The sequence below is a fragment of the Croceicoccus bisphenolivorans genome, assembly GCF_001634625.1.
In the GTDB taxonomy this organism is placed as follows: Bacteria; Pseudomonadota; Alphaproteobacteria; order Sphingomonadales; family Sphingomonadaceae; genus Croceicoccus; species Croceicoccus bisphenolivorans.
Window position 1 is genome coordinate 112,384 of record NZ_LRSE01000002.1, and the last position, 56,933, is coordinate 169,316.

The following is a 56,933-nucleotide window of genomic DNA, read 5'->3' on the forward strand; positions in this document are numbered from 1 at the left end:
CGATGCTGCCGGAGCCTGCACAGCATGTGTGGAGCGAAAGCGGACTTCGCGTGACCTTCGCGGTGGAGGCTGCCTGACCCGCCTGTAATCCGCCTGTGCCGGCTAAGTCAGAAATTGTCCTTGGCCAGACGGAGCGCAGCGAAAGTATCTTCGGGCGTATCGCCACCCCACCTTGCGCGGATATCGGGCCTGTCCGCGCGCAAGAAGGGATTGGTCGCGCATTCGCGGCTGAGCCGTGTCGGCACCGTCGGCTCGCCGTGCGTGCGCCTTGCGCGAATCTCTTCGGCATAATCGCGCAATTCCGCATTGTCCGGATCGGCGTGTAGCGCAAAGCGGGCATTGGCCTCGGTATATTCGTGGGCGCAGTAGAGCAGCGTTTCATCCGGCAGTTCGCGGATACGCTTCAGGCTGGCCCAGAACTGGTCCGGCGTCCCTTCGAACATCCGGCCGCAGCCAAGGGCGAAGACGGAATCGCCGACGAATGCGATCCCGACATCGGGCAGGTAATAGGCAATATGGCCGTTCGTGTGCCCGCCGACATCGATGACCTGGGCGACGCAATCGCCGATGGCCACCGTGTCGCCGCCATTCACCGTGCGGTCGACCGCGGCGATTTTGGGGGCATCGACGGCGGGAGCGGTTACGCGGCATCCGGTGGCATTCTTGACAGCCACGTTGCCGCCGGCGTGATCGGGGTGCCAGTGCGTGTTCCAGATCTGGGTGATCTGCCATCCGCGCGCAGCCGCCTCGCGCATGTAGGCTTCTGCATCAGGCGTATCGATGCAGACGGTTTCGTTGCTGTCGGTGTCGTGCAGCAGGAAGCCGTAGTTATCAGACAGGCAGGGAAACTGGTGGACTTCGATCATGGCGATGCTCCTCAAGCTTCCAGATAGGGGCGGGGGCGGCAGAAAGCAAAAGACCCGCCGGGCACGAAGGCCACGGCGGGTCTGTTGTTTTTGGGTTTTGTCCTGAAGGACCGTGACGGGAGTTAATCCCGTCACGTCGAACGAGCGGCGCTGCCGCCCGCCGGACGGCCTAGCGGCCGTGCAGTGCGAGTGGATCTCGCACTGCCGCCGCGTCGGCTCAGCGGTTCTTCAGCGCTTCGCCGAGGATGTCGCCCAGCGATGCGCCCGAATCGGACGAACCGTACTGCTCGACAGCCTGCTTCTCTTCGGCGATCTGGCGCGCCTTGATCGAGAAGTTCGGCTTCTTGGTGCGGTCGAAACCGATGACCATCGCGTCGACCTTCTGGCCGGGCTGGAAGCGATCGGGACGCTGTTCGTCGCGGTCGCGGCCAAGGTCCGAACGCTTCACGAAGCCGGTGGCGCCATCGTCGCCGACCTGAACCTCGAGGCCGCCATCGCGGACTTCGAGAACGGTGACGGTGACAACGTCGTTGCGCTTGAGGCCCGAGGCCGAGGCAGCGCCGTCAGCCGACGGTGCACCCTTTTCAAGCTGCTTCATGCCGAGGCTGATGCGTTCCTTGTCGATATCGACATCCAGAACGACGGCCTGGACCATTTCGCCCTTGCGGTGCAGCGCCAGCGCGTCTTCGCCCGAGATGCCCCATGCGATGTCCGACATGTGGACCATGCCGTCGACGTCGCCCGGAAGGCCGATGAACAGGCCGAACTCGGTCGCGTTCTTGACTTCGCCTTCGACGGTCGAACCGACGGGGTGCTTCTCTGCGAAGTCGTCCCACGGGTTCGACTGGGCCTGCTTGAGGCCGAGCGAGATGCGGCGCTTGTCGGCGTCGACTTCCAGAACGATGACGTCGACTTCCTGCGAGGTCGACACGATCTTGCCGGGGTGGACGTTCTTCTTGGTCCAGCTCATTTCCGAAACGTGGACAAGGCCTTCGATGCCAGCTTCCAGTTCGACGAATGCGCCGTATTCGGTGATGTTGGTGACAACGCCCGACAGCTTCGCGCCGACCGGGTACTTCACGCCAACGCCATCCCACGGATCGCTTTCCAGCTGCTTCATGCCAAGGCTGATGCGCTGCGTGTCCGAATTGATGCGGACGATCTGGACGGTGACGGTGTCGCCGATGTTCACCACCTCGTTCGGGTGGTTGACGCGCTTGTAGCTCATGTCGGTGACATGGAGCAGGCCGTCGATGCCGCCGAGGTCGACGAACGCACCGTAGTCGGTGATGTTCTTGACGACGCCGTCGATGACCTGGCCTTCTTCCAGGTTGCCGATGAGTTCGCTGCGCTGTTCGGCGCGGGTTTCTTCAAGGACGGCGCGACGCGACACGACGATGTTGCCGCGGCGACGATCCATCTTGAGGATCTGGAACGGCTGCGGAATGCCCATCAGCGGAGCAATGTCGCGAACCGGACGGATGTCGACCTGCGAGCCGGGCAGGAAGGCCACGGCGCCGTCGAGGTCGACGGTGAAGCCGCCCTTGACGCGGCCGAAGATCGAACCTTCGACGCGCTTGCCTTCGCCGAATTCGCTTTCGAGGCGATCCCAGGCGGCTTCGCGGCGGGCGCGGTCGCGGCTGAGCATTGCTTCGCCGTCGGCGTTTTCAACGCGGTCGACGAAAACTTCGACTTCATCGCCGACGTTCAGTTCGCCATCTTCGCCGTTGCGGCCGAATTCGGCGAGGCGCACGCGGCCTTCGCTCTTCAGGCCTACGTCGATGACGGCCAGGCCGTTTTCGATTGCGGTGACGGTGCCCTTGACGACGCGGCCTTCAAAGCCGCCATCGGCTTCGGAGCCGAGGGTTTCGTCGAGCATTTTCGCGAAATCGTCGCGAGTGGGATTTGCCGAAGTGGCCATAATCCAGGTCTTCCTGTTCTGTCTGCTACCGGCCACCGGTTTTACCGGGGTCTTTCTCCACCTCCCGCACCATTGCGGGTTTAGCGGGGCAAGAGGGCCGTGTTCCCCGCGAGGCCGGATACCGCCGCGAAGGTCCGTTTGAGCCAAGGCTGTCCGGGACGGTCGCGCGCTTAGGCCAATGCAGGCATGAAAGCAAGGAAAACCGCGCCTGAGCGGTGTGTCAGGCCGGGCGATCCGGCCTGTCTGCGACTGCGGCTTCCACGATCCGGATCGCTTCGGCCAGCGATTGCTGCGCGTCGAGGTCCGAATTGTCCAGTACGATGGCGTCCGCCGCCTCTACCAGCGGAGCTTCTGCCCGGTTGCGGTCGCGCGCGTCGCGGGCGATGAGGTCGGTCCGTATCGCCTCCAGCGGGGCATCCGACCCGCGCGACAACATCTCGGCATGGCGGCGGCGTGCGCGTGCACCGACGCTGGCGGTGACGAACAGCTTCACGTCGGCATCCGGCACGATGACGGTGCCGATGTCGCGCCCGTCCAGCACCGCACCGCCCGGCTGTGCGGCAAAGGCGCGCTGGCGTTCCAGCAGGGCCGCGCGCACGCCCTTGTGCACCGAAACCCGGCTTGCCAGCGCGCCAGTGCCTTCGTGCCGCAGCACGGGATCGACCAGCAAGCTATCGGGAAAATCGGTCGCGCGCACCGCGTCCAGCGGATCATCAGGATTGCCGCCCGCCAGCAGCACCTGTCGCCCCACGGCACGATAGAGCAGGCCGGTATCGAGGTGCGGCAGGCCGAAATGGCGGGCAAGGCCGCGCGCGATCGTACCCTTGCCCGACGCGGTGGGGCCGTCGACAGCGATAATCATGCCCGCGCCCTTTGGCGAAGTGCCTTGAACAGGCCCCAGATCGCGATGGCCGCCCAGAACCCTTCCAGTACCAGCGATGGCAGGTTGGGGTGGTAGATCAGCGAGACGGTCAGGAATGCGGCCCCCGCCAGGTTCACGCCGTGCTGCACGAACGGGTTGGGCCGTTCACGCACCGTCGCATAGCCATAGGCGAAGATGATGCATGCCATGCCGACAAAACCGATCAGGGTGGCCCAATCCAGTGCCACGATAACGTCCCGGTTCACGCCATGGCCTCTGTCAGAAGCGCCTCGAACGTGGGGAAGCTGGTGGCGATCGGTGACGTGTCGTCGATTTCGACCCCGTCGCGGCTGACAAGGCCGGCTACCGCCATGCTCATGGCGATGCGGTGGTCCAGATGCGTCGTGACCGGCGCACCTGCGGTGCCGGAGATCGGTTCGCCGCCGGTGCCTTCGATCACCAGCCCGTCCTCGCGCTCCTCTATCCGCGCGCCGGCGGCTGTCAGTGCCGCGGCCATGGCGGAGAGGCGGTCCGATTCCTTGACGCGCAGTTCGTCCAGCCCGCTGGTGACGGTACGCCCGCTCGCCATCGAGGCGGCAACGAACAGGATCGGGAACTCGTCGATCATCGAAGGGGCGATGGCGGGATCGACCTCGATGCCGGTGAGAGCCGAATGGCGAACGCGCAAGTCGGCCACCGGTTCGCCCCCTACGTCGCGGCGGTCCAGTTCCTCGATATAGCCGCCCATGGCGCGCAGCACATCGAACAACGCGGCGCGGGTCGGGTTCAATCCGACATTGGCCACAATCAGGTCGGACCCCGGCACCAGCAGCGCGGCGGTTACGAAGAAGGCGGCAGACGACGGATCGCCGGGTACGACGATGTCCTGCGGCTTCAGTTCCACTTCGCCCCGGATGCGGATCACGCGCTCGCCATCCACTTCCTCGACAGTGAGGTCGGCGCCGAATCCGGTCAGCATCCGTTCGGTGTGGTCGCGGGTGGCGACAGGCTCGATCACGGTGGTGATGCCCGGCGTGTTGAGCCCTGCGAGCAGCACTGCGCTCTTTACCTGAGCGCTGGCGACCGGCAGGCGGTACTCGATCGGCACGGTGGGATGTGCACCGCGCATGGTAAGAGGGAGGCGCCCGCCGGGGCTGGCGGTGAAATCCGCGCCCATGAGCGAAAGCGGTTCGATCACGCGGCCCATCGGGCGTTTCGACAGGCTGACATCGCCGGTGAATGTCGCGGTGATGCCGTGGCTGGCGACAAGGCCCATCAACAGGCGGGTGGACGTGCCTGAATTGCCCATGTCCAGCGCAGTCTGCGGCTGCAGCAGGCCGCCCACGCCGACACCGTCGATCGTCCACGTGCCATCGTCCGCCCGTTCGACTCCGGCCCCCATTGCGCGCACCGCTGCGGCGGTGGCCATGACATCCTCACCCTCCAGCAGGCCACGCGCGGTGGTGCGGCCCACGGCCAGTGCGCCGAACATCAGCGAACGGTGGCTGATCGACTTGTCGCCCGGAACGGCGATGCGACCGGTGAGCGGAGCGCCTGTGGTAAAGCGTCGCGGAGAGGGGTTTGCGGAGTGGCTCAAGATAACGCTCGTGATGCTGGCGGTGCGCCCGTTTTGCCGCGGCTTTTGACAGGGGCATGGGCTTATGGCAAGGCGCGCGCTCTTCGCGTGGGCGGACTGCTTGCAGACGGCCCGTTGCGAACCCAGATTTAGGCATGCAACGCGCCCCGGCATCGCAAGCGGGGTGCTATTTCGAACGAGGAATTTCATGGTCAAGCCCGAATGGGGTGCGAAGCACACCTGCCCGAAGTGCGGCACCCGCTTCTACGATCTCGGCAAGGACGATCCGGTCGCCTGCATCGAATGCGGCAACGAATGGGTGCCCGAACCGGTTTTGAAGTCCAAGCAGCCGATCCCGATGGAAGAGCAGAAGCCCGATTCGAAGGCGGACGACAGCGATCTGGGCGATGACGATCTGGATATCGATGTCGATGACGACGATGATTCGCCGGACAACGACGTCGACCTCGGCGGTGACGACGATCTTGGCGTTGCCCAGTCCAAGGACGATGACGACGATAACTGATCGTCGCTGAAGCCCACGGGCTGAAAATGGGCGGGGCTACCGGCCGGTCCCGCCTGTTTTCCGAAGGTTTTCGATACCTTTGGCAAAGAGACGAAATTCCCCCTTGCCAGCAAGAGGGCGTCTCCCTAAAGAGCCGGCTCCCGACGCGGCGGACACGCTGCTTCGGATGGGCAAACCCTCCCAGGGGATTGCCGATATCGATGGAAAATGGGGCCGTAGCTCAGCTGGGAGAGCGCTACAATGGCATTGTAGAGGTCAGGGGTTCGATCCCCCTCGGCTCCACCATCCGGTTCTTAACCTCCAGATATTCCTAAAAGCCTAGGGATTACGGAGGTTTCCTTTTCCTCCTGCTACACAAAACTGCTACAGTGCAGGAGTGGAACAGGTGGCAAAACCCAGAGGCCTGCAACTGCGTGGCCGGACCTACTATTCGCGCATCGTCGTGCCCACGGCACTCGTCCCGAAGTTCGGGCGACGCGAAATCCTGAAGAGCCTGAAGACGAAGGATCGCCGGGAAGCAGAGGCGCTTCACCTCAAGGAGGCAGCGGACTGGACAGCCGCGTTCGTGGAAGCCGAACGCGAACTTCAACCGGATGAGATCGCGCAGCCGTCAGAGAACCACCTGAGCGAAGCGGAAGTCGCCGCACTGGCCCGGAAGTTCTTCCAGCGTCGCAAGACGGAACTGGACTACCGGCAGCGGAGTTCGGCTGACCCAGCCGACGAACGCGACGCCGCTACCGAAGATTTGCAGTGGGAGATGTCCGCGCTGCAATCGTGGAACGACCCCGATGCCCACCGTCTGGTTGGTGAAGCGGAGGCGGAGGCGCTGAAGCAAGCTGACTGCGCGAGGTATTGCAACCGCACGGGGTGGTCAGTGGCATGCCGCCTCTGTCCGCAACGTCGAACAGCGTTTCATGGCGTTGGCTGAAGAGCGTTCGTGCAACGCGTTGCACCAGTCCGTCGGTCCACCCGCATAAACTTACCCGCACACCTTGTCCTCGAACGAACTATTGAAGGCATCATGAGAAAGTCATCAGGTTGGACGCTAGAACGGCGCGCGAAGCAGGCAGAAGCCATTCACCGGTGGAAGCCTTGGGAGAAATCGACGGGGCCGCGCACGGCGGAAGGCAAAGCACGTTCGTCAATGAACGCCCTCCAGTGTGAGCGTTTGCAGGAACTGCGGGGCATGATGGAGATGTCACGACGCTTCCTCGGCCACATGAGAGAAGCGCGGCGGGACTTCATACGCGACGGTGGACGCATTCCTACGCCGAGGAAGGAAACTGAGATCGAAAGAACTGCGAGGCTGTTCGACGAAATGTTCCCCGAGATCGGGTGGGATTAGGTTTGTCCGCAGCGGGCAGCGCATTCGCTTTGAAACGGTTGCCATTGACCGGCGGGGTTATCTGTCGGTCAGGCCGAGCATAAGACGCTTTGAGATGCGTTTTGCGGGCGAAGGGCTGATGGCACCGTTCATCAGGTTTGAATTCTTGGTCCGCCTCTCCGATCTGACGTTAAGCGGGTGGTCCGCAGGCAAATTCCAACGTTGGCGATATTGTTCGGGCGTTAGGCCGTATCGCCGCCAATCGAGATGGCGATAGTCGCCTCCCACGCATACTTCGCCAGCAATCCGCCACCAAAGCACCCACGCGATCTGAAGGACCACAGGTGCCTCAACCTGCGTATGCCCACAAGCGGGACGTTCTATGAGTGGAGATTAGCCAAGGAGAAGAAGGCAGTGCATGTCCGCCTAGAAGGTCAGGCCGCGTTTAACTCTCTCGGACCAATTCGTGATGCAGCGCTGGAAGGACTTGGCATTGCCAACCTGCCCTTGGACCAGGTGGACGACTTGCTGGAGACGAAACGGCTAGAGAAGGTGCTGGAAGATTGGAGCGAGGACCTCCCCCCTTACTACCTTTACTATCCCAACAGGCGGCACGCTTCATTGGCGTTCCGACTGTTTGTCGAGGCGGTTCGGTATAGAGGCTGAGCCGCGCCACCGGGAATGTCCGCAATTAGGGTCGCTAGCAGAAATTCCGCTTTCGGTCAGCGATGTGGTGAAGCCGCCGGTCGGCTCTTGGGACGAGAGATGCCTGGTCCGGATGACGGCTATGGGGTGGGTAGCTGCCAGTCTGTCACAATCGCAAAGCTGGCCGATGTCGAGGTGCGATGCGCCAGCAATCTGATAGGCTAGCCGAGTGATCAAAATGCCTTCTTGACCCTGACATCATGTCAGGTCCTATATGAGTCGTCGGCAAGGAGATTAAGCCGATGGACGAGCATCAGCACTGTCACCACGATCACGCAGCGGCAGGTAGCGCGACAGTCACCGATCCGGTATGCGGAATGCAGGTTGATCCGCAGACGACGCCGCATCACGCTACGCGTGCAGGGCAAGATCATCATTTCTGCAGCGCCCGCTGTCAGGCGCGATTTGCCGAAGATCCGGATCGCTGGTTGAACGGCGCGGCTGAGGAACCGCCTGTGCCCGAAGGTGCGATCTGGACCTGTCCGATGCACCCCGAGGTGCGTCAGGATCACCCGGGATCATGCCCTATCTGCGGCATGGCGCTCGAACCCGAGATGGTCGATCCCGATGCCGGTCCGAACGAGGAACTGGTCGACATGACGCGGCGGTTCTGGATCGGCTTGGCGCTGACCATACCTGTATTTCTGCTGGAAATGGGCGGACATCTGTTTCCGGCGATCCATCATCTTGTCCCGATGGACGTCTCGGTCTGGGTGCAACTGGTTTTGGCGACTCCGGTGGTTCTGTGGGCAGGCTGGCCGTTCTTTGCGCGGGCGGCTGCTTCGATCACCTCGCGCAACCTCAACATGTTTACCTTGATCGCTCTCGGGACCGGGGTGGCGTGGTCCTATTCCATGGTGGCGACCCTTGCCCCCGGGCTGTTTCCCGATGCATTCCGCGCCTCCGACGGCACCGTCGCGGTCTATTTCGAAGCGGCGGCGGTCATCACCGTGCTGGTCCTGCTGGGTCAGGTCCTCGAACTTCGCGCCCGCGAACGAACGTCCGGGGCTTTGAAGGCCCTGCTAGGCCTGACGCCCCGCACTGCCCGCCGGGTTGGCGCGGACGGTGATGAGGAAGTTCCGCTGGAGGATCTGCAGGTCGGCGATCGTCTGCGTATCCGGCCGGGTGAGAAAATCCCGGTCGACGGCACGGTGGCTGAAGGCGCCTCCGCCATCGACGAGTCGATGGTGACCGGTGAATCCATGCCCGTTTCCAAACAATCGGGTGACTCGGTGATCGGCGGCACCATCAATACGACCGGCTCTCTGGTGATGGTCGCGGAAAAGCTGGGCCGCGACACGCTTCTTGCACGCATCGTGCAGATGGTGGCCCAGGCCCAGCGCTCGCGCGCGCCGATCCAGCGGCTGGCCGACCAGGTAGCGGGCTGGTTCGTGCCGCTGATCCTCGTCGTCGCATTGAGTGCTTTCGCCGCGTGGAGTCTCTGGGGGCCGGAACCTCGCCTTGCCCATGCGCTGGTCGCTGCAGTGGCCGTGCTGATCATCGCCTGCCCCTGCGCGCTTGGTCTGGCTACGCCGATGTCGATCATGGTCGGCGTGGGCCGTGGTGCGGAGGAGGGCATACTCGTCAAAAATGCCGAAGCGCTGGAGCGGATGGAGAAAGTCGATACGCTGGTCGTCGACAAGACTGGCACTCTGACCGAGGGCAAGCCGTCGGTAACCCGTGTCGTCCCGCTGGGCGAGCTGTCGGAAGAACACCTGATGCGGCTTGCCGCTGGCGTCGAGCAGGCCTCGGAACATCCCCTGGCGCTGGCGATCATGGCCGAAGCGGAGCGGCGCGGTATCGCCCCACCTGCCCTTGAGGGTTTTGAATCGCCCACGGGCAAAGGGGCCATCGGCACGGTCGAGGGTAGTCGGGTCCTGCTCGGCAATGCCACTTTCCTGAAAGAGAATGGCGTCGACCCCGATCCCGCTGCCAGCGATGCCGACTTGCTGCGTCAGGACGGCGCAACGGCGATCCTGATCGCCATCGGCGACAAGGTCGCGGGCGTCATTGCCATTGCCGACGCAGTCAAGACGACAACGCCTGAAGCGCTGAAGGCCTTGCGCGCCGAGGGCGTCCGCGTCCTGATGTTGACGGGCGACAACCGCACCACGGCAGAGGCCGTGGCGAGGTCTCTCGGTATCGACGAAGTGGAGGCCGATGTTCTGCCCGACCGGAAGAGCGCGGTGGTCGAGCGGCTGCGTGCTCAAGGTCATGTCGTCGCCATGGCCGGTGACGGGGTGAACGACGCGCCGGCACTCGCCGCCGCAGACGTGGGCATCGCCATGGGCTCGGGCACCGATGTCGCGATCGAAAGCGCCGGGATAACCCTGCTCAATGGCGAATTGACCGGCATTGCCAGGGCCCGCGCGCTCAGCAGCAAGGTCATGTCGAACATCCGCCAGAACCTCGTCTTCGCATTCGGCTACAACGCGCTGGGCGTGCCGGTGGCGGCGGGTATGCTGTACCCGCACTTCGGGATCCTGCTTTCTCCCGTGATCGCGGCCGCCGCGATGTCGCTTTCCTCGGTCAGCGTGATCGGCAATGCCTTGCGGCTGAAGGCGGCTCAGCTATGAATATTGGCGATGCATCGCGGCGGACAGGCGTTTCGCAGCGGATGATCCGGCATTACGAGAAGATCGATCTGATCCCGGCACCGCCACGCCGTGAAAGTGGCTATCGCGATTATTCCGATGCGGACGTGAACCGGTTGCGCTTCATCGCCAATGCCCGCGATCTGGGTTTTTCCATCGACGAGATCGGCGAGCTGCTGCAATTGTGGAGCGACGAGCATCGTGCCAGTTCCGAAGTCAAGGCGCTGGCCCTTGCAAAGGCCGACGAACTTGGCCGCAAGGTGGACGCACTGGCCGCGATGCGCTCCAGCCTGCTCCATCTCGCCCGCACGTGCCATGGCGACGATCGGCCGGATTGCCCGATCATCGACACGATTTCGGGAGAGCAACCAGCCATTCGTATCAGTTCAGCCAGGGATAATTGACTCCTGTCCTATGGTAGCCATGGAACGTCGGCACATTTATAGACCTGCTGCAGAGGAAAAGACGATGATCGCTTTCAAGTCCGCAACTGTCCGGCTCCCGGCTACGGCGCTGGCCCTTTTGCTGGCAGCGTGCACCGGCGCTGCGCAGGCAGCACCCTACGTGATGTTCCGCGACACCGGTTGCGGTTGCTGCCACAAATGGGCTGAACATGTCCGGACCGGACTGAAGGCCGAAGTCGTAATGCGCGAAGACATCCCCATGGCGCAGGTCAAGGCCGACCGCGATGTTCCCGCCGATCTCATGTCGTGTCACACAATGGAAGTTGAAGGGTATGTCATCGAAGGGCACGTTCCCGCCGCCGACATCCAACGTCTGCTCGATGAGCGTCCGAAAGGCGTCAAGGGCCTGGCCGTCGCGGGAATGCCGCTTGGATCGCCGGGCATGGAGATGGGTGGTCACACCCAGCCCTACCAGGTGATTGCGTTTGGCGATTTCGGGCAAGAAGTGTTCGCAAGCTACGACTGAGGCCGCGCGTCAGACATTGGCGAACGTTACGGCAAAGCGAACTGCCGGCATCGATGTTGTGCGCCCTTCCTGATGAAAGAGAGATCGGTCGAGCATTTTACGGCGAATGCCGTTTCGTGTATGGTACGGATGGATATCCCTATGAGGATCGACCGGCGTCAGGACGGATCGCCGCGTAATTAAATTAAGAATCCGCCCACCACACTTTGTTGGAGGGGCAAAATGACTCTATTCCATTTACACTTCCACGACGATGGTCAAGACGTCGACGAAGACATTCAATTCGAGGCGGATACTGCTGCCGGTGCTCTTTCACAGCTGATGACTGAACCGCCGGGAAAGTGGTTTGAGCTTTGGCGGGGCGACAATATGCTGTGCCATCTGTCGCGGGATCAAGATAACCTTTGGCAGATACACCGCTGAAAACCGTCAGTTAATTTGAGGCCGCCAAATTAACTGATTGACGGAAATAGAAGCTCCGGATGGACTTCGATCGGCCAATTACGTCAGTGCAGCTAGGGTTTCGGATCATCGCCGCCATGTTCGAGCGGATCATCCGTGACCTCCATCAATAGCAGCGGCTCATCAGCCCATTCCTCCAGAGAATCTAAGAAAGCCGCACGGGTAGCGGGGTCATCATATTTCATTTTGGCGTCGAATGCCTGCTGCCAGGTGTCTCTGTCTGGCCATTCGGCAACTCCGATAAAGCGTCCCGTATCGTCTCGGTGCAGACGTGAACCCAGCGAACCGTAGTGCTTCCTTATAAGTTCGGTTCCGCGACGCCACGCCGATCGGAACTGCTCTTCCTTTCCCGGTTTGACCCGCCACCAGCAGGCCGCGACGAATGTCATTCGTCTTCCGCAACCCGACTGATCATTCGCACCGGACAGCGTTGCACACCGATGCTGGTGGGTACCAGCAGATCAACGTCGATCCCCCTGCATATCTGGCCGGGACCGTTCTGGTCGAAAGCGATTGTTTCCGAGTAATTTAAGTCGGGACAGCTGCCGAATGTTTCGAACAGGTAGGTTTCGCGTGGGCCGGTATGGACGTAAATTCGGTCGAAGCCGGGCTCGATATCGGGCGCATCGTTGAACCCGCTGACTTCCGACAAGAAGAAGCAATCTCTAGAGGTCGCCGATGCCGACTGGGTCGAGGCATCTTCAGTCTGGGAATAGGTACATGCGGCCAAAGCCAACGTGCCGGCGAGGGCGATCGGACGAATAGGCATGGTGTTTCCTCTCCAATGTCGAATTGCGAAGAGGCGGCCGATCGACGACCGCCTCCGGCTCCACTTGCTGGTCAGACATTAATCGTGGAGCCTCGCGTCGGCCCAGCGCCAAGTGCGGGCCGAGCCAACAACAATCAATCAGTACGGGACGCCCCAGTAACCGAAGACATGCATGCCATAGGCACGATCCCATGCTGGCTCTTTCTCCTCGCGAATGTACGGGCTGTTGAGGAGCGTTTCCTCTTCTGCAGATACGATGTAGCCGCCCTTGTTCACGTCATAATCCAGCGCTTCCCACGGCACTGGGCGCAGTTCCTGACCCATGCCCAAAAAGCCGCCGAAACTCATGACTGCATATTCGACCTGGCCGGATCTTTTCCCAACCATGAATCGACGAATGCGTCCGATCTTTTCTCCGTTTGGACGATAGACGTTGGTTCCTTCCACCCGATCGGATGCGATCAGGTTATGGCCTTCGTCCCTCTCTATCTGACGTCGGACATCACCGAGTTCCTTTGTTGTAGGACTCGTGACGTCGTTCGCTTGTGTAGTATCGACCATCTTGTCCTCCTGTGACAACGATGGCGGATGCTCCGATTTGGTCTGAGCCGTAGCCGACTTGGCAGCGACGGCAGCATCTTTCGCGCCATCGGATACCTGACTGATGCACGAAAAGGACATTGGTTCCGAAAGTCGTCAATTGACGTGGTACATGGGCGCGATTGGTGCGCCCAACACCGTGCGGCGGAATTGATTGGCCTCTTTTGCCTTGATTGAGACACACATGCCGAGGTGACCCAATGAGGCCTAGAGTTGAAGGTGCGGGCTAAGAAAGTTGAACCGGAAGTGAGGCATAGTGATGAGCGACACCCGCACTGAAAGCGATTCCATCGGACCTATGGAGGTCCCTGCTTCCGCTTACTGGGGCGCGCAAACGCGACGCAGCCTGCAGAATTTTCCATTCCCATCACACCAGCGCATGCCAGTCCAGATTGTTCATGCATTGGCCGCCGTGAAACTGGCCGCTTCAAGGGTGAATCGGAAGCATGGCCTCGCTTCGAATCTAGCCGACGCGATCGAGGCGGCGGCGGCGCAGATCCGTGCGGGTGAATACGATGAGCAGTTCCCGCTCACTATCTTTCAGACCGGCAGTGGCACACAGACCAACATGAATGTGAACGAGGTGATCGCCGGGATCGCCAACGAGGAGCTCACCGGCAGCCGAGGTGGCAAAGAGCCAGTCCACCCAAACGACCACGTGAACAAATCACAAAGTTCGAACGACAGTTTCCCGACCGCACTTCACATCGCTGCTGTACTGACATCGCGCCAATCACTCCTGCCTGCGATTGCGACTCTCCATTTGGCGCTCGACGGCAAGGCAAATGAATTTGCAGGCATCGTAAAAATCGGGCGTACACATACACAGGATGCTACGCCGCTAACACTGGGACAGGAGTTTTCCGGCTATGCCGCGCAAATCGCGAGTTGCCGCGAACGCCTTCAAGACTCGCTTGAGCGCGACCTGAGTGTCCTCGCCATCGGCGGAACAGCGGTAGGTACCGGGTTGAACACGCCCGCAGGCTGGCGGGGTGACATGGTGGCGGCCCTTTCCGACATTACCGGCCATCGGTTCCGCCCGGCCGACAACGCATTCGAGCAACTTGCTGCGAGAGATGGACTGGTCTCCTACTCGGGCGCGCTCAACACGCTCGCAGTGGCGCTAAACAAGATTGCCAACGACATTCGGTTGCTGGCCTCTGGCCCTCGATCAGGTCTTGGCGAATTATCGCTACCGGCAAACGAGCCTGGCAGTTCGATTATGCCGGGCAAGGTCAATCCGACACAGGTCGAGATGCTGACAATGGTTGCCGCGCAGGTCATCGGCAATCACCAAGCCATTACGGTCGGCGGCATGCAGGGCCAATTCGAACTTAACACCTTTATGCCACTCATCGGAGCAAACGTGCTGCAGTCGATCGAGCTGCTGGCTGTCGGAGTGGACAGCTTTGCTAAACGCTGCATCGAGGGAGTCGAAGCGAATGAAGAGCGTATCACGGAACTGGTCGAGCGTTCGCTCATGCTGGTCACCGCGCTGGCGCCCGAAATCGGCTACGATAACGCCGCTAAAATCGCCAAACATGCGTTGGAGAGTAGCCAGACGCTAAAGCAGGCGGGGATCGAACTTGGCTTGGTGGATGCACAGACATTCGCCCGCCTCGTGCGGCCTCAAGACATGGTCTAGTCGTTGGGGGAAATGACTTCTCAGCTCAGCGGGAAATTACCAGATCGGTGACCCGATGTGCTAAAGCCGGAAGGCCTTGATACCGTCCATGCGGGTTTCAGGGATTGGCTTTTCGCAGGGTCCAAAAACTGAAGCACGCAAATGCACCGAGGATGATCAGGCCAAGTCCACCAGATGTGAGAAAAATCTGCCATGTGAGCCCACCAACTTTGCCCGCGTGAATGGGATAAAACTTCTCACTCAAACTTTGCTTGTCGAGCGTGGCGTCGGGCGCGTCGATCCGGACTTCGCCAGTTTGGTCAAATCGAAGATATGTCCTTCCGTTGGGCGTCCACTCGAACGGTTGACGGACCCGTAGTGTGGATGCCTCCTCTGCGATCTGGATTCTTCGGATCGCGGCGCCGGGGAATGTCAGCTCAGCAATGCGGAAAACAGCCTGCCAGTCTCCTCGCTCTACGCGACTATCCAACGAGAGGGGCTTCGGCGACCTTTCGGGCAGGGGGGAAACGATCGCAGCCGAGACCGGCTCGAAGATCATGGCGCTACCCGTCAGCATTGTCAGCAACAGGACAGGAGCCATGACGATGCCGAGATCGCGATGCTGGCGGACGATCGCACTTCGCGACATGCGTTTGGGCCAGAGCCGGAACGAGAATGTCTTGCGCGTGCGCCACCACAGGATCGCTCCCGAAACGATAAAAAGGACGCCTGCGATACCCGCCACGCCAACGACGATCTCGCCCGCCTCACCGGCAAAGAGATAATGATGGAGGTCGAAAATCCACAACTCGGGCCGTCCCCAGACGCTGTTCCACTGATCGACGATCGCTCCGGTCTGATCGAGGTAAGCGCCGCTTCCGTCACTATAGGCCGCCTGATGCAGGCCCAGTTCGTCGCTGGCGAAGGTGATCCGGGTGAGTCCATGGTGGTGCGTCGATGCGGCCTCCACTGTCTGCGTCAAACTGAATGGCGAAGCTACTACAGGATCATCTGCGCCGGGCAGACCGATCCATTCCCCTTCCCAAACCAGCGCGATGCCCGACAGGCCCATGACGATCAGGATCAACCCGATTGTCGCTCCGGCCCATCGGTGCAGCGTCGCCAGAAGGGCCATCAGAACTCGCTTTGCAACGAAAGCGTGAATGTGCGCCCGCGTCCTGAGAAGTAGCGGGAGTTGTCGAACGTCCGCACGGTATCGCTGTCATAGGTCAGGTAATATTCGTCGAGAGCGTTCTGGATCCCCAGCGAGACGAGGCCGAACCCGGCCTGATAGCCGAGATAGGCATCGAGCAGCGTGTACCCGTCGAATGCGCTCTCGGGCACTTGCCCTTCGAATGTGCGCGAAAGGTAGAAGCGTGCCTGTGCCCGCGCGCTGAAACGGCCTTGGGCGTAATCAGCGGCCAGATTGAGACGGTCAGGCGAGATATTGGCTCCGTCCAACTCAGCTTCGAGTACGCCGTCGCCGTCATCGTCGGTCCTGCCGATAAGGTGACTGTATGCGACCGACACGTCCAGACCGGTCACGGGTGTTTTAGTCTTGAGGCTGAGTTCCAGCCCTTCGATCTCAACCGGAGCGCGCACGACCTCGAAAATGCCGTCACCGGTCAGGACCAGCCGCGATCCAAGCTTGCTAGATGACCAGAAGTAGCTGGCGTTGGCCTTGACCGGGCCGCGTTCCACCTCGACGCCCAGTTCCCGGTTGTTGGAAATGACCGGTTCAAGCGAGAGGTAGTTGTCGATATCGACGCCCTCCTCGGTAATCCCGCGAAGGATGCGCCCCACATCGGCGATCGTGTAGCCCTGCGCGTAACTGCCGTAGGCGCGAACGCCGTCAACCGGCTCGACGATGACACCTCCGTTGAACAGCGTCTTGCTGAAAGACGGATTGCCGCCACCGACGAAGACGGGTTCGTAGGTCGAAATGTCGCCCGCATCCGTCGCGCCGTAGGAGGCCAGGGTTTCGTAGTCACCCACTTTCAACTCCACGTCTTCATGGCGCAGTCCGCCCGCAAGGCGTACCAGACCATCCGCAAGTTTGAGGTTCGCCTGCGCGAACGGCGCATAACTGCGGAATTCGGTTTCGGGCACCCATGCGCGGCCCGTCTGGACAAGAGTCTGCTCAGTTTTGTCGATCAGCGCGTCAAAGCCAAGTGTGACAACCAGATCGTCAAATCCGGGGACGGACCTTTCGTAGCTGACCTTGCCGCCGATCTTGCGCGACTTGTTAGCCGACTGGTCGAACAGTTGACCGGTTGGATCGATGTCCGGGTCTTGGAACGTTGCGAAAGTACCGCCGCCGAACGTGTCCTGCGTACGATTGTAGAACCCTTGGAAGGTGAAAGCACCGCCAGCGAGATCGCCGTCCGTAAGCGAAAGCGAGAGCATGTCCGCTTGGTTCGACGGAGGATCGCCCGGCGTTTCGCCTTTCGTGCTGGACGCGGGGCGGCCCGCGCTCCTGTCGCCGGGAACGATGACGTAGTTTCAGGACTCACTGATCACAGCCAGAAGAGCACGGTGGCGGCCAGAGCGAGAGCGGAGAAGAAGACGGTGGGGCAGCGATCGTATCGCGTTGCCACGCGGCGCCAATCCTTGAGGCGTCCGAACATGATCTCGATGCGGTTGCGCCGCTTGTATCTGCGCTTGTCGTATTTGACGGGCATGGAGCGCGATTTGCGGCCGGGAATGCAAGGCTTGATGCCTTTCTGCTCGAGGGCGTCCCGGAACCAGTCGGCGTCATAACCCCGATCGGCCAGCATCCACTTCGCCTTTGGCAGGTCGTCGAGGAGGGCCGCGGCGCCCGTGTAGTCGCTGATCTGACCAGCCGTGATGAAAAAGCTCAAAGGGCGGCCATTGGCATCGGTGACGGCATGAAGCTTGGTGTTCATACCGCCTTTGGTCCGTCCGATCAGGCGCCCGAGATCCCCTTTTTTAACCCAAGGCTGGAAGCCGTGCGGTGGGCCTTGAGATAGGTCGCGTCGATCATGATGGTCTGGGGTTCGGCCCTCTGGGCGGACAGACCTTCCATCATCCGAGCAAACACACCCATCTCGCCCCACCGTTTCCAGCGGTTATACAATGTCTTGTGGGGCCCGTATTCTCTGGGAGCATCCCGCCAACGCAGGCCGTTCCGGTTGACGAAGATAATCCCGCTCAGGACCCGCCGATCATCAACCCGTGGCTTTCCATGGCTCTTGGGAAAATATGGCGACAGACGCGCCATCTGCTCGTCCGTCAGCCAATACAGATCGCTCATGCACAGTCTCCTTGCGGAGCCTGAATCATATCGCTGCACGCTAATCAATGGGTCCTGAGCCTAGCCGGTTTGCATGAGCAAGGCCGAAAATTCATTCCGATATTTTCACTGTTCTCCCCACATCATCCAAACGGTGGGGATGCTTTACGTGCGCTATCCGCTGTCGCTTCGGAGTGTCGAAGGCCTGCTTTCCGAGCAGGGTTCCGACCTTGGCAATGGCACCTCTACGAAATGTGCCTGAAGCACAAGCGCAGAAAATTCACTGAAAGGGTGGCAGGCGAGCATCGCGCGACTTGCGGGCGATCTGCCAGCCCTAGCGGCGGCGCGAGGGTGGAGCCTGACGACTGTCGCTGCCAAGTTGATCGAAATCGTGTCCATAGGTTTTAAGCGCGGAGGCAATTGCGTCTGTGCGGAGAAAACCGAGCTCATCGCGCATTTCCTGTTCGGTCTGCTCGATCGCGAGGCGGAAGGCGGATAGCCATTCGATACCGGCAGCAGTGAACCGCACAATCTTGGCCCGCGCGTCGCGCTTGTCCGGAATGCGCTCGACCAGGCCCAACTTTTCGCACTGCTCGACGATTTCGCCCATCGCTTGCTTCGTCATTGCCGCGCGGCGGGCCAGTTCTGTCGTGATGGTCCCGCCGATATCGAGATTGCGCGTGAGGTTGATGTGCGAAGAGCGGATATGTTCGTGGCCGTTTTGCTCCAGAATTTCCAGGACGCGCGATTCATAACGACGCAAAGCGTCGCCGAGGATGCGGCCGATCGTGCTGTGCCGCCACGTGTCATCATTGATATCGCCGGTGATATTTACCGCTTTGTCGCTCGCCATGTCATGACCCGTTTCTCTTTTCGACACCGCCCTTAGAGAGTCGTGCCCGCGCTGTCGACCATGCGGGCTGCGGCTTGACCGGCCGATACCGGGAAACGGTTCCGAAGCCATTATCCGAATGTCTGTTCCGAGGGCGGTGTGAACGGGTCCATGCCCATCACCACCAGCTCTTCCGGCGGAATGGGGTCCAGATCGACAAGAACATTGATGCAGGCCGGTTCGTTGCGGGCCATTGCGGTCGCAAGCGCCTCGCGCAGGCTTTCGGCGCTGTCGGCGAAGTAGCCGGTCACCCCGAAGGCGGTTGCCGCCTGTTCGTAGCGACCGTTTTCCAGCAGGGTGCCGGTGACGCGATTGGCCCCGACCACGATCTGTTGGAAATGTAGCGTTGCTCCCCAACTGCGGTTATTCATCACGATGACGATCAACGGAAGGCCGTTGCGGACGAGCGTGTCGAATTCGCCAAGGCTGTAGCCGGCTGCGCCATCGCCGGTGACGAGGATGACCCGCTTGTCCGCGCCGGCACCGGCCTGGGCGCCGACGGCGATGCCGAAACCGCACCCCATCGATGACAGGTGGCTGTGGAACAGCAGCGCCCGCGGCCGCGCCGCGGCGACGGTTTCAGACAGCCACAGGTAGGTGAGGGCACCGTCGGCCACCACCGTCACGTCCGTGTCCACGTGCTCGGCGACGATCTCCGATGCAGTGAACGGGTGCAGGACGCCTTCACGGCGGGTGACGTTGGCCGCCACCGCATCGTAGCGCCGTTTGACGTGCGCACGCACGGTGTCCTGCCATTGGCTACGTTCTGCCGGGATTGCCTCGCCCACACCCGGTTGCTCCGCAGCGTCCGCCAGCGCCTGCAGGGCGGGACCGACGTCGGCAACAATGCCAAGCTCCACCGATTGCAGCCGCCCCAGTTCGCGCGCGTCGGGATCGATCTGGACGATCCGCGCATCATGCGGGATCAGCGTTCCCGAGCCATGGGCGGTGTAGAGACCAAAGCGCATCCCGGCCATGACGATCACATCAGGCGCTTGGTCGCCCAACCCGTAAAGCCCCTGCAACAAGCCTGCGTTCACGTTGTCGGGCAGATCGCGCAGCAGCGCGGCGGCTTCGAATTCCGTAAAGACCGGAACGCCGGTTGCCGCCGCGATACGTTCGACGGTTTCGCGGCCCGAACCGCGCGCCGCTTCCGAACCAAGCACGATGGCAGGGCGTTTCGCGCTGACGAGCATGTCGACCACCTGGCATGCCGTCGCGGCATCGATCGTGCACGAACGCAGGGTGTTCGTTCCGGTGTCGGGCAGGTCGTCTTCCTCCACACTCGCCATCAGGACATCCCATGGCAGGTCCAGCATCACCGGACCGCGCGGGGCCTGCATCGCGATGCGCACAGCCTGCGCTACAAGCCGCGGAATCTGGTCGACGCAGGTGACGTGGTGCGCCCATTTCGTAACTGGCGTGCCCAAAGCCACCTGATCGATATCATGCTGCAACGTGTTGGTCTGGCGACTTTTCAGCATGCCCGATCCGCACAGATAGAGAACCGGAGTGCGGTCGAGCAGCGCGTTTGCCATCGATGTGACCACGTTGGTCATGCCGCCCCCGGCCGTCACCAGCGCGACGCCAAGACCTTGGGTAATGCGTGCGTAGCCTTCGGCGGCGTGGCCGGCGTTCATTTCGTGCCGAGTGTCTACGATCGGCATCCCCGCGTCCATGCAGGCCTGGAAGATCGTATCGATGTTCGCACCATGCAGACCGAACAAGCGGTCGATCCCCGCCTTGCGCAATTCGCGGACAACGAGTTCGCCGCCGGTGATCGAAGCCATCAATCTCTCCTGGTCAAATTGCTTGCCCCTGACGGGGCGCTGGAATGGTCGTGGCCGCTCAGGCCTTGACGATAATGAGGATGGTATAGTCCATGCAGATCGCGACCGTTCCGTCGGTGGCGCGGTTGTACCGCTGGGCAATGCTGCGCAACATCTGCCGATATTCCGCCTGCTGCGCAGCGTCATAGGCGGCAAGACGGAGAATGGCGGGGGGATGATTGCGGCAATGTTCCTCGACGTAGGCATCGAGCGTCGTGAAGCAGCTTTCATACGTGCCCGAGACGTGGCGCAGCGATGCATGCCGCCCCTGTAACCGTTCGCGAAGATAATCGCCGTTGCACATCTGGTACGCGGGCTGGATCTTGTCGATCGAGGTAGCGCCGGCGTTCAGCTTTTGCCCGGCACGAAAGACGTCGGACGCCAGGCTCGCTTCGGGCCACAGGGCGATGCCAATGGTGCCGCCGGGCCGCGTGATGCGCAGCAATTCGTCTATCACCTGCTGGTGGTCGGGATAGAAACTGACACCCAGGCTGGACAGCACCATGTCGAATGCGCCGTCATCGAAAGGAATAGTGGGCGAGGAATTACCGACATGATAGTCGACCCCGTCCAACTGCTCCGCCTCGACCCTTTGGCGCGCCACCTCCAGCATCTCTGGCACGATATCGGACGCGGTGACGCGCGCGCGGCGGCGCGCAGCGGCAAGCGCGGTGTTCCCGGTACCGGCGGCAAGGTCGAGCACTTTCTGCCCCGCGCGCACTTGCGCTTCGGCTACCAGATGCTCGCTGATGATCTGGTGTTCGGCAGCCAGCTTGTGATAGTTGCCCATGCTCCAGATCTTCCGGAACATCGAGATTTCCTGATCGGCCACGGCCGTCCTCCTCAAAAAGAGCTGTCGCCCTGCGTTATACCTGGATATCAGATCGGGTAGTGGACGTGCCCGGTGTCGACCGTGATCCAGCGCAGTTCAGTGAATTCGGCAATGCCGGCGGCACCGCCAAAGCGGCCATAGCCCGATGACTTGACCCCGCCGAACGGCATATGTGCCTCGTCGTGGACTGTGGGGCCGTTGACATGGCACATTCCGGTATCGAGCTGATCGGCAACGCGCAGCCCGCGCGAGATGTTCTGCGTGAACACCGCCGCGGTCAGGCCGAATTCGGTATCGTTGGCGATACGCACGGCTTCGGCCTCGTCGGTAAAGGTCATCATCGCGGTGACAGGGCCGAAGCTTTCCTCGTGATAGAGGCGCATTTCAGGGGTGACACCGCTGACGAAGCCGGCCGACATGATCGCCCGATCGTGGGCATTGTCGCCGTGTAATTTCGCACCCTTGGCCACCGCATCGGCGACCAGCGCGGCGACGCTTTCCGCTGCCTTGGGATCGATCAGTGGTCCCAGCGGTGCGGCGCCGCTGCGTGGATCGGCTGCCTTCAGGGACTGCGCCTTGGCCTGAAGCTTGGCGGCAAAGGCTTCTGCCACCGCCTCGTGCACGATCAGACGTTCAGTCGACATGCAGATCTGGCCCGAATTCATGAAAGCGCCGAATGCGGCGGCGGCGGCGGCTTCATCCAGGTCGGCATCGTCGAAGACGATCAGCGGCGCCTTGCCCCCCAGTTCGAGCACCACCGGTTTAAGTTGCTCGGCGCAAAGGCGGGCAATGATGCGGCCGGTATGGGTGGATCCCGTGAAGTTGATGCGGCGCACCGACGGATGAGCGATCATCTCCGCCACCACTTCGGCCGCATCGGCCGGCGCATTCAGGACGACGTTCACGACGCCTTCGGGGAAGCCCGCGTCGCGAAACACCTCTCCGATCATTGCATGGGTTCCGGGCGACACTTCCGATCCCTTGAGGATGACTGTGTTGCCGCAGGCGAGCGGCGCGGCAACAGCGCGCGTACCCAGGATCAGCGGGCCGTTCCACGGCGCGATGCCCAGCACCACGCCCACCGGCTTGCGCACCGACATGGCAAAACATCCAGCACGATCGGATGGCATCGTTTCGCCTCGCACCTGTGTCGTCAGGGCTGCCGCTTCGCGCAACATACCGACCGCAAGATGGACATTGAAGCCCGCCCAGGCGCGGGTGGCGCCGATTTCGGCCATCATCGTTGCCACGAAATCTTCGCTGCGCGCGGCCATTTCGTCCGCCGCTTTCAATAGCAGCAGCCGGCGGGCGTTGGGGCCCAGCGCGGCCCATGCGGGAAAGGCTGCCGCGGCCACATCGCAGGCGCGTCGCGCGTCGTTCTTGTCAGCCCCCTCGACCCGGGTGGCGACATCCCCTGTCATCACATCCATACGATCGAAAACAGTTGCGTCCGGCCGATTCGAGGTTTCCGCCCCGATGAGCGATCGTGTGAGTTTCAAGCCATCCTCCAGCAACGCCTTCCGCGTCTCTTCTACGACCGATGCCATTCCGGCACCAGCCATCCATATTTCGACGAAGCGTAGAATGCGTTAGATATTTGTCAAGTATCCTGTCTAATGGATAGTATCTATAAAGTGGCTTCCGTTTGTCAGAGATCATTGCCGGGATTGTTGCGGAACGGGCGTCGGCAATGCGGCGTTGCGGTCGAAAGATTGAGCGAAAATTCTCCGAAATCAGGGGAATTATGCGATTGTGGCGTTTTGCCGTGCGCCTGGGTGCGGCGGCAGTGAAATTGTCTCGCGGCTGGCATTGTCAAGCAGGCTTCGGTTCGCCGGACAGTACGGAAGACGTTTGCAAAATCAGACAAGCTACTTGATCTAAATTCGAGGCGATGATAGTCACGCTCCATACCGCTCCTTGTGGCGCGGGGCCGGCCCGCCGACGCGGGCGGGCCATCAGAACAAAGCTGTCAGGCATCAGGACGAGAGGGTTGGGTATGGCGGAGGCCGGTTCACTCGAAAAGCTGGAAAGGCAACTTGCTGCCGCGCTCGCCGAAATTGGCGAACTGAAGGCTCGCGAGGCGATCCGCGATTGCATTCATCGTGTGTGCCGCGGCACCGATCGGGTCGATGCCGACATGCTTCGGTCGGCGTTCTTTCCCGATGCCAAGGTGCATTTCGGCAAGCTTTATGATGGCGACGTCGACGGATGGATTGAAGTGGCGATCAGGCATCAGGGCGGACAGTCGCAACGCCAGCACATGGTGGGCAATATCCTCATCCGCATCGACGGCGATAAGGCTGTGGCGGAAAGTTACGAACTCGACCGGCACAAGACGCCGATGAACGGCGAGGTTCGCGATCTTGTCCTGGCGGCCCGCACGCTCGACCGGCTGGCATGCCGCAATGGCGAGTGGAAGATTGTCGAGCGCACCAAGGTCATGGACTGGGGGCGGGCGATCGAGGCGAGCGACGGCGTCTATGCCAACAGCCCGCTGCTGCGGGGTGGGGACGACCGGTCTGACCCGTCATATGAATTGCTGCCGTAAGCAAGGTTTCAAAAATACTTTCGCCGCGTATCCGCAAGGAGCCGTGGCCTGGTTTCAAATGGAGCGGTAAATGCCTGAAGGTATCAACGGAGATCTTTCCGGGATCGACTTTCATCTCGACGTGAGCGGTCTGTTCAGCGAGGAATCCTATCAGCGGGATCTCGATCAGATCTTTCGCAAATCCTGGCTGGCGGTCGGACACGATTACGATATCCCGAACGCCGGTGACTTTCGCACGCGGACAATTCCGGGCCTGAATTACAACATCCTCGTCGTTCGCGGGAAAGACGACCGTGTGCGCGCCTTTCACAATATCTGCCGTCACCGCGGCAACATGCTGGTTTGCAAGGAAAAGGGCAGCAGTCGGCAGGGATTCTCCTGCGGCTATCACGGGTGGACCTACAACATCGACGGGTCTGTTCGCGGCATCACCGACCGCGACCAGTTTCCCCCCTATGGAAACGAGGCGCTTGGGCTGAAGGAAATCCGTTGCGAAGTGCGCCATAGCTTCATCTTCATCAATTTCGATGCGGAGGCGGCCTCGCTCGACGACTGGCTCGCCGAACTCGCGCCGGATAACCTTTACGAGGGCTTCTTCCACAGCTTCGAGAAGACAAACCTCTACAGCGCGACGATCCAGTGCAACTGGAACATCGTGATGGATGCTTTTTCGGAAGCCTATCACACGCTGTTCGTGCACAAGAACACTGCCACCGATTATCTGGGTGGTGACGACAACAAGATGCGTCACGTGCCCGCAATGGATATCATGGATCTCCACGCGCGCCATTCGGTTGCGGCCAACCCTTCGCATAAGTGGGCCGACACCGAAACGCTGGCCTATCGCCATACCAATCGGGCTTTTCCGTCGTTTGATTCCAATTCGGAAGGACTGCCGCCGGGCCTCGATTTCGGAAACCTGCAGAACTGGGCGTTCGACATCGTGAAGTTCTTTCCCAACCTCATCCTGCTGACCGGTCGCGACTGGTTCATCGAGGGCTACGCTTGGCCGTCGGCAGCGGACGAGACGATCTACGAGTGGAATATCTATCACCGCACGCCGAAAACTTACGGCGAGCGGGTTGCCCAAGAGTTTTCGTATGTCATCGGGCGGGAGATCGCCTGTGAGGATCTGTTCCTTCTGGAACGCCAGCAGCAGGCTCTGCAGAGCGAAGCGGTGACCGATTACTTCCTGTCGTTTCAGGAGCTGGTCGTGGCGCACCATTACCGCAGCCGCAATCGCATGTTCGACAAAGCCGAGGGGTGAGGGCCATGAACGCAAGTCTGCCGCAGAAGTTTCGTGAACTGGAAGAGTTTACCGCCTGGGCCCTGCCCACCGAGCGGGAACGGTACGACCGTCGCGCCGGATCGACCCTGGAAGAGCTGAACGTATTCTACAGTGCGATGAAGCCGCACATGGAAGAGGTGATCCGGTATCTGGAGGGTTTTGCGTGGGGCACCGAATTGTCCGCAGAGGATCAGCGTCTTTACCACATGGGCCTGTCGTACATGGAAGCGGCGGTTCCCATTGAACTGAAATGGAAAAGCGCCGTCGCCGAGGACAGTTTCCCGGTGGCCCGCCTGACACTGCCGCAAACCCGCTGAGTTTTTGGGGCGGCCGGCCCGCTGCGCCGGTTCGTGTCCGCAAACGCCGCGTCGCAGGCGGCTGGTTTTGGATATCGAACGGCGCGGCTGCCCAGCCATGCCGAAAAGGAAGTGTGCCGTGAACATCGATGATCTACGCTCCACCCCGGAGGGTTACTTTACCAGTCGCTGGGGCCTGCCCGAATATACTGACTGGATCGACGAGAGCATGTCGTGGAAGCAGACATGCTCGATCGGCGACTGGTCGTTTCTTTGGGAGCGGCGCTTCAAGGGGCCGGACGCCATCCGGCTGTTGAGCGACACTTCGATCAATAGCCTAGCCAAGTTCGATGTCCTTCAGGCCAAGCACGTGGTGCATTGCGACGACGATGGCAAGATCATAGCCGAAGGCATCGCCACGCGCCTTGCCGAAGACGAATTCGTGCTGTTCGGTCGAGGCACCTTCTGGCTCGATTTCGTGGCTCGCCACGGCAGCTACGATGTCGTGTCGACCGGCGTCGACAGCTTTAATTTCCAGGTCGCCGGGCCCAACGCGATCGCGGTGATCGAAAAGGCGGTGGGCCGCTCGTTGCGCGACACCAAATTCATGCACACTGCCGAGATCGAGATCGCCGGGCATCCGGTGATGGCATTGCGTCAGGGCATGTCGGGTGAACCCGGCTTCGAACTGCAGGGCAGGGCGGAACATGCGGGGGCGGTCTATCAAGCGGTGGTCGATGCCGGTCGCGAATTCGGCTTGCGCAAGCTTGGTGGTCGGGCGGTGTTCATCAACCATCTCGAAGCGTGCTTCCCGACCATTATCATCGATTACATGCCGGCTATTTTCGGGCCCGCGATGGATGTCTATCGCAGCGAATTCCTTGCGGCGATGCCGGCCGCATCGGCCACGTTCAACATCGCGGGCAGCTTCGAAGCCGACGATATCAGCGCCTGGTATCGCAGCCCGGTCGAACTCGGCTGGGCAAAAAGCATCAAGTTCGACCATGACTTCAAGGGACGCGCGGCGCTGGAGGCGGAAGTAGCGGCACCCCGCCGCCAGATCCGCACGCTGGTGTGGAACAGTGACGATGTCGTCGGGGTCTACGCCTCGTTGTTCCGTAAGGATGCGCAGCCTTACCATTTCATGGAAATGCCCCGCGACCAGCGCGGCTTCGTCTATGCAGACAAGGTGCTCGGGCCCGGCGGCAAGGGGGTCGGTGTCGCCACCTCGCGCGGCTACAGCTACTATTTTCGCGAGATGATCTCGCTTGCGGTGATCGATGTCGATCACGCCGGAATCGGCAACGATCTCAGCGTGCTGTGGGGCAATCCCGGCGAGCCGCAGATCGAGATTCGGGCGAAAGTCGCTCCTGCACCCTACAAGCACGATAACCGCCGGGTCGATCTGACAAGCCTGCGCTGACTTTGTCGGCGGCAGGAACGTCTTGGTGCGCACCATAAGGCAGCAACAGAAAGGCAGCGTCATGTTGGACAGATTCGATCCGGCCGAGCTTAGCGAGAATGTCCGGTCGCGCTTTTATATTGGAGGTCAGTGGGTCTCCCCGCGCACCGATGCCCGTCTCGACCTGATTTCACCGCTGACCGAGCAGGTGCAGTTTTCCGTGCCCGCCGCCGCGCCTGAAGATATGGACGCCGCCGTTAGCGCGGCGTCCGAAGCGTTCGAAAACGGCCCCTGGCCGCGGCTCACCCCGGCAGAACGCGCGCGTTATCTGATAGCCATGGGGCAAGAAGTCGAAAAGCGGCTGGACCTCTTCAAGCGGGTGTGGACCGCGCAGGTGGGGGTCGTGAACGGGTTTTCGGGCATGATTTCCGGCCTTATCCCGCATTACTTCACTTATTTCGCAGGTTTGGCGGAAACCTATCCGTTCGAAGAGGATCGCCCGACACCGGGCGGCCGCGCCCGCGTGATCCGCGAGCCGGTGGGTGTGTGCGCCCTGATCCTGCCGTGGAACTCGCCGCTGATCCTGCTGGTGGCGAAATTGTGTCCGGCTCTACTGGCCGGTTGCACGGTGGTTGCAAAGCCCAGCCCGGAAACCCCGCTAGATGCGTTGATCCTGGCCGAGTGCGCCGATGCGGTGGGGCTGCCGCCGGGTGTGTTCAACGTCGTTCCTGCCGATCGTGAGGCGGGCGACCATCTGATCTGCGATCGCCGCATTGATAAGGTGAGCTTTACCGGATCGACAGCGGCGGGCCGCCATATCGGAGCGGTCTGCGCCGATCGGGTGGCGCGTTATAGCCTGGAACTGGGTGGCAAATCAGCCGCGATCATTTGCGAGGATGCCGACCTTGCTGCCGCCATCCCCGCCGTGACGCCTGTTTCCATGCCGTTCAGCGGGCAGATCTGCTTTGCGCAGACGCGGATGCTCGTGCCTGAACGTCGGAAAGACGAGGTGGTCGATGCCTATCGCGCGGCCGTGGAATCGATCAAGGTCGGCGATCCTTGGGAAGACGATGTCGGTATGGGGCCGCTGGCCATGCGGCGTCAGCAGGATCGCGTGTTCGATTATCTGGATATCGGACGGAAGGAAGGTGCAAGGATCGTCACTGGCGGCGGACGCGGGGCGTTCAACAGCGGTTTCTTCGTCCAGCCGACGATCTTCGATGGCGTAACGCCCGACATGCGGATCGCGCAGGAAGAAATTTTTGGCCCGGTCGTGTCGATCATCGCCTATCGCGACGAGGAAGAAGCGATCCGCATCGCCAACGACAGCAATTTCGGCTTGTCTGGAACCGTCTTCACCCCTGACTTGGAACGGGGCGAAAATATCGCCCGGCGGGTACGCACCGGCAACATTTCGGTCAACGGCCTGCAACTCGACCCTTCGGTGCCGTTCGGGGGCTTCAAGCAATCGGGACTTGGCCGCGAAGGCGGGCCGGAAGGCCTTGAGGCTTATCTGGAAATCAAGTCGATCTACCTGCCGGCCTGATCTGCATAAAATCGGACAATTGGGATTTTACCTGTCTATATTTTCCATATCTGCGCTGATTCATTCCCCGTCCATAGCGCGTGCGATGCGGTCTGAGTTTGATGCCTTGGCGTGCTTCTGTATCAGAAATATCATTATAAAACAATTTTATAGTCCTAAAATTCGATATATCCGCACTTTCCGATCGATTTTTTTGCAGCCGCAACAAGAAGTTCTTTCTGCGCAAAAAAGGAAAGTAGCATAACTAAATTCGCTTGCGGATTTGTCGAAGTTGTGTCCTTATGGTGAAGTCTCCTGTCGATCGGTGTCGGTCGACCGGATCACCAAACGGATGTTTTAAAAAAAGACCGCGTGGAGAGAGCTTGCAATGCACACTCGCAACGACTGGTATGTCGCCTGTACCGATGCGGACGTCACCGCCGATCACCCGTTCAGTTCCACCGTGCTTGGCGAGCGCCTGGCGATCTGGCGCGCTGCCGACAAGGTTGTCGCGTTTGAGGATCGCTGCGTGCATCGCGCCGCCGCGCTTTCGCTGGGGCGCTGCGAAGGGCAGAACCTTCGTTGTATGTACCACGGCCTGCTGTTCGATGCTGCGGGCAAAGTCGTCGACATCCCGGGGCAGGATGTCATCCCGCCCAATGCGCAAGTGCGGGCCTATCCTGTCGCAGTGCATTACGACTGGATATGGGTGTGGATGGGTGACCCCGCGCTGGCCGACCCTGCCAAGCTTCCGACTTTGTTCGACGGCGTCGATCTCGACGACTATGGCGTCGTCAATGGCGAACTGACGTTCGAGGCAAATGCCCAACTGATTTCGGACAACCTGCTCGATTTCAGCCATCTGCCCTTTGTCCACGCGGCCAGTTTCCAGGCGCCGCTGGACTGGGCCAAATCCCCGATGACCATCAAGCAACTGGACAATGGCGTCCGGTTCGAGCGGTGGGTCGAAAATCACACCGGCTTCCATTTCATCGAGTCGCTGTCCATCGGCGTCAACGATACCTGGATGGGCTATGATTACCTCGTTCCCGGCGTCCTGGTGATGTTCGTAGGCTGTTTCCCGGCCGGTACGGCGCGGGCTTGCGATTATGGGCGTCCCGATTTCTCGAAGGCCATCGCCCAGGTTTCCACCAACCTTCAGGCAATCACGCCGGTTACGGAAAAACGGTCGCACTACTATGTCTTCACCGGCCTGCACCGCGCCGCAAGCGGCGGCGGAAGCGATCCGGCGATCGTGGCCCGCAATCTGGAAGTAACGCTTCAGGCTTTCAACGAAGACAAGACGATGATCGAAGCGCAGCAGCAGATCATCGATGGCCAGCCCGACCGCCCGTTCATGCCCACCGTACACGATCGCGGCGTCACGCTTTACACCAGATTGAAGGCCAGGCTGATCGCCGCCGAAACCGCGTCGCATGCCGATGCGCCACTAGAGAATGCAAACTGAGTGACGCGAAGACCGCGCATCGGGCGCGGGCAACGCATCGCTTTCCGCTCCATCGCCGGCGGGGAGGGAGCGCCGGCGATGGGCAAGATACAAAACGGGCCACGGGACGCGTGTTTGCTTGCGTGATCTGGTGACCAAACACGGAGGGAGAGAAATCATGTCGAGACTATTTTTGGCATCGGTAGGGCTGGTGGCTCTGGCAACCAATGCAGCGGCGCAGGAGCAACAGACCGTCGCCGCCGAGGAGGCTGCAGCGGTCGAAGAGGATGCTGGCGGCATTGCGGACATCGTCGTGACCGCGTCGCGCCGCGCCGAAAATGTGCAGAACGCGGCACTTTCGATCCAGGCACTCGACAGCGAGGCGCTTACACGCGCGAACGTGAGCCGGCCGGAAGACCTTGCTGCCGTCGCGCCGGGCGTACAGATCGGTACTGCAGGGCCCTACGCGCAGCCCTACGTTCGCGGCGTCGGCAACTATGCGACCAATTCGCTGGCGGAAAGCCCGATCGCGATGAACTTCGATGGCGTTTACATCGCACGCAGTTGGGCGACGCGCGGGATGTTCTACGATCTCGACCGGGTCGAGGTGCTGAAAGGCCCGCAAGGCACGCTTTATGGCCGCAATGCTTCGGGTGGCGCGATCAACGTGATCTCGACGAAGCCCAGGATTGGCGAGACCAGCGGCTTTGTCGAAGGCCAGTTCGGCAATTACGGCCATGTTCAGGGGACGGCGGCGCTAAATGTGCCCGTCAGCGATACGTTTGCCGTGCGCGCGTCCGGGCAGGTCATCGACCGCGACGGTTACCTTTCCGACGGCTATGACGACGAAAAGTCGGAAGCGGCCCGTTTGCAGTTCCTGATCGAACCTCGCGACGACTTCTCGTTGATCCTGGCCGGTAATTACCAGCACATCCATGGCCGCGGCGTCGGCGGCGGTGTCCTTACCCGCCCGGCAGGCGAGAAATTCCTGGGTGCGACGGACAATCCGCTGGTCCAGGAAATCTTCCAGGCCGAACCTTTCCTGGGTCCGGTTAACGTCTTTCCCCAGAAAGACGGGTTCAGCGAGGTGACGATCTATTCGCTTTCGGCCGAAATGAACTGGGATCTGGGGTTTGCCACGTTCACCCTGCTTCCGGCCTTTCGCGATGCCACCCTCGAAGGGCTGCAGTATTCGCCGGGTTTCTCGGTTTACAACAACGAACATAACGAACAGACCAGCGTCGAGGCCCGGCTGGGCAATGACGGCGGTCGCTTCAAGTGGGTCCTGGGCGGCTACTATTACGACGAGCGGACGACCAATCCTGACGCCGAGCCGGGGCTGATCGTGTTGCAAGGCGTCAGCGCTACGGTGCAGAGCCGGATCAAGGGCACCACGCGCAGCTATGCGGCGTTCGGGCAGGGCACATACGAGATCGTTGAGGGCCTGCGCGCCACTGCGGGCCTGCGCTACACTTACGAGCGCAAGACCGACGACGAGCTGACCCAGAGCTACAGCTTCCCCAACGAGGAGCCGCCGCTTTGCGCCAACGGCGAGTTCGATCCCGACACGGTATCGCCGCCGCTGTTTTGCCGCCTCGACATTCCGAACAGCGGCAAGCTGACTTACAACAGCGTGACGTGGAAAGCCGGCGTCGAATTCGATGTCGCGCCCCGTTCGATGGCTTATGCCAACGTCAGCACCGGCTTCAAGTCGGGCGGCTTCTTCCCGCTTGCCCCGGCGCCGAATACGTTCCGGCCCGAGAAGCTGACTTCGTTTGAGGCGGGCATCAAGAACCGCTTTTTCGACAACCGTCTCCAGGTCAACCTCGAAGCGTTCTTCTGGCGTTACAAGGATCACCAGGAATCCTATCTTGGTCCAACGTCGATCCCGGGTGTCTTCGCGTTCATCACCACCAACGCGGGTCGCGCGAAATCCTATGGCCTCGACACCGACATCATGTTCCGTCCGACGCTGGATGACGAATTCAGCCTGAAGGTGCAGTACAACAAGAGCAACTACGACGACTTCCGGTTCCAGAACCTGACGGCGGTTTTCGGCCCGCCGGTCACGGGCTGCGCGGTAGGGCCGGTCGTCGATGGAGAACAGACCGTCGATTGCAGCGGCCAGTCTCTGATCCGGGCGCCGCTATGGTCCGGCACAGCCTCTTACAGTCATACGTTTGACATGGGCGAAAGCGGTAGCCTGAGGGCAGGCGTCGACACGCAGTTTTCCAGCGCGACCTATCTGTCGATCGATTTTCTGGAAGCGGGCAGGCAGAAAGCCTTCGCGATCACCAATGCCGATCTGACGTACGAGACGGCGGACCGCGGGCTGTCAATCACCGGTTACGTGCACAACATCTTCAACGAGATGGTGTTCAATCAGGTGTTCCGTTCGCCGTTCGTATCGCCGAACAATCCGATCGCGGATCCTGACGGCGTGTTGCTGGGTACTGTGCGCCCGCCGCGCACCTACGGCCTTCGTGCCCGCTATAATTTCTAGACGCAACGGCGGTCCGGCTTTGCCAAGGCAGCCGGACCGCCCACCATTCCGGACGAGATCATGCCGCCATCAAATCGCGAGATCGTCGAAGAGTTTCTCGACCTTATCAATCGCCAACACCGCGTACGCGAAGCATTCGAACGCTTTACGGACGAGAATTACATCCAGCACAATCCGATGTGCGGCAACGGGCGGGAAGGCGCCATCACCCTGATCGAGGGATTGGTCGCCACGCCCGGCTTCGCCCCTTCGGTCAAGCGCATCGTGGCCGAGGACGCCTATGTGTGCGTGCACATGCACATTGCGATGGGCGAGGGGCGAGCGGGCATGGCGGTGATGGATATGTGGCGCATCGAGAACGGCAAGATCGCCGAGCACTGGGACGTGATCCAGGAAGTGCCCGAAACGACCGCAAGCGGCAATTCGATGTTCTGATGATTTTGCCGGTCGACGCCAATTCACCAAATCAAAGGGAGAGACCGACGATGGAACGAAAGATACAGGTATTCTGTGGATGGAGCGGAATAGCCTCGATCCTTCTGCTGGTCATCGGGATGGGCCCGGTGGCCCAGCTGTCGCCGCCGCCATCGGCCATGATCACCGCGGCCGAGATCGCCGCCCATGTTCGCGCCAACGCGGCGAACATTCAGATCGGCATGTTTCTGGTGAACATCGGTGTGGCGTTGAGCATCGCCCTGGTGGTGGGTATTTCGATGGAGATCCGGCGGATCGAGGCATCGCCGATGCCCGGCCTCAGTTATCTGCATATGATGACGGGCACCGTGGCCAGCACGTTTCTTATGTTACCCGCGATGACGATGAGCGTGGCGGCGTTCCGCACGGACATTGCACCCGAGACGATGCTGCTCCTCCACGACCTGTCGACTTTTTTCACGTTCCTGCCGTTTTCCGTCGCCACGCTTGAGGCGCTGGTGGTAGCCGCGGCCGTCTTTGCCGACCGCAGCGCGCATCCGGTGTTTCCCCGCTGGCTCGGTTACTATTCCGTGATTACCGGGCTTTCCTATGTTCCGATGGGCCTGATCGGTCTGGCGAAGGAAGGGCCGTTCGCGTCGGATGGACTGATCGGATGGATCATCCCCACCGCGCTGGTTGTGCCCTGGTATCTGGTAATGGGCGGCTTCCTGGTGGTGCGCGGCGGGCGATCGACAGGGAGCGATGCCTGAAACGATAGCGCCGCGACCTGCGGAGCAGACGAGTACCGAACAAGAGGTACTTGCATGAGCGAGGCGAGATCTACGGGCTGCAACCGGCGCGGGATTCTCGCCTCGACCGCTGCGTCTTGTGCGTGACGACCGCCGGATAGCTTCCCGACCCGAACAGTGCCACGCCGGCGCCCGTTTATTCGGGCTTGGTCATTCTCGACCTCAAGCTGTGGATCGCTCGCGTCGCTCGCGCTGGTTTCGCAACCACTTCGAAGCGCATTGCGGCACCGGCGCTTTACCCAATTCGAAAAGCCGGCAGAATTCAGGAACCGTTCCGGCCCGATTGTCGACGGTCTGTTCTTGCAAGGTAATTTCGGCATCGCCACCAAGACGGGATTCCGGCCGATGCCGCCGGTGAACTGCGCGATTTATGAAAAGGTCCGGTCGCATCGCGATGGTCCGCCGTCCTGACCGAGCGGGGCGATCTTTCGCCCGATGACGCGAAGCAGATCGCGCTGTCCCATCGGCTCGAACCGAACGCCCCCGACCGCGCCGAGCGCGGGTCGGGGCGAAGTACGGTCAGGCTGTCGTCTTGGCCGCCCGGATGCGCTGGATTTCCTCTTCCCGGGCCAGCACGAAATCCCATTCCACCTGCCAGAACGGTGAGGGCAATTGCGCCTTTTCCGCCTCGGCCGGATCGGTGATCTGCTGGAAGTCCGCGATCAGCGAATGCTTGACCCCGAACACCGTGTCTTCGGCCAGATAGCGGCAGTCCGGCGTGAAGATATGGGTCACCACCGTGTCGAAACCGGGCGCGGTCACGATAAAGTGCAGATGCGCCGCACGATTGGGATGTCGCCCCAGCGCCGCAAGCAGCTTGCCGACGGTCCCGTCATCGGGGATCGGATAATAGCGCGGCTTCGACGTGCGGAACCAGTATTCACCGTCGGCACCGGTGGTGAAGACGCCGCGCAGGTTATGCTCGGGTTGAATGCCCTGCTGCTGGACGTCGTAGAAGCCATCGTCGTTCGTGGCCCAGACATCGATGCTGGCGCCGGCGACGGGATTGCCGTCGTTATCGGTGACTTTGCCGCGCACCAACAGTGGCTCGCCCTTGCCGTCGAGGCAGATGTTAGCGCCATTGGCATAATGCGGCACGCCAGAGACATAGAACGGGCCGAGGACGGTATTTTCGGTCGATCCCTCCGGGCGATCGTGATTGAGGGCATCCACCAGCATCGATACCCCGAGCACGTCGGACAGGAGGATGAATTCCTGCCGCCAGTCGGTGCACATGTGGCCGGTCTTGGTCAGGAATTCGATCCCCGCCATCCACTCCTCGGTGGTCAGCTTCGCTTCCTTTACCGCGGCGTGCAAATGGTTGACCATGATAGTCATCACCTCGCGAAAGCGCGGGGAAATGTCGGTGCCCATCCGGGCGTTGACCACATCGGCCGAATGCTCGGCATCGAAAAAGGCCAGGGTTTGCTGCGATCGATCTTGTGCCGGCATCGTGCTTCTCTCCATCTGACTTGGGATCGGTGGTCGGGCGGGTCAGGTGCCGGGCGGCAGCCCTTCCCACGCGGCGGCGATACAGTCGCGGATCGCCTCCCGCTCGAGCGGGCGGGGGTTCCAGTAGGCATTGGCCAGCGCCAGATCCGCCGCCTCGTCGATACCGCTGGCGGGCATGCCGAGATCGCGCAGGGAAAGCGGCGCGCCAAGCGAAGCGGCAAGATCGTAGAGCGCGCGTGCCGGATCCTGCCGGCCCAGCGCGCGGGCCAGTGCAGCCATCGCACGCGGCACGGCCGGTGCGTTGTAATGCAATGCGTGGGGCAGGACGACCGTATGGGTTTCGGCGTGGGGCAGGTCGAATGTGCCGCCCAGCGTATGACACAGCTTGTGGTGAAGCGACATGCCGACCGCGCCCAGGCAAGTGCCACACAGCCAGGCGCCATATTGCGCCTCGGTCCGGGCGGCGGCGTCGCCGGGATTTTCGACGATCGACGGTAGCGACGACGCGATCGCGCGGATGCCTTCTGTCGCCATCATGTCGATGATCGGGTTGCCATCCTTGGCGTACAGTGCCTCTACCGCGTGAGCGATGGCGTTGATGCCGCTCGTCACCGACAGACCCGTGGGGAGGCCAAGGGTCAGATCCGCGTCGTAGATGACGACTTCGGGAAGAACCCTGGGCGTCGTCTGCGTACGCTTGATCCCATCGGCCGTCTCGCCGATGATCGACGTGACTTCTGAACCGGCGTAAGTGGTGGGAATGACAATCTGCGGCAGATCGGTACGCAGCGCAATCGCCTTGCCCAGTCCGATCGTGGAACCACCGCCCACGGCGACGATGCCGTCGATCCTGCCCGCCGAGACGACATCCATAGCCTGTTCCGTCACCGCCACCGGGGTGTGCATCACCGCCCCTGCGAATGTGTCCGCGCACAGCGGGCCGAGCAGGTCGGCGACCGCCTGTGCCGTGTCCTTTTGCGCATCAGTCGCAAGGACGAGCACCCGTCCGAGGCCGAGGCGTTCGACCTCGGCCGCGACCTGCGCGACACGGCCTGAACCAAAGACGATCCGGGCGGGATGGGAAGCATAGACGAATTCGCGCATGGTCTGCTCTGTCGTGGTTATTGGTTTTGCCGCTGTATCAAAGCTATGCCGCGACATTCGTGCCAGCGGCTGGCGGGAGCGAAGAGTCGTTGGCCGAACTTTCATAGCCCATCAAGCGCGATAACAGCGATCGGGCATTGACGCCTTCGCCCGAACCGCGCCATGCGACGATCTGGTCGGGGCGGACGAGCACCAGATCGGCTTCGTACAGCGCGCGGGCATCTTCGCCGCCAAGATCGATCGTCGCAAGTGCGATACCAAGTTCCGCCGCTGCCGCTGCGAAACCGGCTGCGGCGCCGGGATCGTGACCTTGCATGGCCAGCAGCGCCCAGTCGAAGCCGAGCAGGTCGAAAACGCTGCGGCCATCGCGAAGCCACAGATGCGGCAGGCGACCGCCCGGCGCGGCGGTAGGAACATAAGTGTTCATCTGGTCGGGCGGCAATGTCGATCCGTCGCTGCAGACCACGCTGGAACCGTCATAGCGGCCACCGAAAGTGATGCCCGGAATGTTGAATTCGCGGCGGGCATGACCGTTCAGGTAAATGCCGGCTTCCTTGCGCAGTGCATCGCCCTCCGCTCCTTCGGCTTCAATCCCGGGGTCGGGTACATAGTTGCCGATCGATTCGGCCAGTTGCCGGGCATAGCCGGTATTGCGCACCGCCAGTTGGTGACGTTCGAAGGCATAGCTGGGCAGCAGGCCAGGGCCGGCAACGCCGCTGACCGTCGCAGCAAGTTTCCAGCCCAGGTTCACCGCATCCTCGACCGCCGTGTTGTACCCCAGGCCGCCCGCCGGGGTGAACAGGTGCGCGGCGTCGCCGGCGATGTAGACGCGGCCCGCCCCAAAGCTTTCGGCGACCAGCGCATGCCCCGCAATCCAGGTGTCGACCGCCAGCAATTCCATATCGAGTGAAACGCCCATGGCCTGCATGAACAGTTCTTTCGCCCGTTCGTCGCTGACATCCTCGCTCTCGTCGGGTTTGAGCTGGGTGTGAAACGCGAACTCGTCCTGACCGTTGACTGCGGCGCACCATGACCGCCGCTCGGGGTTGAAGGCCCAGTACATCCAGGCGCGAGCATGGGGCACCTTGTCGTAGAAATCGGCCGAACGGAAATAGATCGCGACCATCTTGCCGCCGAAGAAATCCCGCTGGACACCGGTTTCACCCGCATAGCGAATGCCAAGCTGGCGCCGGACGAAGCTGCGCGCACCGTCCGCACCGATCAGGTAGTCCGCTTCGATGGTATCGGTTTCGCCAGTCACGACGTTTTCGACAACGGCACGCACCGACTGTTCCCCCGCCTCGAAGCTGGTCAGCCGCACACCGTAATTGATCGAAGTTTCCGCCAGGCTTTCGGCATGCTTGCGCATCACCGCCTCTACATATTTCTGTGAAACCCGGTGCGGCAGTTCGGCCGCGTTCCAGGTGCCGGATTCGCGGGCGACAGCGCCCGCTTCAGCCGACGAGGGCAGTTCGAAGCGGGCGAGTTCCAGCCCGGTGTACCGGGTGAAATAGGCAATGTCGGTGGGATAGTCGGCAGGTAGCCCGGCAGCGCGGATTTCGTCGGCAAAGCCCATCCGGCGGAAATATTCCATCGTACGGGCCTGCGTGGCATTGGCCTGAGGGTTGATCGCGGTCCGGTTTTTCGAATCGACCAGGATCGATTGGACGCCGCGACGGCCGAGTTCCATCGCCAGCATCAGGCCGCAGGGCCCCCCACCGACAATCAGCACAGGCGCTTTGGGCGCAATCCCCATTTCCTCTTCCCTCCGTTCAACCGGTCTATCCGGGCTATCTAGTAACTAAACCTGTCTATTATGTCTATGCAGCAATCGCCCCGATCATCAATTTATTCCACTTAAGATGGGTTTTTTAAGGCAATTGAGCTGTTTTAGGCGACAATCCTATAATCAGGATGCATTACCATATTGCCAGCATGCTGGGGCGGGTGTATCGCTGCTCGGCGCAAATCCCGGGCTGGCGAAGCGGCGCTATGGAAAGCTGCCGGGGCGGCAAGCGGTTCGGGCTGATAATGGCGATGGCGGACGCCGTCGATCATCGTCCATGGTTGAGCATGAATACGATCAGGCTTCCGTAGAGAGAGCGGTTTTGAGAGGAGATCATATGTCGGAGCGTCGTCGCGCAATCGTTGTCGGAGGGGCCGGCGGCCTGGGCAGCGAAATCTGTCGCAAGCTTGCGTCGGAAGGTCATCGCGTCGTGATCGCAGATTTCGATCTTGCACGGGCACAGGCACTGTTGCCGACGCTGGACGGCGCTGGTCACGTTGCGGTTCACATCGATGTGACGAAGGACGAGTTGGTTGATTCCGTATTCGAGGCGGAGGAGGCCAACGCACCTCTGGGTATTCTGGTGATCGCGTCGGGCGGTCCGGTAGTTCACCTGGGTCAGGCGGTAAACGTGGCCACGATGGCGATCGCCGACTGGGAACGGACGCTGTCTCTCAATCTCACCGGCGTGTTCCGCTGCATTCAGAAATTCGCCCAGCTGCGCATGGCCAGCCCGGTCGAGGATGCGCGTATCGTCATCGTCGGATCGGCGGCTGGCCTGGTTGCGGGCAACGGGACCGACGTGGCCTATTCGGTGTCCAAGGCGGCGCTGTTCGGCCTTGCTCGTCAGGCTGCGTTCGAACTGGCGAGCGCCGGAATCACGGTAAACGTCGTGGCGCCGGGCCCGGTCGGGACCGAGGAGTTCCACCGCAACACCAATGAGCAGATCCGCGCTGCGATCGCCTCCAAATCGGTACTGAACCGGCTGGCAACACCGGAAGAAGTTGCCGGTGGCGTCATGTATCTCCTGTCGCCTGCGGCTTCGTACGTCACCGGCGCCACGATCGATATCAACGGCGGCATCCACATGCGCTGAGCGCGGGCGATGACTCCCGTTGCGCCTCGTCAGCTTGTTTTTAGGAACTGAATTATGACTGCATCCATTGACGAATTATCCGTGAACGCGGCCGACCGTGACCGCGCCGAGGTTCGGCAACTGGTCGAAAACTGGGTCGTCTGGCGTGACGCCGGTGACTGGGATCGCTTCCGCACGGTGTGGCACGACGACGGACGGATGATGGCCACCTGGTGTCAGGCCAGCGCCGACGGTTTTATCGAAGCCAGCCGTGCCGGATGGGACAAGGGTGTCAGCATCCTCCACTTCCTCGGCGGCCATGCGTCCGACATCGTTGGCGATCGGGCGATCGCGCAGACCAAGATGACGATCAGCCAGCGTGCACTGGTGCACGGCGTGGCGGTGGACGTGGTGTGCACCGGCCGGTTCTACGACTTCCTTGAAAAGCGTGAAGGCCAATGGGGCATGGTGCTGCGCCAACCGATTTACGAAAAGGACCGGATGGACCCGATCGATCCGGCGGCTCGGTTGGAGCTGGACCGAAACCTGCTCGAACGCTTTCCCGAAGGGTATCGGCATCTGGCCTATCTGCAGACCGGGATCGGTTACGAAGTGAAGGGGGACATGCCCGGTCTCAAGGGGCCGGAAGTGCAGGCTCTATATGCGCGGGGCAAGGCGTGGCTTTCCGGCGGTTCACCGGATTGAGCGGGCTGACCGTTCGCATACGCGACGGTGCGGGCGATGCGCAGCGCCGTTTGGACGGCGAGAATTTGGCGATGATGACCGATGGTTCGATCCCGGCTCGGCCTACGGCGTAGACGCCGATCGGATCGAACCATACGACCAGCCCCCGCCTCGCGCAGGTCATCGTGTCGCGCGTAGTTGTCGACAGGGCACGCTCGTCGAAAGCCCGCTGCCTAGCGATGTGGCGGTGATCCGTTCGTTTCTGGTGGGGCAGGCGGCATGGCACCGGCGGGTCAGCTTTGGAACACGATCGTCCGCGCGCCGCTCAAAAGAACACGATCTTCGAGGTGCAGGCGGACGGCACGGGCGAGAACCCTGCGCTCGATGTCGCGCCCCTTACGGACCAGATCGTCCGGCGAGTCGGCGTGGCTGATCTGTTCGACATCCTGGGCGATGATCGGACCTTCATCGAGATCGGCGGTCACGTAGTGCGCGGTCGCCCCGATCATCTTCACGCCGCGTTCGTGCGCCTGGTGGTAAGGCTTGGCGCCCTTGAATCCTGGTAGAAAGCTATGGTGGATGTTGATGCAGCGGCCCGCGAGATAGCCGGCGAGATCGTCGGACAGGATCTGCATGTATCGGGCCAGCACGATGAGGTCTGCGCCGCTTTCCTCTATGATGGCCTTGATCTGCGCTTCCTGTTGCGGCTTGGTCTCGCGGGTGACGGGTAGATGGTGATAGGGCAGGTCGCCCAGCAGTGAGGTCTTCAGATGATCGCGCGCATGGTTCGAAACGACGCCCACGACGTTCATCGCCAGTTCGCCGGTTCGCTGGCGATAGAGCAGGTCGCCCAGGCAGTGATCGAATTTCGAAACCAGCAGCAACACGTTCTTGCGCTCGTCAAGAGGTGCGATTTCCCACGTCATGGTGTGGTTGTCGGCCAGTTGCGAAAATGCTGAGGTCAGCGCCTGCATCGCGGCGGTGTCGACATCGAACACGATGCGCATGAAGAACAGGCCGGTCGCCGCTTCGTCGAATTGCTGCGCTTCAACGATGTTGCCGCCGCCGGCGGCAAGGCAACCGGCAACGGCCGCCACAAGCCCGGGCCGGTCGGCGCACGACAGCGTAAGGACGAACCGGTTTGTCATCTAAATCTCCATTTGAAAAAGCGGTGATGAAGGTGGCCGGGCGCGGGGGCTGGCGCCGCCCGGCGCGCTATCGCATCACCAGATAGTTGACCGGGTCGACGGTCGTTACCCGGACGGCCACCTTCACATCGGCGATCCCGCGCAAGACCATCCGCAATTCTTCGCACGCGGCGACGATCGACTCCCGAGTTCGCTCCGGCTTGGGCAAAATCTGCATCTCCACGGCGAACTGCGCCTGATCGGCAAGACCGGAAACCGGCACGATCGCCAGTTGGGCAAGATCGAGAGGGACCGCCAGCCTGTCGCAAAGCAGCGCGCGCATGGCGGGCAAGGCAGCGTGGAGTGCCTTGATAGTCTCCGTGCCCATCGCCTGATCGGCGAAGATCTTCATGTTCGGCATGAAAACACCCTTCACGAAACGCGCTGTGAAACCAATGCGACGGCGGCTATCGGCCACTGCCATATCGCCGGGCTGGCAGGGTGGCGAAACACTACCGCCCCCTCGCGCCGGCCCAGCCCTATGTCCGCATTGCCCGGGCCGCCCGTGGCTGGCCTGCCAATGCCGCCTACGCCTTCGACGCGTCGGCCTTGGTCGACGATCGGAACGGCATGGTCAGGACGAACCAGATGATCCCCGGCGTCAGGAGCGACAGGAGGTTGCGCACTTCTTCGGGACGCAGCCGCGCCGTCATCGGCATTGCGCCGTAGATCTTGCCGCGAATGACAAGATCGTTGCCCTCGCGCTCCAGTTCGCTGATCGCCATCAGCTCGCCCTTGTTGGCGTCGAAAATCTTTGCGGTCATTGTGCGACTACCTTGTCGAAGTTGATGCCTAGATCATCGCAGATCCTGATCGCCGTCGGCCGGCCGATTCCGAACACACCGCCACCGGGGTGCATGAACGGCCCGCACAGGTACAGGCGGTCCACGCCGGGCACGGCATATTGCGACAGTTCGGGGGTGGGGCGATATCCGCTGAGGTGGAAGAATTGCGAACCCAGGCCGCCAGCGTCGCCATAGAGCATGCTGTTGGGCGACCACCGCGTCATGTCGAGCGGGGAATCGACCGTGCGCTGAAGAATATTGTCCTTCACGCCGGGTATGAAGTGGTCCAGCCGTTCGATCAGCCGGTCCGCGACCTGCTCCTTTATGCTGTCCCACTTCTGCGGCCCGCCGTCGGCCAGATTGTATGGCTGGAACGAGAGGACGTAGAGCAGCGCCTTGCCCTCGGGCTGGCGACCGGGCATCGCCATCGCCCCGCCGCTCAGCAGCGGATTGTCGAGCGAGGTTCGCCCGTGGCGCAGCGGATCATACGATTGCAGGTATTCGGTAAGGGTATTTGCAGAGACGAATTCGCCGAAACCGTCGGTTCCCTCTGTGCCGTCCGGCCCCTTGCGGTTGAGCGGCCGATCGAGCGCGGCGTCGATCTTGACGAGCGAGAACGGTGCAGGAAGCGTGCGCTTGGCGCGGGCGAGCACATCGGGCTCTATCCCGTCGACGAACCTGTCGAGGTGGTGCGGGTGGATCGAGGCGACGACGGCATCCCTGGCAACAAACTGCCGCCCGTCGGTCGTTTCCACGCCGGTTGCTCGTCCTCCGCTGGTGAGGACGCGGGCAACCTCGCAGTTGGTGATCACATCGCCGCCGTGATGTTCGATACACCGGGCCAGTGCGGTGGCCAGCATCCCGCTGCCGCCGATCGGCATGCCCACGCCATATTTGTGCGCGAAGGCGGGTGTCATGAGCATGGCGATGCCGGTGCCCATGTCATCGGGAAACTGCGGGAACCCTTCGGAGGTCAGCCGGAGCAGGTGGATTTTCAGCAGGTCACTCTCGAACAGTTCGTTCACGATCTGCAGCGGGCTGCGCAGCATATAGTCGATGACCCGGCGGCCATCCTCGCTCTGCTCCAGAATGCCCAGGAACACCGACATCGGCAGGGGCACAGTGAACATGCCTGCCACCACCATCGGCAGGATGCGCATGCCCCAGACGACGAATTCGCGGTAGGTTTCGGCATCTTTCAGCGAAAACTGCGCGATCTGATCGCACATCGCATCCAGATCGAGCAGATGATGCAAGGTGCGGTAATCGTCGAGGACAGTCGTTGCCATCGCGGGAGGGCGGAAATATTGCAGCCCGAACTGCGAGAGAAGGCCAAGCTCGTCGTTCAGGATCATCGGATTGGCTTGTGCCATCGCGTGCACGACCGAATGTTTGTCGTACTTGAAGCCGGGCGCATCGCGTTCCAGCGTCACGGCGCCGCCGCCGATAACGTCGTTGCGTTCCAGCACAGCGACTTTCTTCCCGGCCTTGGCCAGGTAGGCTGCCGCGCCCAGTGTGTTCTGGCCGCTGCCCATCACCACGATATCATAAGTTTCGGTCATGTCGCTCTCTGCATATGGATGGTCGTTGATCGAAGCGCTGGCCATTGGCCGCTTCGATCGGTTGCCCGTCATATGCCGCGCATCCGCTCTCTTTTTCTATTCCTGATTGGTCCCACGGTTTGATGGTACGCGTCGGACACAAAGAGATGTGGATGGGTTTCGCGCATCCGGGTGACGTAATTGTGCGGGGTCAGCCCGCGCAGGCATTTCAACTTGCGCTTGTAATTCAGCGTGAACAGAAAATGGGCGATATAGGTTTCGACATCTTCCAGGCTATCGTAAAGAAAGCCGAGCTTTCCGAATTCGCTTGGCGATCGCCCCTCACTGGTCAACCAGCCACCCTCAAGATGGTAGATCCTGTGAACGATGCGATAGTGCGCGCAGCGGTCCCCGAAAGCCTGGCTGGCGAAATGGCCGGTCGGCGCTTCGAGATAGCGGATCGGGTAAACGCTCTGGATGCGGCTGCTGGTGAATACGGTGTGGACCCGGTACGGGATGGCGGCGATCAGCGCGTCGAGAAATTTGACCGTTGTCGCCTTGCTCGTGCGTCTCACCAGATAAGTGAACGTGAATTTGCTGACGCGATCGGTCGCTGCGTAGAGGTAGAGCTTGCCTTCCGCAGTACGGATTTCCGTCAGAGAGAGAAGAAACATCCCGATCCGGGCGGCAGGGGGGCGCCGTTCCGCACCGTGGTCGATGTCGATCCTCGGCAATTGGCTGATGCCATGACGCTGAAAACAGCGATGCAGCGATGATCGCGTGAGGTGCGGGATCGATATCTGCAAAGCGTAAAGGCAATCGTCGAGCGGCAGCATGGCATGTCGCCGGAACGTGACCGCCATCGCTTCCTCTTCTACCGACAGCGAAGTGGAGCGCGGTTCGGCCGGGCCACGCTTCAGATCGTGGACGAATGCGCGCTTTTTCCATTTCGCAACTGTCTTGGGATTGATGCCATAGGTCTTGGCCAAGGCCCGGACACTGCGCGAACTGCGTTGAATTGCGTCGCGCTCTGCGGCGGTAGTGGCCTCGGCCATGTCCGGCATTCGTGCTATTTACCCATCCTCGTTTCCGGCACTCGTACAGTATTCGCATCCGCCATCCGTGTCATCGCGAACACATGCAAGGTCAGCGGTCATCTCACGCCGCGCAAACAAACCGGACAGAAGACCGGGCCCTGCCCGATCATTGTACCAACTCGATTCACCCCTTTACGCGCAAGAGTCATCCTATAATGCTGAATCTGCCACAGCCGCGTGAGCTTTCCGGTTCGAGCCTCCAGTCGACCAGACAAATTCGCCCTGATCATCCCGATCGGTATCACACCTGCTCAATCGCCAGCGCCAGCCCCATGCCGACTCCGACACACAAGGTCGCAAGGCCGCGTCGGCCGCCGGTCTTTTCGAGGTGATGAACCAGGCTCAATGCGATGCGCGCGCCTGACATGCCTAGCGGATGACCTAGTGCGATTGCGCCGCCGTTCGGGTTCACATGCGGTGCATCGTCGGCAAGGCCCAGGCCGCGGGTGACGGCAAGAGCCTGGGCGGCGAAGGCTTCGTTCAGTTCGATCGCGTCGAAATCGCCGATGGTCATGCCGAGACGGGCAAGCAGCTTGTTTGTCGCGGGCAAGGGGCCGATGCCCATCACGCGCGGTTCGACCCCGGCGCTGGCCATCCCCAGTATCCGTGCGCGCGGCCTGAGGCCGTGAGCCTTGGCGGCGGCTTCGCTGGCGACGATCATCGCCGCCGCGCCATCGTTGATGCCCGATGCGTTGCCAGCGGTGACGGTGCCTTCGGGGCCGAACAGCGGCTTTAGCCGGGCAAGCGTTTCGATCGTCGTGTCTGCGCGTGGGTGCTCGTCGGTATCGGCAATGCTCGTCTCGCCCTTCTGGCGCCCCGGCACGGTGACCGGCACGATCTCTTCCGCGAAGAAGCCGTTGCGCTGCGCGGCAGCGGTACGTTCCTGGCTGCGCAAGGCGAATGCGTCCTGATCGACGCGCGAAATGCGATGATCCTGTGCGACGTTCTCTCCGGTGCGCGGCATTGTCTCGGTGCCGTAAAGCGCGTCGAGCGCCGGGTTGACGAAGCGCCAGCCCATTGTCGTATCTTCCAGTTTTTGCCCGCGGCCAAAGGCAGTTTCGGCCTTGCCCATCACGAACGGTGCGCGGGTCATGCTTTCAACCCCGCCGGCGATCGCGACGTTAAGTTCGCCGGCGCCGATCGCCCGCGCCGCGGCGCCTACGGCGTCGAGGCCGGATGCGCAAAGGCGATTAAGCGTAACGCCTGGCACGTCGCACGGCAGGCCGGCGAGAAGCAGGCTCATCCGCGCGACATTGCGGTTGTCTTCGCCTGACTGATTGGCACAGCCATAGAACACCTCTTCGATGGCGACCGGGTCGAGCGTCGGATTGCGCTCGATCAGAGCCCGCAGCGGCACGGCGCCAAGGTCGTCGGCGCGCACTTGCGCCAGCATGCCGCCATAGCGGCCTATTGGGGTGCGGACGGCGTCGCAGATGAAAGCCGGGGTCATCTATATTCCTTTCAGGCGAGCGCGAGGGGCAGGCCGGTCATGCCGCGCAGATCGTCGAGGGTGAGGCCATCGATCATCTCGACGACGCGGGCGCCATCCGGGCCGAGTTCGAAGACCGCCCGGTCGGTGTAGACCCGCGAAACGCAGGCGATCCCGGTCAGCGCATAGCTACACCGCTCCACCAGCTTGCTCTGCCCATCCTTGGTCAGAAGCTCCATCATGACGAAAGTCTGCTTGGCTCCGATGGCAAGGTCCATCGCGCCGCCCACTGCCGGGATCGCACCAGGTTGGCCGGTATGCCAGTTGGCCAGATCGCCGGTTACCGAAACCTGGAATGCGCCAAGCACGCAGATGTCGAGATGCCCGCCGCGCATCATTGCGAAGCTGTCGGCATGATGAAAGTAGCAGCCCCCGGTAAGCAAGGTCACCGCTTGCTTGCCAGCGTTGATGAGGTCCCAATCCTCCTGCCCCTTTTCGGGCGCGGGCCCCATGCCGAGAAGGCCGTTCTCGCTTTGCAGGAAGATATCGCGGTCGACGGGCAGGTAATCGGCCACTTTGGTCGGCAGGCCAATGCCAAGGTTCACGTAGGCGCCTTCGGGAATGTCGCGGGCGACACGGGCGGCGATCTGGTCTCTGGTAAGCGGGTTCATGGCGATGCTTCCGTTCAGGCGGCGGTTGCCGTGGGGGCGACCAGTGGGGAGGGCTGTCCAATCTGGATCAGGCGCTGAACGAAGATGCCGGGGGTCACCACCGCTTCGGGATCGAGTTCGCCTAGCGGGACGACTTGCGCAACCTGGGCGATCGTGGCCTTGGCGGCCATTGCCATGATCGGCCCGAAATTGCGCGCCGTCTTGCGATAGACCAGATTGCCCCAGCGATCGCCGCGATCCGCCTTGATCAGGGCGAAATCGGCATGGATCGGATATTCCAGAACGTAGTTGCGTCCGTTGATGGTGCGCGTTTCCTTGCCTTCGGCCAGCAGTGTGCCGAACCCGGTTGGCGTGAAGATCGCGCCCAAGCCGGCGCCCGCCGCGTGGATGCGCGCGGCAAGGTTTCCTTGCGGCACCAGTTCCAGCTCGATCTCGCCGGCGCGGTAGCGCGCGTCGAAATGATGCGAATCGCTTTGTCGCGGGAACGAGCAGATGATCTTGCGCACCCGTCCGGCCTTGATAAGCGCGGCAACGCCCGTCTCTCCGTTTCCGGCATTGTTGTTGATGATCGTCAGGCCGCCGATGCCGCGCGCGATCAGCGCGTCGATCAGTTGGTCGGGCATCCCCGCGGTTCCAAAGCCGCCGATCATCACCGACGCACCGTCGAAGATATCGGCAACCGCCGCCTCTGCCGAGGCCATCGTCTTGTCCACCATGCGAATCTCCCTCTCCGGCAACCGGCTTCCATCTGATCTCTGAACCGGTTCGATCTTGTGTCAACCGATAAACATGATATTGTCCGATTATCGGTTACTTCAGGTGCGTGATGGATCAATTGCTTGATGCTGGGGGTGATCCCGAATTTATGACCTCTCTGGCGCGCGGGCTGGCGGTGCTGCGCTGCTTTGCCGACGAGCAGCAGCCCATGACAATCGCTCAGGCCAGCCGCCTGACTGGGCTCAGCCGTCCATCTGTGAAACGGTGCCTGCACACGCTGGTTCGCTTGGGGTATGCCGTGCAAAATGGCGTGCAATATTCGCTGCGGCCCAAGGTCCTGGCGCTTGGCCATGCCTATTTGTCGTCGAGCAGCCTGGCGATGCGCGCCCAGCCGCTGCTCGATCAGCTGCGTGACGATTTGGGCGAATCCTGCTCTCTAGGCGTGGTCGAGGAGGACGAGGTTTACTACGTGGCCCGCGCCGAAGTTTCGCGCATCATGTCGATCGCGTTGCGCGTCGGCAGTCGCGTGCCGCTTTACTGCACGTCGATGGGCCGCGTCCTGCTGGCCGGGCAGAGCCGGGCGGAGCAGGAGGCCTATTTGCGACGGACCGATCTTGTGGCGCTCACCGGCGCCACTGAAACCGATCCCGCTGCGCTTCTCGCCATCCTCGCCAAAGTGGCCGATGAAGGTCACGCCATCGTGGATCAGGAACTGGAGGCGGGCTTGCGCTCTGTGGCAGTGCCGGTGATTGCCAAGGGTGGCGTTCACGCCGCGATCAACATTGGCGTCGCAGCCGGGCGGGTCGGGTTGACCGAACTGCGCACCCGTTATCTGCCTGCCCTGAACCGGGTGGCGCGCGACCTGGCGGCGATCATATGAGGCGCGTCGGCCACCTCGCTGCTCAGGCCACCCGGCCTCGCGCCGGGCTCCATCGCCGCCCGGCGCGGTATATATGTGGTATATATGTTGTGAGATCGTCGTAACCGCTTGAAGAGCCGAATGACGGCCGGCGGGAAACGGTGCTCCTCGAACGAAATGTATTTTGTGCCGGTTCCACAGGCGGAGACAGTTCAGCGTTAGACTGATGGCACTTCATTTGAGGCAATACCTTTGCAAAAAAAAAATCCGACGGGCAAAAGGAAGGGTAAGCCCACCAAAAGCTCAATAAGGACGAAGCATTGACCACTGATCCGCAAGCTGAGATTCTGCATGGTGCGGATCAGCACAAGCCTGGCCCGCCGCGGCCACAGCATATCTGGTTTAAGTTCCAGCGTGCGCGCGACAGGCTGGCGGCCCAGTTTCGCCGGGTGTTCGATCCTTTCAATCTGACCGATCCGCAGTGGCGCGTTCTGCGTGCTCTCAGTGTTGCCGGAGAGCTCGACACAATGACGCTGGCGGATCGCGCCTTTCTGCTCAGCCCCAGCCTTTCACGCATTCTGCGTGATCTGCTGGCGCGCAATCTGATCGAGCGATGCGTGGATGCTACCGATGCCCGACGGTTCTTCTACATGCTGACCGCAGATGGGCATGATATGGTTCGTCGCGTTCAGCCGCGCTTTCAGCCGATCTATGACCGTATATCGGAAGAGATGCCCGAGGCTGACATCGTGCAGCTCTGCGAATTGCTCGACCGGATGTCGGCCATTCTCGTACGCGATATCGTGCTCGACGATGCGGTCCTGGAACCCGCGGAGAAGTAGGTTCACCACGTAAACGCAAACGGTTTGACACAAAAACTTAATGTGTTAAGTTTTCTGTATCGAGGGCAGACGGCGATTCACGAATTGTCGGTTTTCCCTGCCCGAACGCGCGGTCGCCACCGCGCGCCAGCATCCGGAAGACAGGAGCCGTAAATGGTGAATTGCTTGGGTCGTGCAAGGGCGATTGCCTTTGCCTTGTTCTCTTCGGCTTCGATACTTGCCGTGACGCTGCCGTCAGCCCACGCGGCGGATATGAAGCAGCCAACTGCCGAAGAAGGGCCGGCCGCGCAGACTGCGGCGATGGAAACCCAAACCGGCAAAGTGCGGCGCATTACGGTTGACGGGAAAGTTATCACGTACCGGGCAAGTGCGGGCACCCTGATCATCAGCGATGATGCCGGCAAGCCAACTGCGACGATGTTTTACGTGGCTTATACCAAGGAGGGCACCGACGCGAAGGATCGACCGGTGACGTTCCTGACCAATGGCGGGCCGGGTTCGGCAAGCCTCTGGCTCAACATTGGCGGCTTCGGACCGTTGCGTGCGCCCACCGCTACGCCCCGCGCCACCTTGCCTGCGCCATATCGCGAACAGGAAAATCCCTTCACCCTACTTGGCGAATCGGATTTGGTGTTCCTGGATGCCATCGGTACCGGCTATTCGCGCACCATCGGCGATACTCCGGTCAACGCCTACTGGGGCGTGGATCAGGATATCGACGCCTTTGCGCGTGGCATCACCCGCTACATTACAAAGTTCGATCGCTGGAATTCCCCGAGGTTCCTGTTCGGCGAGTCCTATGGCACGACGCGCTCCGCTGGGCTGGTTTACAAGCTCCAGAATCAGGGGCTTGATTTCAACGGTGTCATCCTGCTGTCCACGCTGCTGAATTTTGGTACGGGTTTTCAGGGCAGCGACATCGATGCAATCAACTTCGTGCCTACGCTGGCGGCAACAGCGTGGTATCATAACCGCTCTGCCAGCCATCCGGCAGATCTGGATGCCTATCTTGCGCAAGCACGGGAATTCGCCTTCGGCCCTTATGCTTCGGCGCTGCTGAAAGGTGACAGTCTTTCGGCCGAAGAGGAAGATAGCGTCGCGCGCCAGCTCGGCGGGTTCACCGGTCTTTCGGTCGAGTTCCTCAAGAAGAACCGCCTGCGGGTCGGCATGGAGCAGTATCGTAACGAACTGCTGCGCGATCAGGGCATCATCATCGGTCGGTTCGATACGCGCTTTACGGCCCCGGCATCATTTGCCTCCGGTGACGGCGCTTTCGATCCTGCGACCAACGACGCCGCGACGGCTGGTGTGACCAGTGCGCATCTTTCGCTGTTCCGCCAGCATCTGGTCCGCGACATCGGCTATACCAGCGAATTGCATTACCGTCCGCTCTACAATGCCGTGATCGAGCCGCAGTGGGACAACCGGCACAAGGCGCCGGGCATTGACCGGCCTTTGCCGTTCGCGAACACCGGGCTGGATCTGGCCGGAGCGTTGCAGCGCAATCCCAATCTCAAGGTGCTGGTCATGGGCGGCGTCTATGATCTTGCGACGCCTTACGCCGGCGCGGAATACGATATCTCGCAGCTTTATCTCACGCCCAACCTGCGTCAGAATATTCGGTTCGCGCATTACCGTTCCGGTCATATGACTTATGTCGACGATACGGCCTCGGCAGAGATGAAGGCCGATCTCGAAAAGTTCTACAGCTGGGCGATGCAGCGGTGAGGGGGGCTGTATTCGCCCCGCGCGCTGCCGCCGCGCTTGCGCTGTTTGCCGCCGCTCTTGCACCAGCGGCGGTTCATGCGGAAGCGATCAGGCGGGAGGCCGACACGCCCGCGGCCGAAATCCGCCCGCCCATTGCGGAGCGCAGGGTTGATACCCGCCATAGCGTAGCCGTTGACGGCCGCACGATAACCTATACGGCCAGCGCCGGAACCCTGACCCTGCGCGATGGGGAAGGGCTGGCGAAGGCGAGCATGTTCTATGTCGCCTATGTGGCGGATCGACCCAAAGGTGCACCTGAACGGCCCGTGACGTTCCTCTATAATGGCGGCCCCGGTTCATCGTCGATCTGGCTGCACATGGCGTCGTTCGCGCCGGTGCGGGTGCCGGTGGGAATTGATGCGGGGCCTGGCACCGCGCTACGCCTCGCGCCCAATCCCGCAACGCTGCTGGGACAGACCGACATGGTCTTCCTTGACGCGATCGGCACCGGCTATTCCGATGTCTTTGATCCCGAGGAAGGCAAATCCTATTGGGGGCATGATCCGGATTCGGCGTCCTTCACCCAGGCGATCCGTCGTTATCTCGACATCAATGGCCGCTGGCAGTCTCCGAAATACCTGTTCGGCGAGTCCTATGGCACGACGCGGTCCGCGATTACCGCGCTGATGTTGCACAAGGCAGGTGTGCAACTGGACGGGATCATCCTCATGTCCTCCATCCTGAATTTTGCCCAGCATGCACCCGGACTCGACCGGATGGCGATCAACCAGGTGCCGACTTATGCGGCATCCGCGTGGTATCACGGGAAAGTGGATCGCGGTGTGAGCCTGGACGCACACGTCGAAAAGGCACGGCGATTTGCAAGCGGTCCCTACACGCTGGCTTTGGCCAAGGGCCACGATCTTCCCGATGCCGAGCGCGATGCAGTGGCCGCGCAGATGGCGGCGCTTACGGGGCTGTCGGTGGATTATCTGGTTCAGTCACAGCTGCGCGTCATGCCGGACCGGTTTCGCAAGGAACTGCTTCGCGGCGAGGGCAGGGTGCTAGGCGAACTCGATACCCGCTTCACGGGTTACGAAAGCGATGACGCTGCGTCAGACACTTCGACGGATCCCGCAGGTGATGCCATCAAGGGGCCGGTGATTTCGAGCTTCCTGACTTACGTGCGCAAGGATCTGAATTATCGGACTGACCAGCCATATCATGTGTCCAGCCCTAAGAACCTGTTGGGGATCTGGGACTGGAGCCACGTACCACCAAGGGGCGAGAAGCAGAACGCGATGGCCGACGTTGCGCTGGACCTTGCCGAGGCCATGCGCCGCAATCCCGAAATGCGTGTGTTGGCGCTGAACGGGTATTATGACCTGTCAACGCCGTTTTTCGCGACCGAATATGACCTTTCCCACATGCTGCTGCCGAAAGCGCTGCGCGGAAACCTGACAGAGCATTCTTATGCCTCAGGCCACATGATTTACCTCGATCCGCAATCGTTGCAGCAGGTTCACAACGATGTCTCGGCGTTCCTGACCAGGCGCTCGGGCGGTTGATCCGTCCGACATTACCCTGTGTTCGCGCCGGTTAATGGGCGCGCGCACTTGCGGAAAGGCAGCTGCGGATCTGGCATCCGCTTATGCCTTCTCGCCATCGATATCACACGCGAATTACAGCATTTGGGAGCTTGATCAGGTGGACTATACGCTCAAGCCTGGGGCATGTCTGATCGACGGTGAATGGGTCGCCGGTCATGATGTGCGGGCGGTCACCAATCCTGCCGATGACAGCATCGTGGGCCGCGTTCCCTGGCTTGGTGCGGAGGCTGCGCAGCATGCGGTTGCAGCGGCTGAACGGGCCCTGCCGGCCTGGCGTGCCCGCCCGGCTGCCGACCGTGCCGCGATCCTGATGCGTTTCCACGCGTTGATCCTGTCCAACGAACAGGTGCTGGCCGAAATCCTGACGGCGGAGCAGGGCAAGCCGTTGATGGAAGCGCGCGGTGAAATCCGTTATGCGGCCAGCTTCATCCAGTGGTTTGCCGAAGAGGGTAAGCGCGCCTACGGCGATGTCATTCCCTCTAACGATCGCGACAGGCGCATCATCGTTTTGAAGCAGCCTGTTGGCGTCGTGGCGGCGATCACGCCCTGGAACTTTCCGGCCGCTATGGTCACGCGCAAGATTGGCCCCGCGCTGTCCGCAGGGTGCACGGTCGTGCTGAAGCCTGCCGAGCAGACGCCGATGACGGCGTTGGCGCTTGGTGTGCTGGCGCAGCAGGCCGGGGTTCCAGCAGGTGTGCTCAACATCGTCTGCGGCGATCCGCGGGAAATTGGCAAAGTGCTGACTGATAGTCCGGTGGTGCGCAAGCTCACATTCACCGGATCCACCGAAGTGGGGGCATTGCTCTATGCCCAATGTGCCCCGGGGATTAAGAAGCTGAGTCTCGAACTTGGCGGCAACGCACCGTTCATCGTTTTCGACGATGCCGATATCAATGCGGCCGTGGAAGGCGCCCTGCTTTCCAAGTTCCGCAATGCGGGCCAGACCTGTGTTTGCGCCAACCGCTTCTATGTGCAGGCCGGCGTTCACGATCGCTTTGTCGCGGCCTTTGCCCAAGCTGCGGGCGATCTTGTGGTCGCTCCTGGCAACGAGCCCGGAGCTGTGGTCGGCCCGCTGGTTGATGACGCGGCGGTGGCCAAAGTGCGTGCGCATGTGTCCGATGCCGTGGCACAGGGCGCCAGCATCATGACCGGAGGGGATCTGTCCGATCGCGGCGGACGATTTTTCCGCCCTACTGTGCTGGCCGGTGTACATGGCGGCATGGAGGCCGCTCAGCATGAGACCTTCGGACCACTGGCGCCAGTAATACGCTTCGAAACCGAGGAAGAAGTGATCGCGCAGGCCAACGCTACGCCGTTCGGGCTCGCTGCCTACTTCTATTCCCGTGATATCGGGCGTGTGTGGCGCGTGGCAGAAGCGATTGAGGCCGGGATGGTTGGCGTCAACACGGGCCTGATTTCGACCGAAGTCGCACCTTTCGGCGGGATCAAGGCTTCGGGGCTGGGGCGAGAAGGGTCTCGCTATGGGCTCGATGACTATCTGGAAATCAAGACCGTGAGTCTGGCGTTATGACCGTCGGCGGAAGCGCAGTCTGTCAGCAAGTGGCAGTGCGGAGGCTCTGAGTTTAATCGGGGTCGGCACTTGCAAAACATGTGAAATAAATATATAACACGTTAAATGATTTTTGGGCGGGCAAAACCGCAGAAATACAGCGTGTTGGTCGAAGGGAATGATCATGCTGAGTGCATATTCGATGCCGGAGGGGCAATTCGATGCGGATCTGACCAGGGTCGGGCGCGGAACGCCGATGGGCGAACTGTTGCGCCGTTATTGGCATCCGGTTGGTCTGGTCGAGGATGCCGGCGCAACGCCGCGCCAGATCCGCGTGCTGGGCGAGGATTTGATACTGTTTCGGGACGGCACCGGGCGGCCGGGCCTGCTGCACCCCCGTTGTGCGCATCGTGGATCGTCTCTGCTCTATGGTCGCACGGAAGAGCGGGGTATCCGCTGCTGCTACCACGGCTGGCTTTTCGACGTGGAGGGCAACTGCCTTGAACAGCCCTGCGAACCGAAGCAGGGCGCGGCATCCTGTTCCAAGGTGCAGCAGCCCGGCTATCCGGTTGAGGAGCGCTACGGCCTGATATTCGCGTACATGGGTCCGCTTGAGCGCAAGCCGGTGCTGCCCCGTTACAATGTGCTGGAAGATCTGGAGCCCGGCGAGATCATCGAGGCGGACGATACCAGCATTGGCAGCGGCGGTCCGGTGATCGTGCCGTGTAACTGGCTTCAGCACTATGAAAACGTGATGGACCCCTTTCATGTGCCGATCCTCCACGGGTCTTTCAGTGGTCCGCAGTTCAATGCGCAGATGGGCCTGATGCCGGTGGTCAAGTTTAGCGAGACCGACCGGGGCATCCTGAGCGTGCAGCGCCGTGAACTGGGCGAAGGCAAAGTGCACAGGCGTGTTACGGAGGCGGTGTTGCCGACGGTGCGGGCCGTTGCCAGCCCGCGTGCCAAGAGGGACGGACCGTGTACCCTGCTGGGCTGGGTCATGCCGATCGATGATACCCATTTCCGCATTTATTCGGCGGGCCGGGTGACGGAACCGGGGTCGCTCAAGACCATTCGCACGCATCACAACGGCAAGCTCTGGCGGGATCTCACGCCGGAAGAGCATCGCGACTTTCCGGGCGACTACGAAGCGCACGTCAGCCAGGGCGACATCACGCTGCATTCTGCCGAACATCTTGTGACGTCCGATCGCGGTATCGGCATGCTGCGCAGGATGTTCCGCCAGCAGGTGCGGGCAGTTGCGGAGGGGCAGGACCCTATCGGCACCGCGTTTGATCCTGCCGCAATCCTGGTGGAACTCGATGCGGGCACGGAAGTGGTGGATGCAGGAGCGGCCGATGCGTGAGATTCCAGGCGGCTTCATCGACGGGCATTGGGTGAATAGCGAGGCGCCGGGCCGCATTGCGATCATCAATCCGGCCAACGGCCAGGCAATTGGCCATGCGCCTGCTGGCTGCGAGACCGATGTGGCCAAAGCGGTAGTCGCCGCGCACGGGGCTTTCGCTGGCTGGGCGTCCACTCCTGTGGCGGAGCGGATCGCCATCCTGCGCCGCGCGCGTGACGGAATCTCCAAGCGCAGCGATGAGATCGCCGCGCTGATCACGCAGCAGATGGGTACCCCAATTTCGTTTTCGAAAGCGGCACAGATCGGTCTGCCCTTGCGTAACTTCGACGTGACTCTCGCCGCGATGGAAGAAATCGCGGGAGAAGAAGTGACGCTAGGCCGGTCGCGCATATTTCGTGATCCGGTCGGAGTTGTCGCTGCGATCACGCCGTGGAACTTCCCGCTGCACCAGATCGTCGCCAAGGTCGTTCCCGCCTTGCTGGCGGGTTGCACCGTAGTTCTCAAGCCAAGCGAACTTACGCCGTTCGATGCTGCGGTGTTCGCCGAAATCCTGAATGATGCCGGGGTTCCGGCAGGTGCGTTCAATCTCGTATTCGGCGGCGCTGAAACGGGCGCGGCGCTGGTTGAACACCCCGGCGTTGATATGATCAGCTTCACCGGCTCGACACGGGCCGGGCGGTCCATCGCGGCGATCGCGGGCGGCAGCCTCAAGAAGGTGTCGCTCGAACTCGGCGGCAAGTCGGCCAATATATTGCTTGACGATGTCGATTACGAAAAGGTGGCCCCCGCCGCGCTGCAGCAGTGCTTTGTCAATGCGGGGCAAACCTGTGCAGCGCTGACGCGGCTGATCGTGCCGCGGCAGCACAAGGAGCGCGTCGAACAGCTGGTGGGGCAGCTTGCCGATGGCTGGCAGCCCGGTGATCCGGATCTTCCGGATACACGGATGGGACCAATGGCTTCGTTCGTGCAGCAGGGCCGGGCAAAGCGCATGGTTGCGGCGGCGGTGAAGGAAGGCGCGCGAATCGTCTCGAACGGCGCAGAGCTTCCGGAAGGCCTAAACGCCGGTGCCTACATGACTCCGGTCGTACTCAGCGACGTCGATTCCGACATGGACATCGTGCGCGATGAAGTGTTCGGCCCGGTGCTGTGCATCCTTGCCCATGATGGCGACGAGGACGCCGTGCGCATAGCCAATGACAGTGAATACGGCCTCTCCGGCGGCGTCTGGTCTGCCGACGAGAACAGGGCCTTTGCAGTCGCCCGGCGGATTCGCACCGGACAGGTCGTTATCAACGGCGCGATGCTGGACCTGGAAGCACCCTTCGGCGGCGTCAAGCAGTCCGGGCTGGGGCGTGAATACGGACGTCACGGCATTGAGGAATTTTTCAATCTGAAAGCGATCACGCGTCCATGACGCGGCGAGGCGAGGTTTACGCATGAACGACTATGGCAATCCGCTCACCCACGTGGTTTCGATCCCGCCCTATCCACCCGGGCGGCCGACCGATGCCGTCGCGCGCGAATTCGGCCTCGATCCCGCGAGCATCGTGAAGCTTGCATCGAACGAGAGCCCGCAAGGCGTTGCGCCCGGCGTCATCGCGGCTCTGGCTGCGGTGGATTCGATGTCGCACATCTATCCGGATTTCGATTGCTATGATTTGCGCCACGCGATTGCTGCAGATGTGGGCATGGAGCCGGATCAGGTCCTTCCTGG

The 56,933-nt window shown here is 61.5% G+C and carries 55 protein-coding genes and 1 tRNA gene (2 of these 56 only partly in view); 29 read left to right on the forward strand and 27 right to left on the reverse strand.

Annotated elements, in window-relative coordinates; genetic code table 11:
* Positions 1-77 carry the 3' portion of a PAS domain-containing protein gene (locus tag A7A77_RS02170; RefSeq protein ID WP_066552839.1) on the forward strand. 904 nt of this gene lie to the left of the window's left edge, so only the last 77 of its 981 coding nucleotides appear in the window; its start codon lies off the left edge, out of view; its stop codon occupies positions 75-77.
* Positions 78-107: 30 nt separating this feature from the next.
* Here the strand turns inward: A7A77_RS02170 and gloB are convergent, their stop codons facing one another.
* The 5 genes from gloB to aroA all read right to left on the reverse strand — a co-directional run bounded on the left by gloB (position 108) and on the right by aroA (position 5,246).
* Positions 108-866 carry a hydroxyacylglutathione hydrolase gene (gloB, locus tag A7A77_RS02175; RefSeq protein ID WP_066552841.1) on the reverse strand — a complete coding sequence of 253 codons (759 nt, stop codon included), beginning with the start codon at positions 864-866 and terminating at the stop codon, positions 108-110.
* Positions 867-1,083: 217 nt separating this feature from the next.
* Positions 1,084-2,787: a 30S ribosomal protein S1 gene (rpsA, locus tag A7A77_RS02180; protein WP_066552843.1), complete on the reverse strand. Its 1,704-nt coding sequence runs from the start codon at positions 2,785-2,787 to the stop codon at positions 1,084-1,086.
* A gap of 220 nt (positions 2,788-3,007) precedes the next feature.
* A complete protein-coding gene (locus A7A77_RS02185) occupies positions 3,008-3,649 on the reverse strand; it encodes a (d)CMP kinase (RefSeq protein ID WP_066552851.1) in 642 nt (213 codons plus the stop codon).
* Positions 3,646-3,915, reverse strand: a complete 270-nt coding sequence (locus A7A77_RS02190; protein ID WP_425388533.1) for a CBU_0592 family membrane protein — start codon at positions 3,913-3,915, stop codon at positions 3,646-3,648. Before A7A77_RS02190 ends, A7A77_RS02185 begins: the two co-directional genes overlap by 4 nt.
* Entirely contained in the window at positions 3,912-5,246 is a 1,335-nt protein-coding gene (aroA, locus tag A7A77_RS02195; protein ID WP_066553478.1) for a 3-phosphoshikimate 1-carboxyvinyltransferase, read from the reverse strand. The genes A7A77_RS02190 and aroA overlap by 4 nt, the downstream gene beginning before the upstream one ends.
* Positions 5,247-5,433: 187 nt before the next feature.
* Between aroA and A7A77_RS02200 the strand changes: the two genes are divergently transcribed.
* The 3 genes from A7A77_RS02200 (at position 5,434) to A7A77_RS02210 (ending at position 6,679) form a co-directional block, all read left to right on the forward strand.
* Positions 5,434-5,751: a TIGR02300 family protein gene (locus tag A7A77_RS02200; protein ID WP_066552853.1), complete on the forward strand. Its 318-nt coding sequence runs from the start codon at positions 5,434-5,436 to the stop codon at positions 5,749-5,751.
* A gap of 209 nt (positions 5,752-5,960) precedes the next feature.
* Positions 5,961-6,036 (forward strand) — tRNA-Ala (locus A7A77_RS02205).
* Between the two features lie 100 nt (positions 6,037-6,136).
* Positions 6,137-6,679: a DUF6538 domain-containing protein gene (locus A7A77_RS02210; protein ID WP_156500329.1), complete on the forward strand. Its 543-nt coding sequence runs from the start codon at positions 6,137-6,139 to the stop codon at positions 6,677-6,679.
* 474 nt (positions 6,680-7,153) lie between these two features.
* Here A7A77_RS02210 and A7A77_RS18555 read toward each other — a convergent pair whose 3' ends face one another.
* Positions 7,154-7,417: a MucR family transcriptional regulator gene (locus tag A7A77_RS18555; RefSeq protein ID WP_425388534.1), complete on the reverse strand. Its 264-nt coding sequence runs from the start codon at positions 7,415-7,417 to the stop codon at positions 7,154-7,156.
* Between A7A77_RS18555 and A7A77_RS18560 the strand changes: the two genes are divergently transcribed.
* The 5 genes from A7A77_RS18560 (at position 7,343) to A7A77_RS02235 (ending at position 11,727) form a co-directional block, all read left to right on the forward strand.
* Positions 7,343-7,741 carry a LysR substrate-binding domain-containing protein gene (locus tag A7A77_RS18560; RefSeq protein ID WP_066552858.1) on the forward strand — a complete coding sequence of 133 codons (399 nt, stop codon included), beginning with the start codon at positions 7,343-7,345 and terminating at the stop codon, positions 7,739-7,741. The genes A7A77_RS18555 and A7A77_RS18560 overlap by 75 nt on opposite strands.
* 281 nt (positions 7,742-8,022) lie before the next feature.
* Positions 8,023-10,356, forward strand: coding sequence for a heavy metal translocating P-type ATPase (locus tag A7A77_RS02220; protein WP_066552861.1), 2,334 nt, complete (start codon positions 8,023-8,025; stop codon positions 10,354-10,356).
* On the forward strand, positions 10,353-10,778 hold the full coding sequence (gene cueR, locus A7A77_RS02225) for a Cu(I)-responsive transcriptional regulator (RefSeq protein ID WP_066552862.1): 426 nt from the start codon (positions 10,353-10,355) through the stop codon (positions 10,776-10,778). The genes A7A77_RS02220 and cueR overlap by 4 nt, the downstream gene beginning before the upstream one ends.
* Before the next feature lie 64 nt (positions 10,779-10,842).
* A complete protein-coding gene (locus A7A77_RS02230; protein WP_066553481.1) occupies positions 10,843-11,304 on the forward strand; it encodes a DUF411 domain-containing protein in 462 nt (153 codons plus the stop codon).
* Between the two features lie 222 nt (positions 11,305-11,526).
* Positions 11,527-11,727 (forward strand): hypothetical protein, encoded by a 201-nt coding sequence (locus tag A7A77_RS02235; protein WP_066552863.1) that lies wholly within the window; start codon positions 11,527-11,529, stop codon positions 11,725-11,727.
* 92 nt (positions 11,728-11,819) lie between these two features.
* Here A7A77_RS02235 and A7A77_RS02240 read toward each other — a convergent pair whose 3' ends face one another.
* The 3 genes from A7A77_RS02240 to A7A77_RS02250 all read right to left on the reverse strand — a co-directional run bounded on the left by A7A77_RS02240 (position 11,820) and on the right by A7A77_RS02250 (position 13,096).
* On the reverse strand, positions 11,820-12,155 hold the full coding sequence (locus tag A7A77_RS02240) for an antibiotic biosynthesis monooxygenase family protein (RefSeq protein ID WP_066552865.1): 336 nt from the start codon (positions 12,153-12,155) through the stop codon (positions 11,820-11,822).
* Positions 12,152-12,535 carry a DUF6491 family protein gene (locus A7A77_RS02245; RefSeq protein WP_156500331.1) on the reverse strand — a complete coding sequence of 128 codons (384 nt, stop codon included), beginning with the start codon at positions 12,533-12,535 and terminating at the stop codon, positions 12,152-12,154. Before A7A77_RS02245 ends, A7A77_RS02240 begins: the two co-directional genes overlap by 4 nt.
* 138 nt (positions 12,536-12,673) lie before the next feature.
* On the reverse strand, positions 12,674-13,096 hold the full coding sequence (locus tag A7A77_RS02250; protein ID WP_082835859.1) for a PRC-barrel domain-containing protein: 423 nt from the start codon (positions 13,094-13,096) through the stop codon (positions 12,674-12,676).
* A 298-nt stretch (positions 13,097-13,394) separates the two neighbouring features.
* Here A7A77_RS02250 and A7A77_RS02255 point away from each other — a divergent pair, with 298 nt between their 5' ends.
* Positions 13,395-14,780 carry a class II fumarate hydratase gene (locus A7A77_RS02255; RefSeq protein WP_066552876.1) on the forward strand — a complete coding sequence of 462 codons (1,386 nt, stop codon included), beginning with the start codon at positions 13,395-13,397 and terminating at the stop codon, positions 14,778-14,780.
* Positions 14,781-14,877: 97 nt separating this feature from the next.
* On the opposite strand, the gene A7A77_RS02260 is transcribed toward A7A77_RS02255, so the two are convergent.
* From A7A77_RS02260 to A7A77_RS02295, 7 genes are all read right to left on the reverse strand, one after another.
* A complete protein-coding gene (locus A7A77_RS02260; RefSeq protein WP_066552879.1) occupies positions 14,878-15,894 on the reverse strand; it encodes a PepSY-associated TM helix domain-containing protein in 1,017 nt (338 codons plus the stop codon).
* Positions 15,894-17,165 carry a TonB-dependent receptor domain-containing protein gene (locus tag A7A77_RS02265; protein WP_066552887.1) on the reverse strand — a complete coding sequence of 424 codons (1,272 nt, stop codon included), beginning with the start codon at positions 17,163-17,165 and terminating at the stop codon, positions 15,894-15,896. The genes A7A77_RS02260 and A7A77_RS02265 overlap by 1 nt, the downstream gene beginning before the upstream one ends.
* Positions 17,166-17,275: 110 nt before the next feature.
* Positions 17,276-18,033, reverse strand: a protein-coding gene (locus A7A77_RS17405) for an IS5 family transposase (protein ID WP_156500333.1) whose coding sequence is annotated in 2 segments (ribosomal slippage) — positions 17,276-17,715 and positions 17,715-18,033 — 759 coding nt in all. Because the reading frame shifts where the segments join, the coding sequence is not laid out codon by codon here.
* Positions 18,034-18,346: 313 nt separating this feature from the next.
* The gene (locus tag A7A77_RS02280) at positions 18,347-18,865 is read right to left on the reverse strand and encodes a MarR family winged helix-turn-helix transcriptional regulator (RefSeq protein ID WP_066552896.1); all 519 of its coding nucleotides are present in this window, start codon (positions 18,863-18,865) and stop codon (positions 18,347-18,349) included.
* 110 nt (positions 18,866-18,975) lie between these two features.
* Positions 18,976-20,694, reverse strand: coding sequence for a thiamine pyrophosphate-binding protein (locus A7A77_RS02285; protein ID WP_066552899.1), 1,719 nt, complete (start codon positions 20,692-20,694; stop codon positions 18,976-18,978).
* Positions 20,695-20,752: 58 nt separating this feature from the next.
* Positions 20,753-21,565, reverse strand: coding sequence for a class I SAM-dependent methyltransferase (locus A7A77_RS02290; RefSeq protein WP_066552902.1), 813 nt, complete (start codon positions 21,563-21,565; stop codon positions 20,753-20,755).
* 47 nt (positions 21,566-21,612) lie between these two features.
* Positions 21,613-22,995, reverse strand: a complete 1,383-nt coding sequence (locus tag A7A77_RS02295) for an aldehyde dehydrogenase (RefSeq protein ID WP_066553489.1) — start codon at positions 22,993-22,995, stop codon at positions 21,613-21,615.
* A 566-nt stretch (positions 22,996-23,561) separates the two neighbouring features.
* On the opposite strand from A7A77_RS02295, the gene A7A77_RS02300 reads away from it, so the two are divergent.
* The 9 genes from A7A77_RS02300 to A7A77_RS02340 all read left to right on the forward strand — a co-directional run bounded on the left by A7A77_RS02300 (position 23,562) and on the right by A7A77_RS02340 (position 33,758).
* Entirely contained in the window at positions 23,562-24,113 is a 552-nt protein-coding gene (locus A7A77_RS02300; protein WP_066552905.1) for a nuclear transport factor 2 family protein, read from the forward strand.
* Between the two features lie 70 nt (positions 24,114-24,183).
* Positions 24,184-25,380, forward strand: coding sequence for an aromatic ring-hydroxylating oxygenase subunit alpha (locus tag A7A77_RS02305; protein ID WP_066552907.1), 1,197 nt, complete (start codon positions 24,184-24,186; stop codon positions 25,378-25,380).
* Positions 25,381-25,385: 5 nt separating this feature from the next.
* On the forward strand, positions 25,386-25,718 hold the full coding sequence (locus tag A7A77_RS02310; protein ID WP_066552909.1) for a hypothetical protein: 333 nt from the start codon (positions 25,386-25,388) through the stop codon (positions 25,716-25,718).
* Positions 25,719-25,836: 118 nt separating this feature from the next.
* Positions 25,837-27,120: a hypothetical protein gene (locus tag A7A77_RS02315; RefSeq protein WP_216635530.1), complete on the forward strand. Its 1,284-nt coding sequence runs from the start codon at positions 25,837-25,839 to the stop codon at positions 27,118-27,120.
* A gap of 61 nt (positions 27,121-27,181) precedes the next feature.
* Positions 27,182-28,645, forward strand: a complete 1,464-nt coding sequence (locus A7A77_RS02320; RefSeq protein ID WP_066552914.1) for an aldehyde dehydrogenase — start codon at positions 27,182-27,184, stop codon at positions 28,643-28,645.
* 367 nt (positions 28,646-29,012) lie between these two features.
* A complete protein-coding gene (locus tag A7A77_RS02325; RefSeq protein ID WP_066552917.1) occupies positions 29,013-30,092 on the forward strand; it encodes an aromatic ring-hydroxylating oxygenase subunit alpha in 1,080 nt (359 codons plus the stop codon).
* A gap of 157 nt (positions 30,093-30,249) precedes the next feature.
* Positions 30,250-32,574, forward strand: coding sequence for a TonB-dependent receptor (locus A7A77_RS02330; protein ID WP_066552920.1), 2,325 nt, complete (start codon positions 30,250-30,252; stop codon positions 32,572-32,574).
* A 60-nt stretch (positions 32,575-32,634) separates the two neighbouring features.
* A complete protein-coding gene (locus A7A77_RS02335; protein WP_066552923.1) occupies positions 32,635-33,009 on the forward strand; it encodes a nuclear transport factor 2 family protein in 375 nt (124 codons plus the stop codon).
* A 50-nt stretch (positions 33,010-33,059) separates the two neighbouring features.
* Positions 33,060-33,758 (forward strand): hypothetical protein, encoded by a 699-nt coding sequence (locus A7A77_RS02340; protein WP_066552926.1) that lies wholly within the window; start codon positions 33,060-33,062, stop codon positions 33,756-33,758.
* Between the two features lie 558 nt (positions 33,759-34,316).
* On the opposite strand, the gene A7A77_RS02350 is transcribed toward A7A77_RS02340, so the two are convergent.
* Genes A7A77_RS02350 through A7A77_RS02360 form a run of 3 tightly spaced genes read right to left on the reverse strand, consistent with a single transcriptional unit; the run spans position 34,317 to position 38,109 of the window.
* Positions 34,317-35,249 (reverse strand): intradiol ring-cleavage dioxygenase, encoded by a 933-nt coding sequence (locus A7A77_RS02350; RefSeq protein WP_066552931.1) that lies wholly within the window; start codon positions 35,247-35,249, stop codon positions 34,317-34,319.
* A gap of 42 nt (positions 35,250-35,291) precedes the next feature.
* Complete coding sequence (locus A7A77_RS02355) at positions 35,292-36,353, reverse strand: maleylacetate reductase (RefSeq protein ID WP_066552932.1); 1,062 nt, start codon at positions 36,351-36,353, stop codon at positions 35,292-35,294.
* Positions 36,354-36,396: 43 nt separating this feature from the next.
* Positions 36,397-38,109, reverse strand: coding sequence for an FAD-dependent oxidoreductase (locus tag A7A77_RS02360; protein ID WP_066552934.1), 1,713 nt, complete (start codon positions 38,107-38,109; stop codon positions 36,397-36,399).
* A gap of 367 nt (positions 38,110-38,476) precedes the next feature.
* Between A7A77_RS02360 and A7A77_RS02370 the strand changes: the two genes are divergently transcribed.
* A complete protein-coding gene (locus A7A77_RS02370; RefSeq protein ID WP_066552938.1) occupies positions 38,477-39,235 on the forward strand; it encodes an SDR family NAD(P)-dependent oxidoreductase in 759 nt (252 codons plus the stop codon).
* A 54-nt stretch (positions 39,236-39,289) separates the two neighbouring features.
* A complete protein-coding gene (locus tag A7A77_RS02375) occupies positions 39,290-39,919 on the forward strand; it encodes a nuclear transport factor 2 family protein (protein WP_066552942.1) in 630 nt (209 codons plus the stop codon).
* A gap of 272 nt (positions 39,920-40,191) precedes the next feature.
* Here A7A77_RS02375 and purU read toward each other — a convergent pair whose 3' ends face one another.
* The 8 genes from purU to A7A77_RS02415 form a co-directional block, all read right to left on the reverse strand.
* Entirely contained in the window at positions 40,192-41,046 is an 855-nt protein-coding gene (gene purU, locus A7A77_RS02380; RefSeq protein WP_066552945.1) for a formyltetrahydrofolate deformylase, read from the reverse strand.
* Positions 41,047-41,113: 67 nt separating this feature from the next.
* Complete coding sequence (locus A7A77_RS02385; protein WP_066553492.1) at positions 41,114-41,446, reverse strand: hypothetical protein; 333 nt, start codon at positions 41,444-41,446, stop codon at positions 41,114-41,116.
* 166 nt (positions 41,447-41,612) lie between these two features.
* Positions 41,613-41,849 (reverse strand): hypothetical protein, encoded by a 237-nt coding sequence (locus A7A77_RS02390; protein WP_066552949.1) that lies wholly within the window; start codon positions 41,847-41,849, stop codon positions 41,613-41,615.
* Positions 41,846-43,477 carry a phytoene desaturase family protein gene (locus A7A77_RS02395; RefSeq protein ID WP_172799816.1) on the reverse strand — a complete coding sequence of 544 codons (1,632 nt, stop codon included), beginning with the start codon at positions 43,475-43,477 and terminating at the stop codon, positions 41,846-41,848. Before A7A77_RS02395 ends, A7A77_RS02390 begins: the two co-directional genes overlap by 4 nt.
* 23 nt (positions 43,478-43,500) lie before the next feature.
* Positions 43,501-44,274, reverse strand: coding sequence for an IS481 family transposase (locus tag A7A77_RS02400; RefSeq protein WP_216635531.1), 774 nt, complete (start codon positions 44,272-44,274; stop codon positions 43,501-43,503).
* A 475-nt stretch (positions 44,275-44,749) separates the two neighbouring features.
* Entirely contained in the window at positions 44,750-45,958 is a 1,209-nt protein-coding gene (gene pcaF, locus A7A77_RS02405) for a 3-oxoadipyl-CoA thiolase (RefSeq protein ID WP_066552954.1), read from the reverse strand.
* A gap of 11 nt (positions 45,959-45,969) precedes the next feature.
* Positions 45,970-46,608 carry a 3-oxoacid CoA-transferase subunit B gene (locus A7A77_RS02410; protein ID WP_066552957.1) on the reverse strand — a complete coding sequence of 213 codons (639 nt, stop codon included), beginning with the start codon at positions 46,606-46,608 and terminating at the stop codon, positions 45,970-45,972.
* A gap of 14 nt (positions 46,609-46,622) precedes the next feature.
* Entirely contained in the window at positions 46,623-47,324 is a 702-nt protein-coding gene (locus A7A77_RS02415; RefSeq protein ID WP_066552960.1) for a 3-oxoacid CoA-transferase subunit A, read from the reverse strand.
* A gap of 110 nt (positions 47,325-47,434) precedes the next feature.
* Between A7A77_RS02415 and A7A77_RS02420 the strand changes: the two genes are divergently transcribed.
* The 8 genes from A7A77_RS02420 to hisC all read left to right on the forward strand — a co-directional run.
* Positions 47,435-48,205 (forward strand): IclR family transcriptional regulator domain-containing protein, encoded by a 771-nt coding sequence (locus tag A7A77_RS02420; RefSeq protein ID WP_066552967.1) that lies wholly within the window; start codon positions 47,435-47,437, stop codon positions 48,203-48,205.
* A 299-nt stretch (positions 48,206-48,504) separates the two neighbouring features.
* A complete protein-coding gene (locus A7A77_RS02425; protein WP_066552969.1) occupies positions 48,505-49,026 on the forward strand; it encodes a MarR family transcriptional regulator in 522 nt (173 codons plus the stop codon).
* Between the two features lie 153 nt (positions 49,027-49,179).
* On the forward strand, positions 49,180-50,754 hold the full coding sequence (locus tag A7A77_RS02430; protein WP_066552972.1) for a S10 family peptidase: 1,575 nt from the start codon (positions 49,180-49,182) through the stop codon (positions 50,752-50,754).
* Complete coding sequence (locus A7A77_RS02435; protein ID WP_066552975.1) at positions 50,751-52,301, forward strand: S10 family peptidase; 1,551 nt, start codon at positions 50,751-50,753, stop codon at positions 52,299-52,301. The genes A7A77_RS02430 and A7A77_RS02435 overlap by 4 nt, the downstream gene beginning before the upstream one ends.
* A gap of 139 nt (positions 52,302-52,440) precedes the next feature.
* Entirely contained in the window at positions 52,441-53,874 is a 1,434-nt protein-coding gene (locus tag A7A77_RS02440; RefSeq protein ID WP_245638363.1) for an NAD-dependent succinate-semialdehyde dehydrogenase, read from the forward strand.
* Positions 53,875-54,037: 163 nt separating this feature from the next.
* Complete coding sequence (locus A7A77_RS02445; RefSeq protein ID WP_066553501.1) at positions 54,038-55,219, forward strand: aromatic ring-hydroxylating dioxygenase subunit alpha; 1,182 nt, start codon at positions 54,038-54,040, stop codon at positions 55,217-55,219.
* Entirely contained in the window at positions 55,212-56,633 is a 1,422-nt protein-coding gene (locus A7A77_RS02450) for an aldehyde dehydrogenase family protein (RefSeq protein WP_066553511.1), read from the forward strand. The genes A7A77_RS02445 and A7A77_RS02450 overlap by 8 nt, the downstream gene beginning before the upstream one ends.
* A 22-nt stretch (positions 56,634-56,655) precedes the next feature.
* Positions 56,656-56,933 carry the 5' portion of a histidinol-phosphate transaminase gene (gene hisC, locus A7A77_RS02455; protein ID WP_066552978.1) on the forward strand. The gene runs 829 nt beyond the window's last position, so only the first 278 of its 1,107 coding nucleotides appear in the window; the start codon lies at positions 56,656-56,658; its stop codon lies off the right edge, out of view.

What these genes read in the sequence shown, in the direction of transcription:
- gloB (WP_066552841.1), bottom strand. Translation starts at nt 866, where the DNA reads ATGATCGAAGTCCACCAGTTTCCCTGCCTGTCTGATAACTACGGCTTC.
- rpsA (WP_066552843.1), bottom strand. Translation starts at nt 2,787, where the DNA reads ATGGCCACTTCGGCAAATCCCACTCGCGACGATTTCGCGAAAATGCTC.
- A7A77_RS02185 (WP_066552851.1), bottom strand. Translation starts at nt 3,649, where the DNA reads ATGATTATCGCTGTCGACGGCCCCACCGCGTCGGGCAAGGGTACGATC.
- A7A77_RS02200 (WP_066552853.1), top strand. Translation starts at nt 5,434, where the DNA reads ATGGTCAAGCCCGAATGGGGTGCGAAGCACACCTGCCCGAAGTGCGGC.
- A7A77_RS18560 (WP_066552858.1), top strand. Translation starts at nt 7,343, where the DNA reads ATGGCGATAGTCGCCTCCCACGCATACTTCGCCAGCAATCCGCCACCA.
- A7A77_RS02220 (WP_066552861.1), top strand. Translation starts at nt 8,023, where the DNA reads ATGGACGAGCATCAGCACTGTCACCACGATCACGCAGCGGCAGGTAGC.
- cueR (WP_066552862.1), top strand. Translation starts at nt 10,353, where the DNA reads ATGAATATTGGCGATGCATCGCGGCGGACAGGCGTTTCGCAGCGGATG.
- A7A77_RS02230 (WP_066553481.1), top strand. Translation starts at nt 10,843, where the DNA reads ATGATCGCTTTCAAGTCCGCAACTGTCCGGCTCCCGGCTACGGCGCTG.
- A7A77_RS02235 (WP_066552863.1), top strand. Translation starts at nt 11,527, where the DNA reads ATGACTCTATTCCATTTACACTTCCACGACGATGGTCAAGACGTCGAC.
- A7A77_RS02240 (WP_066552865.1), bottom strand. Translation starts at nt 12,155, where the DNA reads ATGACATTCGTCGCGGCCTGCTGGTGGCGGGTCAAACCGGGAAAGGAA.
- A7A77_RS02245 (WP_156500331.1), bottom strand. Translation starts at nt 12,535, where the DNA reads ATGCCTATTCGTCCGATCGCCCTCGCCGGCACGTTGGCTTTGGCCGCA.
- A7A77_RS02250 (WP_082835859.1), bottom strand. Translation starts at nt 13,096, where the DNA reads ATGGTCGATACTACACAAGCGAACGACGTCACGAGTCCTACAACAAAG.
- A7A77_RS02255 (WP_066552876.1), top strand. Translation starts at nt 13,395, where the DNA reads ATGAGCGACACCCGCACTGAAAGCGATTCCATCGGACCTATGGAGGTC.
- A7A77_RS02260 (WP_066552879.1), bottom strand. Translation starts at nt 15,894, where the DNA reads ATGGCCCTTCTGGCGACGCTGCACCGATGGGCCGGAGCGACAATCGGG.
- A7A77_RS02265 (WP_066552887.1), bottom strand. Translation starts at nt 17,165, where the DNA reads ATGCTCTCGCTTTCGCTTACGGACGGCGATCTCGCTGGCGGTGCTTTC.
- A7A77_RS02280 (WP_066552896.1), bottom strand. Translation starts at nt 18,865, where the DNA reads ATGGCGAGCGACAAAGCGGTAAATATCACCGGCGATATCAATGATGAC.
- A7A77_RS02285 (WP_066552899.1), bottom strand. Translation starts at nt 20,694, where the DNA reads ATGGCTTCGATCACCGGCGGCGAACTCGTTGTCCGCGAATTGCGCAAG.
- A7A77_RS02295 (WP_066553489.1), bottom strand. Translation starts at nt 22,995, where the DNA reads ATGGATGTGATGACAGGGGATGTCGCCACCCGGGTCGAGGGGGCTGAC.
- A7A77_RS02300 (WP_066552905.1), top strand. Translation starts at nt 23,562, where the DNA reads ATGGCGGAGGCCGGTTCACTCGAAAAGCTGGAAAGGCAACTTGCTGCC.
- A7A77_RS02305 (WP_066552907.1), top strand. Translation starts at nt 24,184, where the DNA reads ATGCCTGAAGGTATCAACGGAGATCTTTCCGGGATCGACTTTCATCTC.
- A7A77_RS02310 (WP_066552909.1), top strand. Translation starts at nt 25,386, where the DNA reads ATGAACGCAAGTCTGCCGCAGAAGTTTCGTGAACTGGAAGAGTTTACC.
- A7A77_RS02320 (WP_066552914.1), top strand. Translation starts at nt 27,182, where the DNA reads ATGTTGGACAGATTCGATCCGGCCGAGCTTAGCGAGAATGTCCGGTCG.
- A7A77_RS02325 (WP_066552917.1), top strand. Translation starts at nt 29,013, where the DNA reads ATGCACACTCGCAACGACTGGTATGTCGCCTGTACCGATGCGGACGTC.
- A7A77_RS02330 (WP_066552920.1), top strand. Translation starts at nt 30,250, where the DNA reads ATGTCGAGACTATTTTTGGCATCGGTAGGGCTGGTGGCTCTGGCAACC.
- A7A77_RS02335 (WP_066552923.1), top strand. Translation starts at nt 32,635, where the DNA reads ATGCCGCCATCAAATCGCGAGATCGTCGAAGAGTTTCTCGACCTTATC.
- A7A77_RS02340 (WP_066552926.1), top strand. Translation starts at nt 33,060, where the DNA reads ATGGAACGAAAGATACAGGTATTCTGTGGATGGAGCGGAATAGCCTCG.
- A7A77_RS02350 (WP_066552931.1), bottom strand. Translation starts at nt 35,249, where the DNA reads ATGCCGGCACAAGATCGATCGCAGCAAACCCTGGCCTTTTTCGATGCC.
- A7A77_RS02355 (WP_066552932.1), bottom strand. Translation starts at nt 36,353, where the DNA reads ATGCGCGAATTCGTCTATGCTTCCCATCCCGCCCGGATCGTCTTTGGT.
- A7A77_RS02360 (WP_066552934.1), bottom strand. Translation starts at nt 38,109, where the DNA reads ATGGGGATTGCGCCCAAAGCGCCTGTGCTGATTGTCGGTGGGGGGCCC.
- A7A77_RS02370 (WP_066552938.1), top strand. Translation starts at nt 38,477, where the DNA reads ATGTCGGAGCGTCGTCGCGCAATCGTTGTCGGAGGGGCCGGCGGCCTG.
- A7A77_RS02375 (WP_066552942.1), top strand. Translation starts at nt 39,290, where the DNA reads ATGACTGCATCCATTGACGAATTATCCGTGAACGCGGCCGACCGTGAC.
- purU (WP_066552945.1), bottom strand. Translation starts at nt 41,046, where the DNA reads ATGACAAACCGGTTCGTCCTTACGCTGTCGTGCGCCGACCGGCCCGGG.
- A7A77_RS02385 (WP_066553492.1), bottom strand. Translation starts at nt 41,446, where the DNA reads ATGCCGAACATGAAGATCTTCGCCGATCAGGCGATGGGCACGGAGACT.
- A7A77_RS02390 (WP_066552949.1), bottom strand. Translation starts at nt 41,849, where the DNA reads ATGACCGCAAAGATTTTCGACGCCAACAAGGGCGAGCTGATGGCGATC.
- A7A77_RS02395 (WP_172799816.1), bottom strand. Translation starts at nt 43,477, where the DNA reads ATGGCCAGCGCTTCGATCAACGACCATCCATATGCAGAGAGCGACATG.
- A7A77_RS02400 (WP_216635531.1), bottom strand. Translation starts at nt 44,274, where the DNA reads ATGGCGGTCACGTTCCGGCGACATGCCATGCTGCCGCTCGACGATTGC.
- pcaF (WP_066552954.1), bottom strand. Translation starts at nt 45,958, where the DNA reads ATGACCCCGGCTTTCATCTGCGACGCCGTCCGCACCCCAATAGGCCGC.
- A7A77_RS02410 (WP_066552957.1), bottom strand. Translation starts at nt 46,608, where the DNA reads ATGAACCCGCTTACCAGAGACCAGATCGCCGCCCGTGTCGCCCGCGAC.
- A7A77_RS02415 (WP_066552960.1), bottom strand. Translation starts at nt 47,324, where the DNA reads ATGGTGGACAAGACGATGGCCTCGGCAGAGGCGGCGGTTGCCGATATC.
- A7A77_RS02420 (WP_066552967.1), top strand. Translation starts at nt 47,435, where the DNA reads ATGGATCAATTGCTTGATGCTGGGGGTGATCCCGAATTTATGACCTCT.
- A7A77_RS02430 (WP_066552972.1), top strand. Translation starts at nt 49,180, where the DNA reads ATGGTGAATTGCTTGGGTCGTGCAAGGGCGATTGCCTTTGCCTTGTTC.
- A7A77_RS02445 (WP_066553501.1), top strand. Translation starts at nt 54,038, where the DNA reads ATGCTGAGTGCATATTCGATGCCGGAGGGGCAATTCGATGCGGATCTG.
- A7A77_RS02450 (WP_066553511.1), top strand. Translation starts at nt 55,212, where the DNA reads ATGCGTGAGATTCCAGGCGGCTTCATCGACGGGCATTGGGTGAATAGC.